Genomic DNA, 55,162 nt, shown 5'->3' on the forward strand with positions numbered 1-55,162 from the left:
TCAATGTCCAGGAGCCGAAAGTGCTCACCTGCCAGCGGCCACTATCCACTACGGAGTCTGCCGGATGGCTTACTCCCAGCACTCATTAGGAGCCGGCCGGCCGTGCCCCCGTCACAGCCGGCCGGCTCACCCCACCCGCGCGGGCCTCCCACACAACGCACCCCGCACACCCTTATGACGACCACCCGCGCCCCCCCGTGGAGACTCACGGCCCCCGCATCCTCCTCTGGAGCCCAGCCACATGCGTGCCCTCGCCCTCTTCGCCGGACTCGCCCTCGTAGGGGCGGTGCTCATCACCCTCGTCTCGTTCACGTCGGCCCCGACGCCCGCGCCGGCGGCCGACCCGCCCCGCCGGGAGACCCTGCAGGAACGGCTCAGAAGGCTGCCCGGCGACCACAGGGGCTGGGCCGAGCTCGCCACCCGCCACATCGACCAGGCCCGCCTCACCGGCGACCCATCCGCGTACACGAAGGCGGAAGGCGCGCTCGCCACGGCTGCGAAGATCGCCCCGAAGGACGACGCGGTGCTCACGGGGCAGGCCGCGCTGGCGGCGGCCAGGCACGAGTTCGCCAGGGCCGCCGAGCTGGCCGAGAGCGCCATCGACGCCAACCCGTACGCCGCCGCCGCGTACGGCGTGCTCGCCGACGCCCGCACCCAGCTGGGTGACCTGCGCGCCGCCCAGCAGGCCGTGGACGCGATGATGGCCCTGCGCCCGGGTGTGGCCGCCTTCACCCGCGCCTCCTACGCGGCCGAGCTGCGCGGGGACGTGGAGACGGCCCGCACCTACCTCGACTACGCCCATGAGGACGCCTGGCTCCCCGCCGACCGCGCCTACGCCCGCTACTACCAGGGCGAACTGGCCCTCCACGAGGGAGACCTCGAAACCGCCGCCCGCCACTATGCCGACGCCCTGAACACCTACCCCGCCCACATCCCCGCACGTGCCGGACAGGCCAAGGTCGCCGCCCTGGACGGCCGCCTGAGCGAAGCCCTATCCCTGTACGACCAGGTGGTCCAACGCCTCCCCCTCCCCCAGTACCTCATCGAGCAGGGCGAGACCCGCATCAAAGCCGGCCTCCCCGCCGACTGGACCCTCCTGGAAGCCCAGCGCGAGCTCTACGAGGCGGCCGGAGTGCGCGACGACCTGACCTGGGCCGAGTTCGAAGCCGACCACGGCGACCCGAAGGCCGCCGTCCGCCACGCAAGGGCGGAATACACCCGCAACCCCAACCTCGTGGCCGCCGACGCCCTGGCCTGGTCCCTCTTCAAGGCCGGCACCCCCGAGAAGGCCCTCCCCTACGCCAGACACGCGACCGGAACAGGCTGGAAGAACCCTCTACTGACCTATCACCGCACCCGCATAGAGCACTCCCTGGGCCTCACCGAAGCCTCCGGCGCGCCCTCCGTCCGCGGCTTCGACCCCGACCTCCCAGCCCTGGCGAGGTTCTCATGAGACGCGCCCTCCTCCTCACCGTCACCGCCCTCCTGTCCCTGGGCCTGTCCCTGGGCCCCGCACTGCTGTCCGTTAACACCGCCGCTGCTCAGGCGAGCGCGCCGCAGGTCGGCGTGGTGGCGCATCCGCTGGGGCGGTTCACCGTCAATCACTACAACGGGCTGCGGGTCACGCCCTCCCACGTCCGGAACCTCGCCGTCGTGGATCTGGCCGAGTTGCCCACCGTGCAGGCCGAGCCGGAGGTGAGCGCCGCCGGGTCCGCCTACGCCGCCCGCCGGTGCGCCGCGCTGGCCGCCGCCCAGCGGCTCCAGGTGGCGGGCCGGGTGGTGCCGTGGCGGGTGGAGTCCGCGGCGTTCGCGTACGCGCCCGGTGAGGGCGGGCTGCGGACCAGCCGCCTGTCCTGCCGGCTCGTCGCCGAGGTCCGCCCATCAGGGGCCGTGACCTTCACCGACGGGTTCGAGCAGGACAGGCTCGGCTGGCGCGAGATCACCGCCACCGGGGACGGCGTCCGCCTGACCGCCTCCTCGGTACCCGCGACGAGCATCAGCCAGGAACTGCGCACCTACCCCGACGACCTCCTGACGACGCCCCTCGACCAGCGCACCGCCACCCTCACCGTCTCCCCCGCCACGGACCCACCGCCGTCCAGCGACACCACACCGCCCGGTGGCGAAGGGACCGAAACCACCGCCACACCGCCCGACAGCCGCAAAGCCGAGCCCGGCGACACGCCGCCCGGCAACACAGAAGCCGAGCCCGGCGGCGCGCTGCCCGGCGGGCTGGGGGCCGAGATCGGCGGGCCCATCGGTGACGCGTTGGCCGCCCTGGATCGCACGCTCACCGCGCTGATCGGCTCGGACACGCTGACGGTGCCGTTGGGGCTGCTGGCGGTGGGGCTGGCGATCGTACTCGGGGCGGGACACGCGCTGATCCCGGGCCATGGCAAGACCATCATGGCCGCGTACCTGGCCGGACGCCGTGGACGCCCGCGCGACGCCCTGGTGGTGGGCGCGGCGGTGACGGCCACCCACACGGCCGGAGTGCTGATGGTGGGCCTGCTGCTGACCGTCTTCACGGCGCTGGCCGGCGAGACGGTGCTGGGCTGGCTCGGCGTGGCCAGCGGCGCCCTGATCGCCCTGATCGGCCTCCGCCTCCTCCGCACCGCCCGCCACCACCCAGAAGACCACCCCAACCACACCCACGCCATCGCCCACTCCCCCACTTCCGCCCACGGCCACGGGCACGGCCGTGGGGACGAAGACGGCTACGGGGACGGGGATGGGGACGCATACGAGCACCGCGACGGTCACGCAGGCGCGCAGGGGAACCAAGAGCACCCCCACTCCCACTCCCACTCCCACTCCCACGACCACGGGCACGGGCACGGGCACGGGCACGGGCACGGGCACGGGCACGGGCACGGGCACGGGCACGGGCACGGGCACGGGCACGGGCACGGGCACGGTGGTAGGCGGGGTGGGTTGGTGGGGTTGGGGGTGGCGGGAGGGCTGGTGCCGAGTCCGTCGGCGCTCATCGTGCTCCTCGGCGCGATCGCGCTCGGCCGGACCTGGTTCGGGGTGGCGCTGGTCACCGCCTACGGTCTCGGGATGGCCGCGACGCTCACCGTGACCGGTCTGCTCCTCGTCAAACTGGTGGACCGGCTGGAGCGGCGGGCCGCCAAGGGACGGCGGCTGGCCGCGCGGCTGTCGGGGCTGGCGCCGATGGGGACGGCTGCGATGGTGATCGTCCTGGGCACGGGGCTGGCACTGCGCTCGGTGGCCGCGCTGTAAGCCCCGTGTCCGGCCGTAGGTCCCGCGCCCAGTCGCATGCCCCGCGCCAGGCTCACGTACGGGAGCGGCGGGGGCGGCGGGTGGAGGGGAGGTCGTGGCGGCCGGAGAGGAACTCCTGGAAGGCGATTTTCGCCCGGATGGCCGGCCGGCGCCATCGTTCCTCCCGGTGTACGGCCTTGGCGAGTTTGCGGGGTGACCGCCCGGCGATGAACCAGCGGGCCCACGGGGAGCCGGGCCGCGCCAGCCGGAGGGCGCCCACCAGCAGCATGGGCGGGACGAACAGCCCGGCCATGCCGGTCCAGATCTTGCCCTTGAGCAGGGTGACGACGGCGAGCACGAGGTTGGCCACGATGAGCGCCGCCGGGTTGACGACGGGCGTGCCGTAGTCCCAGGTGAGGGGGCGCAGGCCGATGAGCAGCAGCCCGCTGACGGCGATCGCGATGAACACGGCGTCGACCGAGGTGCGCCCCTCCTCCTCCCAGTAGACGTCGTGCAGGTGCAGGATGAGCGCGAACTCGTCGAGCACGAGCGCGGAGCCCACCCCGAAGACGGACGCGGCGACGGCGGTGCCGACCTGGGAGCCGGGCGAGACGATGAGCGCCACGCCGCCGATCAGCATGAGCACGACGCCGAACACCACGTGGTGGATGTGCATCTCGCCGACGGTGAAGTTACGGAACCAGCCGATCTTCGCCCTGATCAACCGCACGTTGATGCGGGTGGCGATGAAGGCCACGATGAGCATGACGAAGTAGCAGAACAGCGGAAGCCGTCCTGTGGCGACGATGCTGTGCTGAAACCAGTGCCCCATGACCCTTGAGATCGATGGTACGAGCCGCGCAAACCGGTCGGGTCACGCCAGGAACGCGCGCAGCAGCGCGGCGGTGCCCTCCAGGTGCTCGGCGACGGCCCGCCTGGCGGCGTCGGGGTCGGCGGCGAGGATGGCGTCCACGATGGCCCGGTGCTGGACGGCGGCGTGGTCGAGGTTGACCTGCAGCATGGGGATGGCGTCGAGCAGGCCGCTGACCCGGGAGCGGGCGTCGGCGCAGCTGGCGGCGAGCAGGGACGAGCCGGTCAGCTCGGCGATCGACAGGTGGAAGGCGGTGTCGAGGCGGCGGTAGTCGTCGAGACCGGCGGCGTTCAGCTCGGTGAGGCGGCGCAGCAGCGCCGCGCGGGTGGCGTCGCCGAGCGGCGAGGCGGCGAGCACCTGGGCGGCGCCGCATTCGACGGCGAGCCGGAAGGTGAGCGCGTCGGACAGCTCGTCGGCTCCCATCTCCTGGAGGGCCTCGCGGGCCTTGCCCGCGTCGGGCTCGGGCGGCCGGTACGTCACGAAGGCCCCGCCATAGCGGCCCCTGCGCACGTCGAGGTATCCGGCGTCGGACAGCGCCCTGATGGCCTCACGCAAGGTGACCCGGCTGATGCCGAGCTGGACGGCGAGCTCGCGCTCGGGCGGCAGTTTGCCCCCCGGCGGGACGACGCCGAGCTTGATCGCCTGGAGCAGCCGCTCGACCGTCTCCTCGAAGGCGTTGCCGGCCCTGACCGGCCGCAACACCGTCATCAAACGCGCCGACTCGTCCAACGTGTCCTCAGGCCTTGACAAGTGATCCCACCATGCACATCAATGGTCTGAGACTAGCCCAATCAGCGGGAAAGCGCGTCAGGCCAGATCGGAGCGACGTAGCGTGAGCGATCGAGCGAGCAGCGGGTTCCTGTCCGTGACCGAGCTGCGCGACGACATCGCCGCCGGCCGGATCGACACCGTGCTCCTCGCGATCGCCGACATGCAGGGCAGGTTGCAGGGCAAGCGGCTGTCGGCGCGCTACTTCCTCGACGAGGTGCTGCAGCACGGCTCAGAGGGCTGCAACTACCTGCTGGCCGTCGACGTGGACATGAACACCGTCCCGGGTTACGCCATGTCGTCCTGGGAGCGGGGCTACGGCGACTTCGTCATGAAGCCCGACCTTTCGACGCTGCGCCGGGTGCCCTGGCACGAGGGAACCGCGCTGGTCATGGCCGACCTCGCATGGGAGGGCGGCGCCGAGGTGACCGCCTCGCCGCGCCAGATCCTGCGCCGCCAGCTCGCCCGGCTGCAGGAGCGCGGCCTGGCCGCGTACGTCGGCACGGAGCTGGAGTTCGTCATCTACGACGACACCTACGAGGACGCCTGGCGCCGCGCGTACCGCGATCTGACCCCCGCGAACCTCTACAACGTCGACTACTCGCTGCTCGGCACCGGCCGCGTCGAGAAGCTGCTGCGGCGGATCAGGCGTGAGATGGAGGGCGCGGGCCTCTACGTCGAGTCGGCCAAGGGCGAGTGCAACCTGGGCCAGCACGAGATCGCCTTCCGCTACGCCGAGGCGCTGGCGACCTGCGACAACCACGTCATCTACAAGACGGGGGCCAAGGAGATCGCCGCCCAGGAGGGCCGGTCGATCACGTTCATGGCCAAGCCGAACCAGCGTGAGGGCAACTCCTGCCACATCCACATCTCGCTGCGCAGCGTGGACGGCGACCCGGTGATGGCGGGTGAGGGGCCGTACGGGATGTCCCAGCTGGGCGCCGGTTTCGTGGCCGGGCAGCTGGCCGCGATGCGGGAGCTGACCCTGCTGTACGCGCCCAACATCAACTCCTACAAACGTTTCGTGCCCGGCAGCTTCGCCCCCACGGCGCTCAAGTGGGGCGTGGACAACCGCACCTGCTCGCTGCGCCTGGTCGGCCACGGCCTGTCGCTACGAGTGGAGAACCGCGTGCCGGGCGGCGACGTGAACCCGTACCTGGCGGTGGCGGGGCTGATCGCGGCGGGGCTGCACGGCATCGACGCCGAACTGCCGCTGGAGGATCCGTACGCGGGCAACGCCTACGCCTCGGGGGCGGAGCGGGTGCCGGCGACGTTGCGCGAGGCGCTGGCCGTGTTCGAGGGGTCGAAGCTGGCCAAGGAGGCGTTCGGCGAGGACGTGGTCGAGCACTACGCCAACAACGCGCGGGTGGAGCTGGCCGCGTTCGACGCGGCGGTGACGGACTGGGAGATGTTCCGTGGTTTCGAGCGGATGTGACGGGCTCGCATGAAAATCGTGAATCCGGCCACGGAAGAGGTGCTGGCCGACGTCGAACTCGCCGACGCGGCCGAGGTCGACCGGGCCGTGGAGCGTGCCAGGACGGCGTACGCGGGCTGGCGCGCGGTCGCGCCGGGTGACCGGGCGAGGCTGCTGCGCAGGTTCGCGGACCTGGTGGACGCGCACGGCGCGGAGCTGGCCGAGCTTGAGCTGGCCAACGCCGGGCACCCGATCGGCAACGCCCGCTGGGAGGCCGGCGCCGTACGCGACGTGCTGCACTTCTACGCGGGCGCGCCCGAGCGCGAGCACGGCAGGCAGATCCCGGTCGCGGGCGGCGTGGACGTCACCTTCCACGAGCCGCTCGGTGTGGTCGGGGTCATCGTGCCGTGGAACTTCCCGATGCTGATCATGTCGTGGGGCGTGGCCCCCGCGCTGGCGGCCGGCAACACGGTGATCGTGAAGCCGGCCGAGTGGACCCCGCTGACGGCGCTGAGGCTGGCCGAGCTGGCCTTGGCGGCGGGCCTCCCCGAGGGGGTGCTCCAGGTGCTGCCTGGGGCAGGGGAGGTCGCGGGCGCCCGCCTGGTCGAGCATCCCGGCGTGGCGAAGATCGTGTTCACCGGCTCGACCGAGGTGGGCAAGGAGATCGCGGCGAAGGCGGCGCGCCAGGTCAAGCGGGTGACGCTGGAGCTGGGCGGCAAGTCGGCCAACATCGTCTTCGCCGACGCCGACCTGGAGAAGGCGGCGGCGACGGCGCCGTACGCGGTGTTCGACAACTCGGGCCAGGACTGCTGCGCCCGCTCCCGCCTGCTCGTCCAGTCGAGCGTGTACGACGAGTTCATGTCCCTGCTCGCCCCCGCCGTGCTGGGCGTCAAGGTGGGCGACCCGCGCGACGATGCCACCGAGATGGGCCCGCTCATCAGCGCCGAGCACCTGGCCCGCGTCGCGAGCTTCGTCGACGGCGACCCCTACGTGCAGGGCTCGTGCCCCGAGGGCAGGGGCTACTGGTTCCCGCCCACCGTGCTGACCCCCGAGGTCACCGACCGGGCGTTCACCGAGGAGATCTTCGGCCCGGTCCTGTCGGTGGCCAGGTTCGAGGACGAGGCCGACGCCGTCCGCATCGCCAACGACACCCCGTACGGGCTGAGCGGCTCCATCTGGACCCGCGACGTGGGGCGGGCGCTGCGGGTGGCCAGGGCCGTCGAGTCGGGGGCGCTGTCGGTCAACTCCCACTCCTCCGTCCGCTACTGGACCCCGTTCGGCGGCTTCAAGCAGTCCGGACTCGGCAGGGAGCTCGGCGCGGATGCCCTTGCGGCGTTCACCGAGGTCAAGAACGTCTTCATCGCAACGGAGTGACACGGGATGCAGCGGTTGCAGGATCGGGTGGCGGTCATCACGGGAGCGGCGGGCGGCATCGGGCTGGCCACGGCCCGCCGGTTCGCCGAGGAGGGCGCCAAGGTCGTCTGCGCGGACGTCGACGAGGCGGCGGGCAAGCAGGCCGCGAGCGAGGTCGGCGGCCTGTTCGTACGGGCCGACGTCACGAACGAGGACGACGTCGTCCGCATGTTCGCCACCGCGTACGAGACGTACGGCAGCGTGGACATCGCCTTCAACAACGCCGGCATCTCGCCGCCCGACGACGACTCGATCCTGGAGACCGGCATCGAGGCCTGGCGCCGCGTCCAGGAGGTGAACCTGACCAGCGTCTATCTCTGCTGCAAGCACGTCATCCCGTACATGCGGCGGCAGGGCAAGGGCTCGATCATCAACACGGCGTCGTTCGTGGCGGTCATGGGGTCGGCGACCTCGCAGATCTCCTACACCGCCTCCAAGGGCGGCGTGCTGGCGATGTCGCGTGAGCTGGGTGTGCAGTTCGCCAGGGAGGGCATCAGAGTGAACGCGCTGTGTCCAGGCCCGGTGAACACGCCCCTGCTCCAGGAGTTGTTCGCCAAGGACCCGGAGCGGGCGCAGCGGCGGCTGGTGCACGTGCCGGTCGGCCGCTTCGCGGAGGCGTCGGAGATCGCGGCGGCGGTGGCGTTCCTCGCCAGCGACGACGCCTCGTTCGTCACGGCCAGCGAGTTCCTGGTGGACGGCGGCATCTCCGGCGCGTACGTCACGCCGCTCTAGAGGGGGGCACGCCATGCGGCGTCCGGTCATCGGCATCACCTGCTACGTCGAGCAGGCCACGTTCACGGTGTGGCGGGACACGCCCGCCGCGCTGCTGCCGTACGCGTACGTGGAGAAGGTGGCGGCGGCCGGCGGGCAGCCGGTCGTGCTGCCGCCGGCCGGTGAGCCCGCCGCGCTCGTGGGCCGGCTGGACGGGCTCGTGCTGGCGGGCGGCGGTGACATCGACCCGGCCAGGTACGCCGCGGCCCCGCACGAGCGCACCGGCTACGTGCGGGAGTTCCGCGACGAGGCGGAGTTCGCGCTGCTGCGCGCGGCGCTCGACGCCGGGCTGCCCTACCTGGGCATCTGCCGGGGGCTCCAGGTGCTGAACGTGGCGCTCGGCGGCAGCCTGCACCAGCACCTGCCGGACGTCGTGGGCCACACCGGCCACTGCCCAGGCCCTGGCCGCTTCGGCGACCTGCCGGTGACGCCCGTCCCCGGCTCGCGCCTGGCGAAGGCGCTGGGCACGGTGCCGCTGCCGGAGCCGCTGCCGGTGCCGCACTACCACCACCAGGGCGTGGACCGGCTCGCGCCCGGCCTGTCGGTCACCGCGACGGCGGCGGACGGCACGATCGAGGCGGTGGAGCTGGAGGGCGCCGGGTTCGCGATGGCGGTGCAGTGGCACCCGGAGGTGGCGGAGGATCGGGCGCTCTTCGAGACGCTGGTCGCGGCCTGCTGAACCGCGAACGCGACAACAGCCCCATATCCCCACTAGGCTGGCGGACATCACCGACGAAACCGTGCGGGAGAGTGCCCTGACAGCCGGTCAGGGCCCCTGAAGGAGCAAGCCCTCCCCGCGAACCTCTCAAGGCAAAGGACCGCACGGCTACGGTGTCTCTGGAAAGCAGGCCCTCGCGGCCTCGCCGAAGGTGAAAGTCCGGCAAAAGTCGGGCGAAGCTCTCAGGCACCGATGACAGAGGGGGAGGATGCTGGCATCCACTCCTGTCCTGAGGTGCGTCCAATGTCCCGACCGACACCGCTCCGAGACGTTCACGAGAGCCTCGGCGCCACCCTGACCGACTTCGCCGGCTGGCTCATGCCCCTCCGGTACGGCAGCGAGTCCGCCGAGCACCGGGCCGTCCGCGAGGCGGCCGGTCTGTTCGACCTGTCGCACATGGGCGAGATCTTCCTGACCGGCCCGCAGGCCGCCGAGGCGCTCGACTACGCGCTGGTCGGCCACCTGTCGGCGCTGGCCGTCGGCCGGGCCCGTTACACCATGATCGTGAACGAGCGCGGCGGAGTGCTCGACGACCTCATCGTCTACCGGCTCGGTGACGAGGAGTTCATGGTCGTGGCGAACGCCTCCAACTACGAGAAGGTGGCCCGCGAGCTGCAGGAGCGCGCGAAGGCGTACGACGCGGTGGTCGAGGACCGCTCCGACCGGTACGCGCTGATCGCCGTCCAGGGCCCGCGCGCGCAGGAGATCCTGGCCACGCTCACCGACGCCGACCTGGCCGGGCTCAAGTACTACGCCGGCCTGCCCGGCACGGTGGACGGCCGGCAGGCGCTCATCGCCCGTACCGGTTACACCGGCGAGGACGGCTTCGAGCTGTTCGTCGCGGGCGAGGACGCCGTCCCGCTCTGGGGCGCGCTCATGACGGCCGGCGAGCCGTACGGGCTCAAGCCCGCGGGCCTGTCCAGCCGCGACACGCTCCGCCTCGAGGCCGGCATGCCGCTGTACGGCAACGAGCTCGACGCGGAGCTGACCCCGTTCGACGCGGGGCTGGGCAGGGTGGTGAAATTCGACAAGCCCGGTGACTTCGTCGGCCGGTCTGCGCTCGAGGCGGTCAAGGACGACCAGCCGCGGCGCCGGCTCGTCGGCCTGGTCGCGCGGGGCCGCCGGGTGCCGCGCCACGGTTACCCGGTCACCCGAGACGGCGCCGTCGTCGGCGAGGTCACCAGCGGTGCGCCTTCCCAGAGCCTGGGCAAGCCCATCGCGATGGCCTACGTGGACACCGGCGCCGATTCAGGCCTGGCTGTGGACATCCGGGGCAGCCATGAACCTGTGGACCTGGTTGAGCTGCCCTTTTACAGGAGGAACAAGTGAGCAACATCCCTGACGACCTGAGCTACACCAAGGAGCACGAGTGGGTGCGCGGTGTCGAGGACAGCGTCACCGTGACCGTCGGCATCACGGCCTTCGCCGCCGACTCCCTTGGTGACGTCGTCTACGTGCAGCTCCCCGAGGTCGGCAGCAACGTCGAGCCGGGTGACTCCGTCGGCGAGGTGGAGTCGACCAAGTCGGTGAACGAGATCTACACGCCGGTCGGCGGTGAGGTCGTCGAGGTGAACCAGGCGGTCGTGGACGACCCGAGCCTGGCCAACAGCGACCCGTACGGCGAGGGCTGGATGTTCAAGGTCCGTGTGGAGGGCGACCCCGAGGAGCTGCTCTCGCCTGAGGAGTACACCGCCCTGACCGCGGGCGACTCCTGACCCACCCGCCGGGGCCCGCCGAGCCGGGCCCCGGCCCTTCATGAAGGGCGCACATCAATGGCGATCAGCGTCTTCGACCTCTTCAAGATCGGCATCGGCCCGTCGAGCTCCCACACGGGCGGCCCGATGGCCGCCGCTCACAAGTTCGCCCGCGGCCTGCACCAGGACGGAATGCTCGACCAGGTGTCCCGCGTGGAGGTCATCCTGTACGGCTCGCTCGGCCTGACCGGCAAGGGCCACGGCAGTGACAAGGCCGTCCTGCTGGGCCTGTCGGGCGAAAAGCCGGAGCTGGTCGACGTCGACACCGTGGACGCCCGCATCGCCGCCATGCGCGAGTCGGGCACGGTCCCGCTCTTCGGCACTCATGAGATCCCGTTCGTCGTCGGCGAGCACCTCGTCTTCGAGCGTAAGATCTCGCTGCCCGAGCACCCCAACGGCATGCGCTTCACCGCCTGGGACGCCTCGGGCGAGCGGCTGCGGGAAAAGGTCTACTTCTCCGTCGGCGGCGGCTTCGTGGTGGACGAGCAGGCCACCGGCGCCGACCGCATCAAGCCCGACGACACCGTCCTGCCCTACCCGTTCACCACCGCCGAGGAGCTGCTCAAGCACTGCTCCGCCACCGGCCTGTCGATCTCCGCGCTGATGCTGGAGAACGAGAAGGCGTTCGGCCGCACCGAGGAGGAGATCAGGGGCGGCCTGATGAACCTGTGGCGGGTGATGTCCGAGTGCGTCACGCGCGGCATCGCCAAGGAGGGCGTGCTGCCCGGCGGCCTCAAGGTCAAGCGCCGCGCCAACCAGCTGCACCGCCGCCTGCAGTCCGAGCCGCCGGAGAAGGACCCGTTGCAGGCGATGGACTGGGTGACGCTGTTCGCGCTGGCCGTCAACGAGGAGAACGCGGCGGGCGGCCGGATCGTCACCGCCCCGACCAACGGCGCCGCCGGCATCATCCCGGCCGTGCTGACCTACTACACCCGGTTCGTCCCGCACGCCGACGACGACGGCGTCATCAGGTTCCTGCTGACGGCGGGCGCGATCGGGGTGCTGTTCAAGGAGAACGCCTCGATCTCCGGTGCCGAGGTGGGCTGCCAGGGCGAGGTGGGCTCGGCCTGCTCGATGGCCTCTGCGGGGCTCACCGAGGCGCTGGGCGGCACGCCCGAGCAGGTGGAGAACGCCGCCGAGATCGGCATCGAGCACAACCTGGGGCTGACCTGCGACCCGATCGGCGGCCTGGTGCAGATCCCTTGCATCGAGCGCAACGCGGTGGCCTCCAACAAGGCGATCACCGCGGCCAGGATCGCGCTGCGCGGCGACGGCAAGCACTTCGTCTCGCTCGACCGGGCCATCAAGACCATGCGCGACACCGGCCGCGACATGCTCGACAAGTACAAGGAGACCTCGCGCGGCGGCCTCGCGGTCAACGTGATCGAGTGCTGACCTGACGCCGTACGTGCAGGCGGACCACGGCGGGGCACTCGTCGTCGCGGACCTCGCGCCGGATCCGCCCCACGATGTCCTGGTCCAGCTTGCTCACGATCGCGCCCACGTCGGCGGCGGCCGGGCAGGTCAGGCCGATGCGCAGGCCGTCGGCGGCCACCCGGACCCCTGCCCTGCCGAGCCCGTCCACGCCCTTGAGCCCGACGAACAGCATCGCGGTGCCGGTGCCGTTGTGGGTGCCGCGGCGGCCCCAGCCGAGGCTGAGCAGCAGCCAGCGCAGCGCCAGCAGGGTCAGGAACAGCAGGGCGAAGGCGACGAACCAGAGCGGCCACGGCTCCTCGGCCAGCGTCTTCCTGGCGGCGGCCGGCAGCACCTTGGCGCCCGGCGGCAGGTCGAAGAAGCGGTCCTGGCCGCGCAGCCACGCGTACCCGCCGAGGGCCAGGAGGATCGCCCCGACGACGGCGAGGCCCACCCGGTTGCCCGCGTACTGGCGCATCAGGCGGCCCTCCTGCGCAGACGGACGACGACCTCGCAGGTGCTCAGCGTGCCGACGCCGGCCAGGCGGTCGCCCACGACGGTGCCGACCTGCCTGAGCATCTGCCCCGAGCTCTCCCCGCTGGTCATGACCGTGACCTCGATCGTGCGGCGGCGCAGCCTGACGCTCGCCCGCTCCACGCCGGCCACCTGCTGGGCGGCGGCGCGCAGGGTGCGGCGCAGGCCCGCGCGGGTGATGCCGATGACGATGAGCGGGTCGTCGGTCTCCACCGGCACCAGCCGGGTACGTCCCGGCATGATCGCGAGCAGCAGCATGAGCGTGCCCGCTCCGGCCAGGCCCATCGCCACGATCTCCAGCTCCGGCCAGGTGCTCCGGCCCGCCAGCTCGATCAGCTCGTTGACCGGCACCCAGCCGAGCGGCCTGCCGAGCAGCGCGGCGACCACCTCGGCCGCGGTCGCCCCCAGGCCGGCGGCCAGCGTGAGCGACACGAGGGCGCCGGGAACGGTACGCGCCGGCCGCAGCGCCCTGGTCGCCCGGCGCAGCCCGGTGTTCCGCGGGGCGACGACGGCACCGGGCAGGAGCTGCTGAAGCGTGGTCATCACACCGACAGACGTACATGCAGGGCGCCGGGGCGGTACCGCGCCCTCGCCGCCGGTTTGCCCGAACATTACGGGGACCGCAACTAACACGAACAAGCCTCATGTTCATTTGCCCGATATGCGGATACGCTGCCGGTATGGATGATCGGCAGCGGTACGACCGGGCCACCGCCGCCCTCGAACCGCCGTTCGCGCTGCTCGACCTCGCCGCCCTGCGGGCCAACGCCGCCGGCCTCGTACGCCGCGCCGCCGGCAAGCCCATCAGAGTGGCCACCAAGTCCGTACGCAGCCGGGCACTCCTCGACCGCGTCCTCGCCATGGACGGCTTCCGCGGCCTCATGGCCTTCACCCTGCCCGAGGCGCTCTGGCTCGCCGAGCACGGCCACACCGACATCCTCGTCGCCTACCCCACCGCCGACCGGCACGCCCTGGCCGCACTCGCGGGAGACGCGCGGGCCGCAGAACGGATCACGGTCACCGTCGACTCGGCCGCCCACCTCGACTTCGTCGAGGCCGCCGTGGCGGGCGTCCGGCCGCGCGCCGAGATCAGGCTCTGCCTCGACATCGACGCCGGCTACGTCGCCTTCGGCGGCAGGTTCAGGGCCGGCGCGCTGCGCTCCCCCATCCGCGAGCCCGACCAGGCCGCCGACCTCGCCGCGAGCATCGCCGGACGGCCCGGCCTCCGCCTCGCCGGGCTGCTGGCGTACGAGGCGCAGATCGCCGGCGTCGGCGACGACCCGCCGGGCAACGCCGTCCACACCCGGCTCATCAGGCTCATGCAGGCCCGCTCCGCCAGGGACCTCGTGCTGCGCAGGGGCAGGATCGTCAACGCCGTACGCCAGGTCGCCGACCTCGAGTTCGTCAACGGCGGCGGCACCGGCAGCGTCGAGCGGACCGTCCGCGAGAAGGCCGTCACCGAGGTGGCCGCCGGGTCCGGCCTGTTCCATCCGCGGCTCTTCGACTTCTACCGCGCGTTCACCGGCGTGCCCGCCGCCCTCTTCGCGCTCCCCGTCGTACGCCGCCCGGCCAGGGACGTCGTCGCCGTGCTGGGCGGCGGTTACATCGCCTCGGGGTCACCGGCGCCCAGCAGGGCGCCGCAGCCCTACCTACCGGCCGGGCTGCGCTACGCGCCCGACGAAGGCGCGGGCGAGGTGCAGACCCCGCTGCTCGGCCAGGCGGCCGAGGACCTGCGGATCGGCGACCGGGTCTATTTCCGGCACGCCAAGGCGGGCGAGCTGTGCGAGCGCTTCGACACGCTGCATCTGGTCGAGGGCGACGCGCTGGTGGAGTCGGTGCCGACCTACCGGGGCGAGGGGCGTACGTTCCTCTGAGCGATCAGCGGCGCCTGCGGCGGCGGCGCATGAGCACGATGGCCGCCCCCACGACCAGCACCGCGCCGATCCCGATCAGCACCGGGCCCAGGTCGGGCCGCTCGTCGTCCCACATCTCGTCGGGGTTGTCGCCGAACTCCGCGGGCCTGGCCGTCACCCCCAGCGCGTCGCCCACTGACGCGACGAAGTGCCCCGCCCTGGTCTTGACGTCTTCCACCGTGCGCTCGGCGACCCGCTTCGGGCTCACCCGGTCGGCGATGGCGTCGACCGTCCGCGCCAACTCCGCGCGCGTCCGCGCGATCTGCCGCTCCAGCTCATCGGGATCGGTGTCAGCCATGGCTCTCCTTTCGACCGTACGCGTGCCCTCAGCGGCGAGGCGTTCGTTCTGGTCGTGATCAGTCTGTCAGGTCGGCGCCCCGGACGGCACGGCGGCCGCACAGTGAGTCGGGCCGGTAGGTTGGTGGCAGTTCATCAGGAGGACCCAGTGACAGAAACCAAGCTCGCGCCCGGCGACGCCGCACCGGAGTTCGCGCTTCCCACCGCCGACGGCGGCACCGTCTCGCTCGACGCCTACCGCGGCAAGCGTGTGATCCTCTATTTCTACCCCGCCGCGATGACCCCCGGCTGCACCAAGCAGGCGTGCGATTTCCGCGACAACCTCGGGCAGCTGACCGATGAGGGTTTCGTCGTCCTCGGCGTGTCGAAGGACAAGCCGGCGAAGCTCGCCAAGTTCGCCGAGCGCGACGCGCTGACCTTCCCCCTGCTGTCCGACCCCGAGCTGACCGTCCATCAGGCCTACGGCGCCTACGGCACGAAGAAGCTGTACGGCAAGGAGGTCGTGGGCGTGATCCGCTCGACGTTCGTCATCGACGGCGACGGGAAGATCGAGCAGGCGCTCTACAACGTGAAGGCGACGGGTCACGTGGCCTCGCTGAAGAAGAAGCTCGGCCTCGCCTAGACCTCTCCGGCGGGCGGCGTTATTCGCGTGATAACGCCGCCTACCGGGCGGGCGCCGGACCGCGTACGCAAGCGGTAAGATTGGCGGCACGTGGCACTTCCCGTGCCCGAATTGTCATTTCCCGACCGAAACTCTCGGGGCATGGCAATGGCAAAGGGGTCGTAGCCCAATGGCAGAGGCGCAGTCTTTAGGTGGCTGTTAGTGTGGGTTCGAATCCCACCGGCCCTACAAGCGATGGTGATTCCGCGCCCCTGACCGGCCGTTTCTCAGTCGTCGTGGGTGGGCGCGACGGGCGCCGCAGGGGCTTCCTCGGGGCGCGGCGGTCGTGGCACTCGGGGCGGCGAGGGCGCACTGCAGCGCACCTCGTTCTCGCGCCCCCAGCAGCTCACGTCAGGCACGGTGTGGATGCGGAAACGGTCCGGGCGCGACATGTCGTACCGGACGCCGAACCTGTCGTGATCATGGTCGGCATCGTTGACGGCGGCCACGCTGACACCGCCGATCAGAGCTCCCGCGAGCAGCCCGACGAGTCCCGCGCCGATGAGCCTCTTGCGCCCGCGACGGCCGCCGCTTCGCGGCGTCTCCCAGTCGGCATGCTGCGTCGGAGGGATCTCGGCGTAGGCCTGATCGGCCTGTTCGCCGTACTTCAGAGCCGGCTGCTCGGGACTCGGGTCGCGCGGCGCTTCCTCATCGCCGCGCGACCCGACATCGCGATCATGATCCGCCATCACGATCTCCCTTTACTCGCCCCGCAGGGGGCGCTCCCGGTAATGAGAATGCCAAATACACCGTAAGCCGTGCGTAAGCTCCCCGCCATGTAAGACCTGGGTCGTACTCACACTTCAGTCTTCAGGCGGACAGAAACGTCGGATGCGCTGCATATCGTGAGGATGTGTTCGGCAGGGTACGGGCGTGGTCGCGACGCCACGAGAAGCTGGCGGGCGCCCTGTGGGCGAGCCCTCTGGCGCTGTTCTGCGTCCTGACCGGGGTGGCGGCGGAGGGCGCCGCGCAGCTGGGCGGCGGTTCCGCGCCCGGCCTGCCCGGTTACCTCGCCCTGACGGCGCTCCTGCTGCTGCCGCTGGTGTGGCGCGACCGCCCGCTGCTGTCGTTCTCGGCCGTCGCGCTGGTCAGCTTCGGGCAGTGGCTGGCCGGCCTGGCCCCGGTGCCCGCCAACCTGGCCGTGCTGGTCGCGCTCTACGCGGTGGCCTCGCAGTGCCTGTTCCGCTGGGCGGTGGCGGCCTGCCTGGTGGCGGAGCTGGGGGTGGCGCTGGCCATGGTCAACTGGTACCGCCCCACGTTCGGCATGTTCTTCAGCTGCTCGATCCTCGTGGTGACGGTCTGGCTGACCGGCCTGTACGCCAATACCCGCCGCCGCTACCTGGAGAGCCTGGAGGAACGCGCCGAGCGCGCCGAGCGCGAGCGCGACCAGCAGGCCAGGATGGCCGCGGCGGCCGAGCGGGCCAGGATCGCGCGGGAGCTGCACGACGTCGTGGCCCACAACGTCAGCGTCATGGTGGTGCAGGCCGACGGCGCGAACTACGCCCTCGGCACCGACCTCGACCAGGCCCGCGCGGCCGTCGCGACCATCTCGGCCACCGGCAGGGCCGCTCTGGCCGAGATGCGCAGGCTGGTCGGCGTGCTGCGCGAGAACGAGACCGCGCCCACCGACTACACCCCGCAGCCCGGTCTCGGTCAGCTCGACGAGCTGGTCAGCGGCTTCGCGGTGCCCGCCAGCCTGCGCGTCGCGGGGACGCCGGCCGAACTGCCCGAGGGGCAGCAGCTCGCCGTCTACCGCATCGTCCAGGAGGCCCTGACCAACGCGCTCAAGCACGGCGGCCCCGGCGTCAGCGCCACGGTCGAGATCGACTACAGCGGCACGGACGTGCTCGTCCGGGTCACCGACGACGGCAGGGGCGCCGCCGCGCCGCGCGGCGCCGGCGGCCACGGCCTGATCGGCATGCGCGAGCGGGCCGGCATGTACGGCGGCGCTGTGTCGGCCGGGCCCCGCCAGGGCGGCGGCTTCGAGGTGCTGGCCAGGCTGCCCCTGGCGAAGGAGGCGGCGTGATCAGGGTGATGCTGGTCGACGACCAGGAGCTGCTGCGGGCCGGCTTCAGGATGGTGCTCGGGGCGCAGCCCGACATCGAGGTGGTGGCCGAGGCGGGCGACGGCGCGGCCGCCCTGCGGCTGCTGGAGCGGGTCCAGGTGGACGTCGTGCTCATGGACGTCCGCATGCCGGTCATGGACGGCGTGGAGGCCACCAGGCTGATCAGAGGGCCTCGGGTGCTCATCCTGACCACGTTCGACCTCGACGAGTACGCCTTCGCGGCGGTCAAGGCGGGCGCGGCCGGGTTCCTGCTCAAGGACGTACCGCCCGCCGACCTGGTCAGCGCGATCAGGGTGGTGCACGCGGGCGAGTCGGTCATGTCGCCGAGCACGCTGCGCCGCATGCTCGACCGCTTCGCCGCCCAGCTCCCCAGCGGGCAGGCGCCGCCCGGAGCGGGCGACCTGACGCCGCGCGAGCGCGAGGTGCTGCTCATGGTGGCGCGCGGCCTGTCCAACACGGAGGTCGCGGCCCGCCTGGAGGTGGCGGAGGCGACGGTCAAGACGCACCTCGGCCGGGTGCTGGCCAAGCTGGGGCTGCGGGACCGGGCGCAGGCGGTCGTGTACGCGTACGAGGCGGGGTTGATCGTCCCCGCCCAACCGCCCGCCCAGCCGCCCGCCCAACCACCCGCGCATCGGCCGGAAGGCTGACCCTGGGTCATCTGGCGGCGCACACGAAGTCCCTCCTCAAGGCCCAGGGAAAGGGACATTTCCGCTCCTAGCGTTGGTCGCGTTCCATGACCCCCGCGACCAAGGAGTGAACGTGACGCTCACCGAGACCCGGCGGCAGGCACCGGCCGCCGTGGTGGCAACAGAACTGACCAAGGTGTACGGCCAGGGCGGCGCCCAGGTCCACGCGCTGCGCGGGGTGAGCGTGTCCTTCGCCACGGGGGCGTTCACCGCGATCATGGGGCCGTCCGGGTCCGGCAAGTCGACGCTCATGCACTGCCTGGCCGGGCTCGACACGGCCACCTCCGGCACCGTGCACGTCGGCGACGTCGAGCTGACGGGGCTGAGCGACCGCCGGCTGACGCTGCTGCGCCGCGAGCGGATCGGGTTCGTCTTCCAGGCGTTCAACCTGCTGCCGACGCTGACGGCCGAGCAGAACATCCGCCTGCCCCTCGACATCGCGAGCCGCCAGGCCGACGAGACGCTGTTCGAGCGGGTCATCGACACCGTCGGGCTGCGCGAGCGGCTCGCGCACCGGCCCGCCGAGCTGTCCGGCGGCCAGCAGCAGCGGGTGGCGGTGGCCAGGGCACTGATCAGCAAGCCGCAGGTCATCTTCGCCGACGAGCCAACCGGCAACCTCGACTCGCGCAGCGGCGCCGAGGTGCTGGCCTTCCTGCGGACGTCCGTACGCGAGCTGGGCCAGACCATCGTCATGGTCACGCACGACCCGGTGGCGGCCTCGTACGCGGACCGCGTGGTCTTCCTGCGCGACGGCGAGCTGGTCACCGAGGTCGCCGCGCCGACGCCGCAGTCCGTGCTGGACACGCTCGTCCGGCTGGAGGCGTGAGGTGCTGAGGACCACGCTGGCCGGGCTGCGCGCGCACCGGCTGAGGTTCCTGCTGACGTCGCTGGCGATCCTGCTCGGGGTGGGCTTCATCGCGGGCACGTTCGTGCTGAACGACACCGTCGAGGCCGGCTTCGCCCAGCGGGTGACCGCCGACGCGGGCAAGGTGGACGTGGCCGTGCTGCCCAAGGGCTCCGGCGACCCGCTGCCCGCCGGCCTGCTCGACCGGATCAGGAGCCTGCCGGGCGTCACCGAGGCGCAGGGCATCGTACGCGGCCCCGCGCCCCTGCTCGGCAAGGACGGCAAGGCCGTCGGCACCCTGCCCACCACGGCCGTCTCGGTCGTCACAGGCCCGCTCGACCGTACCGACGTGGTCGCGGGCACCGGGCCCGGCACCGACGACCACGCCGCCGTCCTGGACGAGAACACCGCCGAGGCCCAGGGCCTGCGCCTCGGCGACACGATCACCGTGCTCGACTCCCGCCGCAGGCCGCACGCCTTCCGCCTGGTCGGGCTCATCGACACCGGGCTCGACCAGCAGCTCGCCTTCACCGGCGCGGTCGGCTTCACCACGGACACCGCGCGGCGCATGACCGGCGCCGAAGGGTACGCCGAGATCGACGTCAAGGGCTCCGGTGCCGGGCTGAAGCAGGCCGTCGCGGCGGCGGCCGGCGGCTCGTACGCGGTCAGAACCGGCGCCGAGCTGGCCGACGAGCTGGCCGCGTCCGCCGGCGTGGACACCCGGTTGCTCACGGTGGGGCTGCTGTTGTTCGGGCTCGTCGCGATGCTGGTGGCCGCGCTCGTCATCTACAACACCTTCACCATCCTCGTCGCCCAGCGCACCCGCGAGATGGCGCTGCTGCGCTGCATCGGGGCGACGCGGGGGCAGGTGTTCTCCCAGGTGCTGCTGGAGTCGGCCGCCGTGGGCCTGCTGGCCTCGCTGGCCGGTCTCGCCGCCGGATACGGCCTGGCCGCGCTCACGCTGACCGTGCTCGGCGCGCTGGACGCCCCGCTGCCCACCGACGCGGCCGTCACGCTCTCCCCCGTCACCGCCGGCATCGCCCTGACCGTGGGCGTGCTGGTCACGGTGGGCGCGGCGGTGCTGCCCGCGAGGTCCGCGACCCGCGTGGCGCCGGTCGCGGCGCTGCGCAGCGAACCTGAGGAGCGCACGTTCCGTGCCGGGCGGGTGCGGATGCTGTTCGCGGCGTTCTTCCTGCTGGCAGGAGCCGGTACGACCGGCGCGGGCGCGTTCGCGCTGCCCCCGGGGCAGGTCGCGCTGGTCGTCGTCATGGCCGGGGGCGCGCTCACCTTCCTTGCGGTGCTGATCCTCGGGCCGGTGCTGGTCAGGCCGCTGAGCGCGGTCGTGGGATGGGTGCCGCGCCGCTCGTTCGGGGTGCCGGGCAAGCTCGCGGTGGAGAACTCCGTCCGCAACCCCAGGCGGGCGGCCACCACCACGGTCGCGCTGACGATCGGGGTGACGCTGATGACGCTCATCTCCGTGATCACCGCCTCGACCCGGCTCACCATGACGGCCAAGCTGGACGACCAGTTCCCCGTCGACTACCTGCTGGTGGACCAGGAACGCGAGCCGCTCATCCCGCGCTCGGTGGGCGAGGAGCTGCGCACCCGGCCGGAGCTGGCCTCGGTGGGGCAGATCCGCAGGGTCGAGGCCGGTTTCGGCGGCAGGACGCAGAGCGTGGGGACGTTCGCCGGGCACGTGGAGCCCTACGTGACGGCCGGGTCACTGCGCGGGTTCGTGGCCGGGCAGGTCGCGGTCGATGAGCGGACGGCGGCCCGGCTCGGGCTGCGGCTCGGCGGCACGGCGACGCTCGCGACCCAGCGGGCGGGCACGGTCTCCCTGCGGATCGTCGCGCTGCTTGACGGCGACCAGACGATGCTGCCCTCCGTCACCGTGCCCGAGCGCGCGTTCGACGCCTACTTCGGCGCGGTGCCCGACACGCAGGTGCTGGTCACGATCGCGGACGGCGTGCCCGCCGCGCGGGCCCGCGCGGTGGTGGACGCCGCCACGGCCCCCTATCCGACCGTGTTGGTCAACAGCGCGACCGAGGTACGCGGGCAGTTCGACGAGACGCTCGACATGGTGCTGATGATCATGACGGGGCTGCTCGGGCTCGCCATCCTCATCTCGTTGCTCGGCATCGCCAACACCCTGTCGTTGTCCGTCCACGAACGCACCCGCGAGTCCGCCCTGCTGCGCGCCCTCGGCCTGACCCGGCCGCAGTTGCGCCGCATGCTGTCCGTCGAGGCGCTGGTGCTCGGGCTGATCGGGGCGCTGGTGGGCGTCGCGCTCGGGCTCGTCTTCGGGTGGGCGGCGACGCGGGCGATGCTGGAAGGCTCGCGGTACGCGGTGCCCGTCCCCCAGGTGCTGCTGTTCGTGGTGCTGTCGGGGGCGGCGGGGGTGCTGGCGGCGGTGATCCCGGCGCGGCGGGCGGCGCGGGCGTCCATCGCGGGGTCGCTGGCGGCCGGCTGACTTCGGACGAATAACGACATTCTCGAATAAACCCGAAAAAGCCGGTTAGAGGGTACGAAGCAGGTCGGGCGTCCGATGGGGGCGACGCCCGGCCTCGCCCGTGAACGCTCACCGGGACAACGCCCCATATCCACCGACTGCCGGCCGGAGGCCCGGCTCGGCGCCGTTCGGTCGTTCGGCGGTCAGCGGGGGGTGCGGCCGGGCCACAGCTCCGCGACGGTCTCCACGTCCAGCAGCGGGCGCGCCACCACCTCGCCGGTCGCCCGGTCGATCACGATGCAGGCGCCGCCGGCCGTATCCGGCAGACTGGCCGGGTCGTCGGGCTCCAGGTCGCGGACCCAGCCGACGTAACCGCCCTCGAAGCCGTAGACGCCCACGGGGACCGCCTCCTCGGGCGAGCGCACCCCGTTGTAGTACTCCTCGGCCAGCGCCCTGGCCTGCTCCAGGTTCATCGCGGCCGCCCCCACCGGTCGAGGATCACGCAGAACACCCCGGTCACCGTCCGGTACGGCGGCTCGACCGACATGTGACCCCGCTGCGCGTCGATCCAGATGACCTCGCCGTCGAAGTTGACCGCGTTCCAGGCGTGACTCCCGCCGCCCGGCCAGCGCACCACGATCACCGCGCTCGCCCCGTGGCCGGCCTCGACGAGCCGGTGGGCGATCATCGGGTAGGCGTGCCGCCCCTGCCCGGCGTACTGCAGGCGGTGGCCCACCCAGCTCTCGATCCTGGCCACGCTCCCCTGCTCGCCGGTCAGCACGGGGCGGCCGATCCGGTCGTACTCGGGCAGCCGGGGCGCGGCCGCCGCGGGCTCGCCGTGCCAGGTGGACAGCACGGCCAGCGCGCAGTCGGCGGCGTTGGAGGCCCGGAACGGGTCGTCGGCGGGCCCGCCCCCGTTGACCAGGCGCACCCAGGTGCCGCGCGGGTCGGGGAAGCGGGCGCCGCCGCGTACGGCGTCGGCGAGGTCCCGCTCCACCTGCGGATCGGGCTGCGCGAGCCCGCCCGGCACGCCGTACGGGCGGCTGTCGGCCAGCCTGGGCGGCCGGTTCGGGCCGTCGAACCAGTCACCGTCCTCACCGCCGGTCAGCGGCTCGGCGGCGAAGGACCCGTCAGAGGGCCCGGCGGTGGACCCGGCTGAGGACCCGGCTGAGGCGGCTGCAGGCGAGTCGGCATCGGTCTCGGCGGCGTGCTCGTAGTCGAGCCACCGCATCCCGTCGGCCACGACGGGGTTGTATCGGCCATCGGGAAGAACCCATCGGACACTCGGCTTGTGCTCGCGGAACACGGCCTGCCTCCTGTCATGCTTCAACGAACGATCGTAGAGGCGACGCGGTGACAAGGGGGCGAAGTCGGAGAGATTCTCCGTCCGAGCTAGGCGCTCTACCTGGGCAAACGGGGCATACCTCAGCTCACTTGCACGGTGACCGTGTGCCAGCCGGTGGCGCCGTCGGGAGCCGGCGGGGCGAGCTGGTCGGTCTGCGTACGCCCGGCCGCGTCGGTCGCGCGCACCTGGATCGCGTGCTCGCCCGGAGTCGCGTCCCAGTCGATCGACCACTGCCGCCAGGTGTCCGGGCCCGGCACCTCGGCCAGCTTCGCCACCCGCCACTGGCCGCTGTCCACCCGCACCTCGACGGCGTCCACGCCGGTGTGCTGCGCCCAGGCCACCCCGGCGATCGTGGTGCGGCCCGCCTTGAGCCGGTCGCCGTAGCCGGGGATGTCGATGCGCGACTGGGTCTTGATCGGGCCCTTGGCGGCCCAGCCGCGCGGCGTCCAGTAGGCCTCGTCCTCGTCGAACCTGGTCACCTTGATGTCCACGACCCACTTGGTGGCCGAGACGTACCCGTACAGGCCGGGCACCACCTGACGTACCGGGAAGCCGTGGTCCACCGGGAGCGCCTCGCCGTTCATCGCGATCGCGAACAGCGCGTCACGGCCGTCCATGATGACGTCCACCGGGGTGCCGCAGGTGAAGCCGTCGGCGGAGGTGGACAGCAGCATGTCGGCGTCGGAACGCAGGCCCGCCTCGCGCAGCACGTCGGCCATGCGCACGCCCAGCCAGCGGGCGTTGCCGACGTACGGGCCGCCCACGTCGTTGGAGACGCAGGTCAGGGTCACGTCGGCCTCGGTGAGCGGGCGCCCCAGCAGATCGGCGTAGGTGAGCTCGACGGGACGGTCGACCAGGCCGTGGATGCGCAGCGTCCAGTCGTCGGGGTCCACCTGGGGGACGACGATCGCGGTGTCCACCCGGTAGAAGTCCTTGTTCGGCGTGACGAACGGCGACAGGCCGGGGAGCTTGAAGTCGACGCCCGCGGGGAGCGGTTTGGCCGGGGTGGCGGGCTTGGGCAGGGCCACGCTGGTCCTGGCGGCGTCCACCGCCTGCCGGCCGCCGAACTCCCGGCCCAGCCAGGTCGCGGCGCCCGCCACGACCACGCCGCCGGCGACGCCGGTCAGCAGCCGCCGCCGGTCGAACTCGGGCACCCAGCCACCGGCCCGCATCACCGCAGGACGCTCGGGCTCGTCCTCCGGCCCCTCTTCGAGCCGCGCGTCCTCATCGTCCACGGATGCGCCCGGCACCATCGCGGGCTGGGGAGCCCGGTCGTAGGCGGGGGCCAGGGCTGGGGTGAACGTGGTGGCGCGGCGCAGCAGCCATCTGAGGGCCCACGCGCCGGCGAGCGTGCCCACGACGGTGGGCAGCAGGTCGAGCACGCCCGTGTCGGGCCTGGTGAGCACGGCCAGCAGCCCGACCACCCCGAACACCGCGAACCCGGCGAACCCCAGGCTGAGCCGACGCCTGGCCAGCACCCCGATGAGCGCCGCCACCACGGCCAGCACCACCAGCACGCCACCGACCAGCACCGCCTTGTCGTTCTCGCCGAACGCGGCGATGGCGAAATCCTTGAGCGGCGCGGGCGCCGCGTCTACGGCGGCGTCTCCGACGGCCACCACGGGAAACGCCGCGGGCCCGACGACCCCGGCCACGAGCTGCGCGACCCCGAGCGCCACACCGCCCGACACCAGCCCCACAAGCCCGCCCGCCCAAGCGGGAACGCTCACATTCCTCATCACAACCCGACGCTACGCCCCCGCACGCGGCAGGTTTCTTACGCGATGGTTACGGGTGCCCTCCGAGCGTGGGCCATTCCTCGGCCAGGAGCGCGTACGAGAGACCGTCGACCCATCCCCTGGTGCGGTGGAGTGAGTCTTTCACCGTGTGCTGTTCGCGGCGCATGCCGACCCGCTCCATCAGCCGCCACGAGGGCTCGTTGTCATAGAAGCAGTCCGCGTGCAGGCGGCGCAGGCCAAGACGCTTGAAGGAGATGTCGATGAGGGCGCGTACCGCTTCGGTGGCGTAGCCCTTGCCGCCGTAGGCGGGATCGAGCGTCCACCCGAGCTCCCCTTGGACGCTTCTCGCCTGGTCAGCGACCTCTTCCTGGGCCCAACCGTCCTGGACCCTCAGTGTCAGGTCGCCGATCACCCGGCCGTCCAGTTCCACGATGAGCAGGTCTGCGAGGCGATCCTCGCGCAGGAAACGCTCACGATAGTCGTCGTAGGTCTCTGTGGCGGCCGCGATCCATTCGTGAGTCTCCGGCAGCTGCCGGAAGGCCCACGTTGCGTCGAGGTCGCCGGGGGCAGCCCGGCGCAACAGCAGCCGCTCGGTGAGAATCGGCCAGTCCAGCGTGTCAAGAGGGTGAGGCATGGGCCCTCATACTGACAGCGGGCCGTGGTGACAGACAAACGGATTATCGCGGACGGCGTCTCCGACAACGACGCGGCGATCGCCCTGCAGAAACCGACCGCCGAGAGCACGAAGGCCGGATGGGGTTGAAAGCCACCCCACTACCGCCGAGAGCAGGAGGGGTGGGGGTCAGGTGGTGAGGAGGGTTTCGACCATGGGGGCGAGGGCGCGGAAGGCGCGGCCGCGATGACTGATCGCGTCCTTCTCCTCAGGCGCCATTTCCGCTGTGGTGCGCTCTTCGCCCTCGGGGACCAGGATCGGGTCGTAGCCGAAGCCGTTGGTGCCCCGGGGTGTCCTGATCAGGCGGCCCGGCAGGGTGCCGCTCGCGACGCGGTGCTCGCCCGAGGGCAGGGCCAGGGCGGCGGCGCAGGCGAAGTGGGCGGTGAGCTTGTCTTCAGGCACGTCGGAGACCTGGGCGAGCAGCAGCTCAAGGTTGGCCTGGTCGTCGCCGTGGCGGCCGGCCCAGCGGGCCGAGAAGACGCCTGGCATGCCGTTGAGCACGTCGACGCAGAGCCCCGAGTCGTCGGCGACGGCGGGCAGGCCGGAGCCCTGGGCCACGGCGTGCGCCTTGAGCAGGGCGTTCTCCTCGAACGTGACCCCGGTCTCGGCGACCTCGCCGATCGAGGGGAACTCTTCGAGCCCGACGATGTCGAACCCGTCGAGGATGCGGCGCAGCTCCGCGATCTTGCCCGCGTTGCGGGTGGCCAGGACGATCTTCATGACGCCAGCGCCTCCTGCTGCAGCAGGGTCAGCTCGGCGCAGCCGGTGACGGCGAGGTCGAGGAGCTGGTCGAGCACGCCCCGGTCGAACGGCGTGCCCTCGGCGGTGCCCTGCACCTCGACGAAGCGGCCGTCGCCGGTCATCACGACGTTCATGTCGGTCTCGGCGGCGACGTCTTCGCCGTAGCAGAGGTCGAGCATCGGGACGGTGCCGACCACGCCGACGGACACGGCCGCGACGGAGCCGATGAGCGGCTCACCCGGGCACATGCGGCGCTGGCGCATCCACGCGACGGCGTCGGCGAGCGCGACGTAGGCGCCGGTGATGGCGGCCGTCCTGGTGCCGCCGTCGGCCTGCAGGACGTCGCAGTCGAGCAGGATGGAGTTCTCCCCCAGCGCCTTGTAATCGACGCAGGCCCGCAGCGACCGACCGATCAGCCGGGAAATCTCATGAGTGCGCCCGCCGATTTTCCCGCGGACCGATTCGCGATCGTTACGAGTATTGGTCGCCCGCGGCAGCATCGCGTATTCGGCCGTAACCCAGCCCTGGCCGCTGCCCCTGCGCCAGCGAGGCACGCTGTCCTGCACGGACGCCGCACAAAGGACCTTGGTGCCGCCGAATTCGACCAGCACCGATCCTTCGGCGTGGGCCAGCCACTGCCGGGTGATGGTGATGGGACGGAGCTGGTCAGGGTTGCGGCCATCCTGTCGAGACATACTGCGGCCATCCTGTCGGGACATACAGATCACCCTATCTCCGCGCCACCGCACGCTTGACCAAATGTGTCCGCCACATGGATCCTTACGCAATGACAACGGGGGTGTTGCGTAACCCTGACTTCCTCCGGTTCCTCAGCTCGCACGCCGCGAACGAACTCGGAGCGAACATCTCGCGTGTGGCGCTGCCGCTCGTCGCGGTCATGACGTTGCACGCCGGTCCGGCTCAGGTCGGTCTGTTGTCGTCGCTGCAGACGGTGGCGTTCCTCCTGCTCGGCCTGCCTGCGGGGGTGTGGGTCGACAGGCTGCGCAAACGCCGCGTCATGATGGCGTCGGACCTCGCGCGGTTCGTGCTGCTCGGCAGCATCCCGGTGGCGGCCGGTCTCGACCTGCTCAGCATCGAGCTGCTGTTCGTGGTGGCGCTGCTGGCGGGCGTCTCGCAGGTGTTCAACGACGTGGCCGACTCGACGTACCTGCCCAACCTGGTCAGCACCACGCAGCTGAGCGACGGCAACGCGAAGCTGGAGACCGTACGGGCGAGCGCGTTCCTCGCCGGCCCCGGCGTGGGCGGGGCGCTGGTGCAGTTACTCGGCGCGCCCCGGACGGTCCTGACCACCGCTCTCGGGGCGCTCGCGTCAGTGTTCTTCCTGTCCACGGTGAAGGTGCCGGACAAGCCACCGGCCGACACCGAGCGCGGCCCGATGCTGCGGGGCATCAAGGAAGGACTGGCGTACGTGTGGCAGGACCGCCTGATGCGGGCCTTCGGCGCCTCGTCCGCGCTCGGCAATCTGTGCGTGAGCGGCGTGCTCGGCCTGTCGGTGCTGTTCCTGGCGGAGACGGTCAAGCTGGCCCCGGGCGCTGTCGGGGCCTTACTCATGTCCGGCGGCATCGGCGGGGTGCTGGGCGGCCTGACCGGCGGCTGGCTGTCGCGCAGGTTCGGCAGCGCCAGGACGACCCTGGTCGCCACCGCCGTCGGGGCCCCGTTCGGGCTGCTGCTGCCGCTGACCGAGCCCGACTGGCGGGTGGTCTGCTTCGCGCTCGCCTCGATGGGGATCTCGTGGGCCGCGGCCATGTCGAACGTCGGCCAGAGCACCTATCGCCAGACCGTCACCCCCGATCACCTGCTCGGCCGGGTGAACGCGTCCGTGCGGTTCGTGACGTGGGGCGTGATGCCGCTGGGCGCGCTGCTCGGCGGCATCGTGGCGCAGCAGATCGGGGTGCGGCAGGCGCTGTGGCTGCTGATGGTGGGCAGGGCGGTGGCGTTCGTGCCGCTGCTGTTCTCGCCGCTGCCGCGGATGCGTGACTTCGCCGACGCACGGCCTCACCAGTGACGGGCTCGCGAACAGGCCGGGCTCAGCCCAGCTCGTAGACGGCGCCGCTGCGCGCCAGCTCGACCGGCCCCGCGAAGCCGCCCGCCGACGCCTCCTCCAGCACGGTCGCCGAATCGTTCCACGGCACGAGGTGGGTCAGCACGAGCCGGCCGACGCCCGCCTTCGCGGCGTGCTCGGCCGCCTGCCGGCCGGTCAGGTGGAGGCCGGGCGGCAGGTCGGGCCCCTCGACGAAAGACGCCTCGCACAACAGCAGGTCGGTGCCCGTCGCCAGCTTGACCAGTTCCTGCGACTCGCCGGTGTCGCCGGAGTAGGCGACACTCCTGCCGCCGTTGGCGACGCGGAAGCCGTACGCCTCGACCGGGTGGTTGACCAGGCCGGCGGTCAGCGTGAACGGGCCGATCTCGAACGAGCCAGGACGCAGCGGGACGAACTCGAAGGCCGTCTCCAGCGCGGGCTCCTCCGGCATGCCGTACGCGCCCGCCAGCCGCCTCGGCGCGTCGGCCGGGGCGTAGACGGGGACGAGCGGGTAGGGCGCGGCCGGCCCGTACGTCCTGGCCACGTGGTAGCCGCAGATGTCGAGGCAATGGTCGGCGTGCAGGTGGGACAGGCAGATCGCGTCCACGTCGTACAGGCCGATGTGGCGTTGCAGCGCGCCCAGCGAGCCGCTCCCGAGGTCGAGCACCATCCTGAACCCGTCGGCCTCGAGGAGGTAGCAGGACGCGGGACTGTCGGGCCCGGGGTAGCTGCCCGAGCACCCGACGATGGTCACCTTCATGTGGGCCTCCCGTTAAAGGTAGTACCCCCCACTGGTGCGACTTCGACCGCGTCGATCTCCGGCCCCAGGAAACGCCGGCCGAGCCGGGCGAAGAGCAAGGAGTCGCCGGTGGCGCGGAAACGGTGCCGGGGGGTGGCCTCGCCTCCTGCCGCCAGTCCGCGGTCGTGCAGGATCCGATAGACGTCCTTGGCCGTCTCGTCGGCGCTGGAGATGAGCGTGACCCCCTCGCCGGCGACGTAGGAGATCGCGCCGGCGAGCAGCGGGTAGTGGGTGCAGCCGAGGATGAGCGTGTCGCAGCCGGCGGCCCTGACGGGCTCCAGGTAGCCGCGTACGACCTCGATCAGCTCGTCGCTCATCGTCTCGCCGCGCTCGACGTACTCGACCAGGCGTGGGGCGGCCACGCCGGTGAGCTGCACGTCGGGGGCGGCGGTGAAGGCGTCGTGGTAGGCCATGGACTCGATGGTGGCCCTGGTGGCGATCACGCCGACCTTGCCGTTGCGGGTGGCGCGCACCGCCCGCCGCGTGGCCGGCATGATCACTTCGACGACCGGGACGTCGTACCGCTCACGAGCGTCGCGCAGCACGGCCGCGCTGGCGCTGTTGCAGGCGATCACGAGCATCTTCACGTTCTGCTCGACCAGGTGGTCCATGACCTCCAGCGCGTACGCCCGCAGCTCCGCGATGCGTTTCGGCCCGTACGGCTGGCGGGCCGTGTCGGCCACGTAGGTGATGGACTCGTGGGGCAGCTGGTCGATGATCGCTCGCGCGACCGTCAGCCCGCCCACCCCGCTGTCGAAGATCCCAATGCTCGCGTCCGGCACGCTCTTGAGGGTAGGCGACCTGCACGATCAGCACTGCGTAAGAATGCTCACACCTGCGACACATGAGCTTGATGCGGTGTTGCCTTGGTCACAGGCCGACCTTCAGCCTCTTCCGACGCGGGCGAGCTGGCGCGACTGGGCGACCAGGCGGCCGGTGGAGTCGCGTACCTCGACCTCCTCGTCGAACCAGCCGTCGGCGACCAGCCGGCCGCTGCCGAGCAGGGTGAGCCAGCCGGGGGCGGGCAGGGCGCGCAGGTGCCAGGTGAGGTCGACGGTGGGCGCCCAGCCGCGCGAGCCGGAGGAGAAGATGACCGGCGGCAGCACGTCCACGGCCAGCGCCAGCACGTACGGGTCGGGGTCCTGGGGCTCGGCCATCCTGAAGTACGCCCGCGACTCGGGCCTGCCGCTGGGCCGGCCGTGCAGCCAGCCGATGGTGGGCGGGTCGAAGCGCAGCTCCATCTGGGCGTTGAGGGTCATGCCCGACTCGGGCTTGGGGTCGGGCAGCTTGGCGCACTCCTCGACGGGCGGCATCTCAAAAGCCGGTTCGTCAGCATAAATCGGCTCGACGTCCTGCAACGTGGCCGTCGTGATCAGGCTCTCGATCTGCGTCACGCCGTCCTGCACCAGCCTCGCGCGCGCGAACGCCACGGTCCTGCCCGCCTTCAGCGGCTCCACGACGACCTGCGCGGGACCGGCCACGGGCGCCTTGTGGAACTGCGCCGTCGTGCTCACCGGATGCTCGAACGGCGAGGCGTCCACCGCCGCCCGCAGGATCACGGCCATCAGATAACCGCCGTTGAGCGGCCCGCCGATCGCGTATCCGGGATCGAGGCAGACGTCGTAGGTGTGCTCGTCGACCCTGATCGCCTGCGTCGCCTCGTCGAACTTCGTCATCAGTCCCGCCTCATGTCCGAACTATGTTCTAGACATGCTAGGGCATTCGCCCATCAGCGCGCCTACCTGCGAAAACGTGATTCGGCTGACAACGTTTGATCATGGCAAGTGTCACCGAACTCATCGGTCAGTCCGTTTGGGACTCCAACGGGGTGTGGGTCGGTTTCGTGGTGGACATCCGCGTGGTCAGGCACAAGGGCGAGCTCCAGCAGAGCCACACCGTCTACGGCCTCGTCGTCTCCGGCCTGCGGGCGCCGTTCCTGCTCGGGCTCACCCGTGATCGCCAGGGCCGATCGGCCTGGTTGTCACAGCTGCTCGCCCGGGTCGTCTACGCGGGGTGCACGTTCGTCCCGTGGGAGAACGTCGTCGATTACGGAGGCGGGGAGGTGTACATCGATGTCCTGAGAAAAGAGCTGAATCGGGTCTAATCTCAACTTCAGTACATTGCAAGCGCCCGTCTAGCAACATCAGCTACCTTCTCTGTGGTCAAAAGTCCACATTGTGAGTTGAGTGATGTCTGCTAACAATCCCCCCTATGGCCAGGATCCTGACCGGACCACGGCGTACAACTGGAACCAGGGGCAGCAGCCGGAGGGCGCGCCGACGGCGCAGTATCCGGGGCAGCCCTACCCTCCCCAGCAGCCTTATGGCCAGCAGCCGGCTCAGGGGCAGGGGGCATACGGCCAGCAGGCGTCCTACGGCCAGCAGCCCCCCTACAACCCCCAGTACGGCCAGCAGCCCCCTCAGCAGCAGCCGTACGGCGGCCAGCAGGCCCAGGGCGGCTGGCAGCAGCAGCCCCAGCAGCAGTACCCCCAGCAGGGCGGCTGGGACCAACAGCAACAGCAGCAACAGGGCTGGCAGTACGAGCAGCAGGGTCCGCAGCAGGGCGGCTGGCAACAGCAGGGCTGGCAGCAGCAGGGTCCTGAGGGCTTCGGCCCGGCGGAGCCCGCCAAGAAGGGCCGCAAGAGCTGGATCATCGCGGCGGCGGCGGCGCTGGCCGTCGTCCTGCTCGGCGGCGGCGCGGTGTGGGCCGTGGGCGCACTCGGCGGCGGCGGCACCCAGCCGAGCGACGTCCTGCCGGCCGACGCGATCGCCTACGCCCGCCTCGACCTCGACCCGGCCGCGAACCAGAAGGTCGCCTTGTTCCAGCTGGCGGGCAAGTTCACCGCCACCAAGGACTCCTTCACCGGGGACGACCCGCGCAAGGCGCTGTTCGACCTGCTGAACGAGGACGGCGACAGCAAGATCGACTTCGCCAAGGACGTGGACCCCTGGCTGGGCAGCCGCGTCGGCTTCGCCGCCATGCCGTCGGGCAAGACGCAGCCCGACTTCGCGGTGGCCATCCAGATCACGGACGAGGAGGCCGCCAAGGCCGGCATCGCCAAGATCATGGAGAACGACAAGTACGGCATCGCCTTCCGCGACGACTACGCGCTGGTGACTCCGACCCAGGACCTCGCCACCAAGTACGCCCAGGCCGAGGGCAGCCTGTCGGACAACGCCGGGTTCAGCGAGGACATGGGCGCCCTCGGAGAGCAGGGCGTGCTGTCGTTCTGGGCCTCCATGGGCGGGCTGATCGAGCTCGCCAAGAAGGAGGTCCCGGCCAACCAGGCCGCGGTGCTCGACCAGGTCAAGGACGCCAGGTTCGCCGGCGCGCTGCGCTTCGACAGCGCCTACGTGGAGCTGGCCGGCGTCGTGCGCGGCGCCAAGGGCATGGCCCCGGAGGGCGACCTGCCGAAGGCGAACATCGGCACGCTGCCCGCCACCACGGCCGGCGCCGTCTCTATCTCCGGCCTCGACCAGGTGCTCACCAAGCAGTGGGCCGAGATCGAGAAGCAGGCGAGCGCGACCGGCGGCGCCCAGGTCGCGCAGATGCTGCAGCAGGTCAAGACCCAGTTCGGCCTGAGCCTGCCCGGTGACCTCGCCACCGTCGTCGGCAAGAACTTCACCGTCGCCGTCGACAGCGAAGGCCTGGACACCAACCAGATCAAGGGCGGCGTCCGGGTCGCCACCGACGCGGCCAAGGCGCAGGCGATCGTGGACAAGGTGCTGAACGCGATGTCGCAGAACGGCCAGCCCGCGCCGCAGGTCGCCAAGGTCGCGGGCGACGGCGTCTTCACCCTGGCCACCTCTCAGGACTATGCGAAGAAGCTGGCCGAGGAGGGCACGCTGGGCGAGTCGGAGACGTTCCAGACGGCCATCCCGAACGCCGGCGATGCCAACTACGCCATCTTCGTCGACCTCGACAAGGTCGAGAAGCTGTACCTCGCGTCGATGCAGGGCGACGACAAGGCCAACGCCGAGGTGTTGCGGGCGGTCGGCCTGAGTGGCAGCCAGACCGACACGGAGGCGACGTTCTCGCTGCGTCTGCTGTTCAACTGACCCACCCGGAGAGAACGCGAAAGGCGGCCGGCCCCTGAGGGGACCGGCCGCCTGGCGTTTTCGTGGGAGTCAGGCCCAGAGCTGTCCTTCGAGGCGTTCCTCCGCCTCGTCGAGCGTGCCCTCGTACGCGCCCGTCGACAGGTATTTCCACCCGCCGTCGGCCACCACGAACACGACGTCGGCCCGCTGCCCCGCCTTGACCGCCTTCTTCGCCACCCCCAGCGCCGCGTGCAGCGCGGCGCCGGTGGAGACGCCGGCGAAGATGCCCTCGGCGGCCAGCAGCTCGCGGGTGCGCCGCAGCGCGTCGGCCGAGCCGACCGAGAAGCGGGTGGTCAGCACGGACTCGTCGTAGAGCTCGGGGATGAACCCCTCATCGACGTTGCGCAGCCCGTAGACCAGCTCGCCGTAGCGCGGCTCGGCGGCGACGATCTGCACGTCGGGCACGCGCTCGCGCAGGTAGCGCCCGACGCCCATGAGCGTGCCCGTGGTGCCGAGCCCGGCCACGAAGTGGGTGATCGTGGGCAGGTCGGCGAGGATCTCGGGGCCGGTGGTCTCGTAGTGGGAGCGCCAGTTGGCCGGGTTGCCGTATTGGTAGAGCATCACCCACGACGGGTTCTCCGCCGCCAGCTCCTTCGCCACCCGCACGGCCTCGTTGGAGCCGCCGGCGGCGGGCGAGGAGATGATCTCCGCGCCCCACATGCGCAGCAGCTGGCGGCGCTCCTCTGAGGTGTTCTCCGGCATCACGCAGATCAGCTTGTAGCCCTTGAGCTTGGCCGACATGGCGAGCGAGATGCCGGTGTTGCCGCTGGTGGGCTCAAGGATCGTGCAGCCGGGGGTGAGCAGCCCGTCCTTCTCGGCCTCCTGGATCATCCAGAGCGCCGGTCTGTCCTTGATCGACCCGGTCGGGTTGCGGTCTTCGAGCTTGGCCCAGACGCGCACCTCGTCGGAGGGTGACAACCGGGGCAGCCCGACCAGCGGCGTGCGCCCGACCGAGTCGATCAGCGAGTCGAAACGCATGTCATCCGCCGGCGACGGCAGGCAGGACGGTCACCGTGTCGCCGTCGGACAACGGGGTGCCGAGGCCGCCGAGGAAGCGGACGTCCTCGTCGTTCAGGTAGACGTTGACGAACCGGCGCAGGCTGCCGTCGTCGACCAGGCGGTCCTTGATGCCGGGGTGGCGGGACTCGAGATTGCTGATCAGCTCTTCGAGCGTGGCGCCCTCGGCGTTCACGGCCTTCGCGCCGTCGGTGTAGTTGCGCAGGATCGTCGGAATGCGTACCTCGATGGCCATCGCGGTCAGTCTCCTCAAGGTGTCAGTCGTCGTCCCATCGGCAGCAACGCCGATGGAGGGGTGCGGATTCCATGGGCTCGTACGCCGACAGCGCCACGCGCGGACGAAGGTCCTACGGGCGGGAAACCGGCGGTTCGCCCGCCGGACAGTCGTAGACGACGACGGCAGGAGTGTGTGCGAACAGGAAGCTCTGCACAGGCCTGACCATCATGGGAGAAACCTTACCTCTTCCTCGGTGATCTGCCCGTCGAGGATCCGGTAGGAGCGGAACTCCACCTCGTTCTCGTCCCGCGTGGAGACCAGCACGTAGTGGGCGTCGGGCTCGGAGGCGTAGGAGACGTCGGTGCGCGACGGGTACGCCTCGGTGGCCGTGTGGGAGTGGTAGATGACGACGGGCTCTTCGTCGCGTGCGTCCATCTCCTTCCACACCCTGAACTGTTCCATCGAGTCGAAGCGGTAGAAGGTGGGCGAGCGCTCGGCGTTCTCCATCGGGATGAAACGCTCGGGCACGCCGTTACGGCCCGCGATGACGCCGCACGCCTCGTCGGGGTGATCGGCGCGGGCGTGGGCGACGATCTTGTCCGCCAGTTCCTGCGAGATCGACAGCATGCCCGGAAGCTACCAGAGGGCCCGGACCAGGCTGTCCTGGAGGTAGGTCAGCCAGTCGTAGGTGACGTAGGCCGGGTAGCGGGGGTCGTCCTCGGACATGACCGCGATCTCGTCGTGGACCTCCTCGGTCACGTCGAGCTTGGTGCCGAGCGTCAGTCGCAGGTCGTTGAGCGAGCGCAGCCACGCCTGGGCCTCCTCGGCCGACAGCTCCGCCCGGCCCGCCCTCGCGGTGGCGTGCACGGTCTGCGCGTCGGCCCGCTTGCCGTCGCGCAGCGTCGCCTCGGTGTAGCGGCGGAACTCGGCGGAGTCCTTGTCGTCCTCGTACGCCGAGGGGAACAGCCTGGCCAGCACCGGATCGGACGGCGCCGCGCTGTCACCGATGCCGAGCGCCCGCTCGAGCGGGTCGTCGCTGGTCTGACCCGGCGAGACGATGCCCAGCATCATGGAGACCAGCGAGCGCAGCAGCGAGATCTCCGCCGCCTCGAACTCGGCGACGACGCCGCCGTCCTTGCCCCGCGAGAACCCCGAACTCACCTGTGCCTCTTCCCGGTAGGAGTGCCGCGGCCCGTGGATCTCACTTGACCGAGTCCGGCTGGAGCGTCGCCCACAAGCCGTAGGAGTGGAGAATCTGCACATCCCTTTCCATCTCCTCGCGCGTGCCGCTGGACACGACGGCCTTGCCCTTGTGATGCACGTCGAGCATCAGTTTCTCGGCCTTCTCGCGGGTATAGCCGAAGACCGTTTGGAAGACATAGGTCACGTAGGACATGAGGTTGACGGGGTCGTTCCAGACGATGGTCACCCATGGCAGATCGGGCCGGACGTCCGATGACGGACGCTCAACGGCGATTGGAGCGGTGCTACCCACATCCCCGAGTCTGCCCTATCTGGGCCGTAGTCTTCGAGTCGTGAGAATGACCATGAGCACTGCGTTGCTCACAGATCACTATGAGCTGACAATGTTGCAGGCCGCCCTGCGCAGCGGCGCGGCGCACCGGCGGGCGGTTTTCGAGGTGTTCGCCCGGCATCTCCCCGGTGGGCGGCGTTACGGTGTCGTCGCAGGTACCGGGCGCGTCCTGGACGAGCTGGAACACTTCCGTTTCGGTGACAATGAACTCACCTTTCTGCGCGACCACCACGTCGTGGACGAGGCGACCCTGGCGTTTCTCGCCGATTACCGGTTTTCCGGCAACATCTACGGCTATCTCGAAGGCGATCTCTACTTCCCCGCCTCCCCGATCATGGTCGTGGAGGGCACGTTCGCCGAGGCCGTGCTGCTGGAGACGCTCACGCTGTCGATACTCAACCACGACTGCGCCATCGCCTCCGCCGCCTCCCGCATGACCAACGCGGCGGGCAAGCGGCCGATCATCGAGATGGGCTCGCGGCGTACGCACGAGCACGCCGCCGTGGCCGCCGCCAGAGCCTCCTACATCGCCGGGTTCGCCTCCACCTCCAACCTGATGGCCGGCCACCTGTACGGCGTGCCCACGGCAGGCACGGCAGCCCACGCGTTCACGCTGCTGCACGACAGCGAGCGCGACGCGTTCCAGGCCCAGATCGCCTCGCTGGGGCCGGAGACGACGCTGCTGGTGGACACGTACGACGTGGCCGAGGCCGTGCGCACCGCCGTCGAGCTGGCAGGACCGAAGCTGGGCGCGGTCCGCATCGACTCGGGCGACCTGGCCGCCGCCGCCCAGGAGGTGCGCGAGCAGCTCGACTCCCTCGGCGCCTTCGACACCCGCATCCTCGTCACCTCCGACCTCGACGAGTACGCCATCGCCGCGCTCGCCGCCGCCCCCGTCGACGGCTACGGCGTCGGCACGTCCCTGGTGACCGGCTCAGGGGTGCCGACGGCGGCCCTGGTCTACAAGCTGGTGGCCCGTGAGACGGCCACGGGCAAGCTGGAGGCCGTGGCCAAGCGGTCGGTGGGCAAGCCGTCGCGTGGGGGGCGCAAGGACGCGTACCGGATGGTCGACGCGGCCGGCCACGCCGAGACCGAGCTGATCACCACCGGCGGGCTCGTCCCCCAGGGCGGAGTCCCGCTGCTGCACGAGCTCGTCCGCGACGGCGAGGTCGTCGGCCGCGAGCCGCTGTCGGCCGCCCGCGACCGCCACGCCGCCGCCGTCGCCACCCTCCCCCAGGAGGCGCTGCAGCTCGGCAGGGGGTACGCGGCGATTCCGACCGAGTTCGCCTGACGTAAGGTGCTACCTATGGGCACCGCACTGATCATCGTTGACGTGCAGAACGACTTCTGCGAGGGCGGCAGCCTGGCCGTCACGGGTGGGTCGGAGGTTGCCGCGGCGATCAGCCGCCACGTGGCCGGCCACCCCTACGACCACGTCGTGGCCACCCGCGACTACCACGTCTCCCCCGGCGACCACTTCGCCGAGACCCCCGACTACGCGGCCAGCTGGCCCGCCCACTGCGTGGCCGGCTCGCCCGGGGCCGAGTTCCACCCCGACTTCGACGTCTCGAAGGTGGAGGAGGTCTTCAGCAAGGGGGCCTACGAGGCGGCCTACAGCGGCTTCGAGGGCGCCTCCGGCGACGAGGTGCCGCTGGATCAGTGGCTGCGCGAGCGCGGGGTCACGGAGGTCGACGTGGCGGGCATCGCGACCGACCACTGCGTCCGCGCCACCGCCCTCGACGCGGTCAAGCACGGCTTCGCGGTGCGGGTCCTGCTCGACCTGACGGCCGGCGTGGCGCCCGCGACGACGCAGGCGGCGCTGGCGGAGATGGAGCAGGCGGGCATCACCCTCCAGGGCGCCCCCGCCGTCGGCTGAGCCGATCACGAACCGTACACAGTTTGCAACGCTACGGTCATGTGATATCGAGGAGAACGGACGCCGCTCCGAAGCCGGAGTACCACGGAGAGTGATCACTCTTCCAAGCGGTGGGAGGTTCTCCATGCTGCCTCTGTCCCTCGGCGTGGCCTGGCTCGCCCTCGGGCCCCTCGCCCTGTGGTTGCTGGTCAGGGGCACCACGATCGACCGCGCCGCCGGCGTCGTGACGCTCGTCCTGCTGGAGGCGGGCACCATCGCCATGAGCGCCCTGCGCCCGCCGCCCGCGCCCGCCGCCGAGCCCTCCCCGCCGGCCGTGGCCGTCGCCGCCACCCCGGCCGCGCCGCCGTGCCGTGGGCACGCGCCCGTCCCCCGCACCGCCGACGTGAGCCGGCACCTGGTGCTGACGTGGCCCGCGGTCCCCGGCGAGTGCCGCACCGCCGAGGTCGTCGTGCTCCCCCGCGGCGACAAGCTGCTCATCTGGCTGTACGCCGCCGGCCACGCCGGCCGGGCACCCTCGCGCCACTCCTACGCCCGGCCCGTCCACGTGAAGAACGGCACCGCCTCGCTGACGGTGCCGCTGCACCCGGAGAAGGGCGTGGTGCCGGTCGACGGCCGCACCGGCCGCCCGATCCCCTCACGCGCCGCCTGAGCCGTGTCAGGCGTGGGTGACGGTCAGCCGCAGCGCGTCGTCGATCCTGGCGTACACCTCGAACGCGTGCCGCAGCCCCGTGATCGACAGCACCCGCGCCATGACCCCCTGCACCCCGCCCAGCACCAGCCTGGTGCCGCCCCCCTCGCAGCGCTGCATGAGGTGGACCAGCTCGTTCATGCCCATGGAGTCGCAGAACGAGACCTCGCTGAGGTCGAGGATCAGAAAGGGCTGGGGCAGCAGCTCCCAGATCTGCTGCACGTGCTCCTGGAAGATCGGCAACGCGTTGACGTCGAGCTCGCCTTCGAGCCTGACGATGATGGCGTTTCGAGAGAGGCCTGAAGTGACGGTGAGCGTCGGCTTTCCGGTGGCCTCAGACGACATGGGCAAAGTCCTTCTGCGTATCCCAAGACAGCCAAGAGTGGTTGTTGCCGGTTCCGTCGAGCTTCTAACAGAAGGCCAGTGCTCTGTGACCAAATGCGCATAGTCACGTACCGTGACGGCCATCTCCACCCTTGCTGACCTGCGCCTCGGCCGGCGGGCGCGCCCGCCGGCCGAGACGGTCAGCGGCGCTGGGTGGCCCAGCGGCGGATCATGGCGATGCGCTCCTGGATCTGCTCCACCGTCGCCTGCGCGATCGGCGGCCCGCCGCACGCCCGCCGCAGCTCGTTGTGGATCACCCCGTGGGGCTGGCCGGTGCGGTGGTTCCAGGCGCCGACGAGGCCGTTGAGCTCGCGCCGCAGCTCGGCGATCTGCTCGTGGGGCGCGAGCTCCTGCCGGGGCTCAGCGCTCTGCTGCTTGCGCCTGGCGGCCTGCTGATCGGACTGCCGCTTGCGCAGCAGCGTGGCCACCTGGTCGGGCTCGAGCAGGCCGGGCAGGCCGAGGAAGTCCTCCTCCTCGGCGGAGCCGATCTCGGCGCCCGTGCCGAACTCGCCGCCGTCGAACAGCACCCGGTCGAACGTCGCCGACGTCTCCATGGTCTCGAACGGCAGCTCGTCGCCGAGGACGTCGGGGTTGTCCTTCTGCCGGTTGGCCTGGTCGAGCAGGGTGTCGTCGAGGCCGTCCTCGGGTGGCCGCTTGTTGAGCACGTGGTCGCGCTCGGCCTCCATCTCGTTGGCCAGGCCCATGAGGGTCGGCACCGAGGGGAGGAAGACGGACGCGGTCTCGCCGCGCTTGCGGGCGCGCACGAAGCGGCCCACGGCTTGGGCGAAGAAGAGCGGGGTCGAGGTGGAGGTGGCATAGACGCCCACGCACAGGCGCGGGATGTCGACGCCCTCGGACACCATGCGGACGGCGACCAGCCAGCGGTCCTCGGAGGCCGCGAACTGCTTGATCTTCTTCGACGCGCCGGGGTCGTCGGACAGCACGACCGTGGCGCCCTCGCCGGTGATGTTGCGGAGGTGGCGGGCGTAGGCGCGGGCGGTCTCGTGGTCGGTGGCGATGACCAGGCCGCCCGCGTCGGGCACGCCCCTGCGCACCTCGGTGAGCCGGCGGTCGGCGGCCTGCATGACCTGGCGGATCCAGTCGCCCTTGGGGTCGAGCGCGGCCCGCCACGCCTGGGAGAGCTGGTCTTTGGTGAGCGGCGTGCCGAGCGTCGCGGCGATCTCGTCGCCGGCGCGGGTGCGCCACTTCATCTCGCCGGAGTAGGCGAGGAAGATCACGGGACGGACGACGCCGTCGGCGAGCGCGGGGCCGTAGCCGTAGGAGTAGTCGGAGACGCTGCGCTTGACGCCCTCGCCGTCCTCCTCGTAGCCGACGAACGGGATGGGGTTGTCGTCGGACCTGAACGGCGTGCCGGTGAGCTGCAGCCGCCGGGTGGCGGGCTCGAACGCCTCGCGCACGCCGTCGCCCCACGACTTGGCGTCGCCGGCGTGGTGGATCTCGTCGAAGATGATGAGCGTCCTGCGGGCCTCGGTGCGCGCCCTGTGGAGCGCGGGATGCATGGCGACCTGCGCGTAGGTCACCGCCACCCCGGTGTAGTCGCGCGAGGTGGTGCCCTGGCTGTTCTTGAACTCGGGATCGATGGCGATGCCCACCTTGCCCGCGGCGTCGGCCCACTGGCGCTTGAGGTGCTCGGTGGGCGTCACGATGGTGATCGCCTTGATCACCCCGTTGGCGAGCAGCTCGCTGGCGATGCGCAGGGCGTAGGTGGTCTTGCCGGCGCCCGGCGTCGCCACGGTGAGGAAGTCACGCGGCTCGCGCCTGAAGTAGAGGTCGAACGCCTCCTGCTGCCAGGCCCTGAGCTTGGGAGCGGTGCCCCATGCGGCGCGGTCTGGATAGGAAGGCGAAAGGTGGGACGCGGCGAAGGTGCTCACCGCATCACCTCTGAGGTTGGTGTGCTTCGCTCTCTCACAGTGACCCAAGGGTAATCGGGCCCACCGACAAGACGTGCCGTGAGCCGAGGATTCTGGCCAACGTTCTCCTCACGTGCTATGCGGCTTATCGGAGGCTCGTCAGCACCGTGTCGAGCGCCTGCCTGCGGCTTTCCTCCTCGGGCTGGAGCAGCCCGAGCAGCAGCACCGGCCTGCCCTGGCGAGTGACGAGCGTCACGCGCAGGTACGCCGGCCGGTTGACCACGTCGCGGTATTCGGCGCGCAGCGCCCGGGTGTGGCCGTCCTGGGTGCGGCGGTCGTCCACGACCGTCACGCGGTCGCCCTTGAGCAGCAGCTTGGAGTAGAGCTCGGCGGCCTGGGCCGTGGCCTTCTTGGCGTCCTCGATCGGCCCTTCCATCGGGCGGGCCATCACCAGCCCGCCTGCGTCGTCGCGGGCGACCGAGGTGAAGCCCGTGACCGGGGGCACCGGGTCCGTCTGCCAGCCCTCGGGGAGGGTCGCCGTCACGCCGGCCCGCGGGTCGCTCAGGCGGCCCGGCTCGGGCTCCTCGGCGACGAAGCGCAGGGCGGTGACCGTGGCCGCCGCCACGAGCGCCGCTGCGGCCGCCAGGGCCGTCAGCACGGCGGCCACCTTCCACGGCACCTTCCGCTGCGTCCCCGTGCCGCTCTGGGCGCCTCCCGCGCGCTGTCTGGGGGCGGTGGGAGCGCCGTAGAGGTGCGCCGACGGCGGCAGGTCGTCGGAGTCGTCGCGGGCGGCGCCGCGGATGCGCGGGCTCCACGACGGCTCGTCCGCGTCGTGGAGGTCGTCCTCGTTCCAGAACGACTCGTCCGGCTCCAGGTCCAGCGGATGCCGCCGCTGCCGCCGGTCTTCGGTGCGCGCCCACCCCGAGCCGTCGGAGCGGCCCCGCTCCGCGTCGTCGGGCGGCTCGTCGCGGCGCCTCCAGGCGGCCGGCGGCTCGGACGGGGGCGCGGACGGGGGCGCGGCGGGGCGGGCCTCCGCCCAGTGTTGCTCGGCGCGCCGGCCTTCGACCTGGCGCGGCTGGTCCTGGTGCTGTTCGGCGCGCCGGCGTTCGAGCTGGCGCTGCTGGTCCTGGTACGGCGGCCGCGTCCTCTTGGGGCGCGGCGGCGGGACGTCGTCGGGCGGGGCCGGGTCGGGGGGAGGGGACGGCGGGCGGCGGTGCCTGGGCCCCGGTTGCGGGGGCCAGACCCGGTGATCATCGTCCATGTCACCTCCTCGCCCGCTGTCCTATCACTCCTGGCGACCGGTGACAGGCGAAGTGTGACCGGTGTGACGGGAGGGACGGAATTTCAGCGCGTACGACCGGCGAGCAGCGTCCCGCTGAGCGCGATGGCCGCCATGAGGCCCGCGATGACGAGGAACCCGGTGGCGATCTGCTGCGGCGCGTGACCGATCACGTTCACCAGCGCGCCGCCGATCCCGACGGACAGCGCCGAGCCGAGCTGGTCGGAGACCGACAGCGAGGCCGAGTTCGCGCCCTGCTCGTTCACCGGCGACTGCTTGAGCGCGGTGACGTTGGTGGTGGTGATGCCGTAGCCCATGCCGAGCCCTGCGAGGATCCACGCCGGCACGGCGATCCACCCCGTGACGCCCGGCAGCACGGACAGCAGGCTGACCAGGATGCCCGCGGTGACGAAACCGGCGCCCAGCCTGATCCGCCTGTGCGGGTCGGCGGACTGCCTGCTCTGCAGGTACGCCCCGGCCGACCAGCCCAGCGCGCCCGTGGTGAGCGCGACGCCGGCCGCGGTGGTCTCGAACCCCTTCACCTCCTGCAGGGCCAGCGGGATGAAGGAGTTGACCCCGAAGAACGAGGCCGAGAAGAACCCGCGCATGAGGACGGTCGTCGGCAGCCCGCGCCGCAGCAGCAGCGAGCCAGGCGGCAGCAGGCGGTAGAGCCCGACGACGAGCAGCGCCAGCCCGGCCACGCTCGCCACCACGGCGGGCAGCACGTCGCGGTGCAGCCCGTCCACGCCGTACAGCAGCAGCCCGGCGCCGCCGGCGGTCGAGGTGGCGGCCAGCGTCATCGCCACCGGCTTGGAGCGCGGCCCGGTGGCGGGCTGGGCCTGGTGCGCCGAGCCCATCCGCAGCGCCGGCACGAGCATCACCAGCGCGGGGATGACCAGCGGGACGATGCCGTAGAAGACGTAACGCCAGCCCCACGTGTCGCCGACGAACCCGGCCACGGACGGCCCCACCATGGCGGGCACGACCCAGGCGGCCGACAGCGCGGCGAACGCCTTGGGCCGCACGTCCATGGGGTAGACGCGGGCGATCATCACGTACAGGGCGACGATCGCGGAGCCGCCGCCGAGCCCCTGCACGACCCGCGCCAGCAGGAACATCTCCGCGGACGACGCGGCGCCGGCCAGCCCCATGCCGGCCGCGAACAGCACCACCCCGGCCAGGAACGGCGCCGGGTAGCCGCGCTTGTCGGACCAGAGCCCGGAGACGACGTTCATGAACAGGCTGGCGATGAGGAAGGCGGAGAAGCTGATGCCGTAGAGGTCGAGGGCGTTCAGCTCCTTGGCGATGGACGGCATCACCACACCGACCGACATGCCCTCGAAGGCGATCAGCGTGACCACCAGGAGGATCCCTAACGTGGCCGCCCGGTACGCGGTGTCGAAGATGCCGGGCGGTTTTGTGGGAGTGTCGAGTGCTTTTGGTGCTGTCACCCGGACATCGTAGTTCGCCCCGTTCAGGTCGCGGACGAGGCCCGGAACGCGGCCCACATCTCGTGCATGCGGTGAGCCTGGCCTGCGGTGAACTCCCACATGCAGCGGTCGTGGGCGTAGTCCATGAAGTTGTGCGCCGGGTCCTTGCCCGGCCGGTCGGCGCAGGTGTCCTTGTCCTGCGGGCACGCCTCGGTGGGCCTGGCCTCGGCCGGCGTGTCGTCGATGCCGTCGCCGGGCTCGCGGCAGCCGTTCTCGAACGTGTGGAACAGGCCGAGCCAGTGGCCGATCTCGTGGACGCCGGTGAAGCCCTGGTTGTAGTTCGTCATCGCGCCGCCCGGCAGGCTGCGCCAGTCGATCACGACGCCGTCGAGCGCGGGGGCGCCGGCGTACCAGTAGGGGTAGCTGGCGAAGCCCAGCATCAGCTCGCTGAGCTGGGCGATGTAGAGGTTGAGCGTGTCGGCCCCGCCTTCGTGCAGGGCCTTCTTCATGACCTTCTCGTTGCCGACGGGGTCGGTGAACCAGGCCGCGCTGCGCCGGACGGAGATGGTGTCGAGGCGGAAGCGCACGCCGGTGTCGACGCCGCCGAACTTGCCGGCGTACGCGGCGTTGAGCACCTCGATCTGGGCCTTGACCGTCTCTTCGGAGACCTGGCGGTCGGGGCCCGAGGCGATCACGTGCACGCGCGTGGGCACGGTGATGTGGGTCGGCGGGGTGACCCCGGCCAGGCGGCGGCCGAGCTCGCCGACGACCTTGGCGACGTCTTCCGGCTTGGGCGAGCGCGGCACGGGCGCGCGGGCAGGACCGGGCATCGGACGCTGCCCAGTGTGGGGCTCGGCGTGGCGTCCAGCGCGAGGCTCGGCGTGCTGCCCCGCGGGGTGTCCAGCGCGATACTCGGCGTGCTGCCCTGCGTGGTGCCTGGGGTGCTGCTCGGCGTGTTGTCCCCCCGCGCACCGATCCGCCGGCGCGGCCCCCGACCTCAGCGCGGCGCCGGCGCCCGCCGCCGATCCGTCAGGAAGCGGCGGGATGAGCCCGGCGGCGAGCAGGCATGCCAACGAGACGGCGGTCGCGCGCCGGACCATGCATATCCCCCACGGCTTGAGACGATCTGGCTACAGACCGTAACCCTCCGTGTGGGGATTAGCGCACAGCAACACTCACTGCTTGTCGTCGCCCTCGCCGCCGCCGGGAGGCAGACCTTCGTAGATCTCCTTGCACTCCGGGCAGACCGGATATTTCTTGGGGTCGCGGCTGGGCACCCAGATCTTGCCGCACAGGGCGCGAATGGGCGTGCCGGTCACCATGCTCTCGGTGATCTTGTGCTTGTCCGCGTAGTGGGCGAACCGCTCGTGATCGCCGTCGCCGTGCGACGTCCGCGGAGTGGTCTCCTGCTCGGGGAGGATCTTCGTGCTCACCCCATCGAGTTTATGCCCGCCCAGGACCCCGCACAGCGCGACGGCCCCCGCCCGCGAGGGACGGAGGCCGTAGGTGAGAAGCGATCAGCCCATGTGGACGGGAGCGCCCTCGGTCTTCCTGCCGGCCCTGACGAACATCGTCAGCGCGGCGGTCAGCACCGCGATGCAGGTGCTCACCACGAAGGCGAGGTGCATGCCGTCCATGAAGGAGTTGTGCACGGCGCTGACGACGGGCTCGGGCAGCCCGGGCGGCGCCGCGCCGAAGGCGGCGGCCTTCTCCAGCGCCGTCATCTGCTCCGGCGGGATCTGCTGGGCGATCGGGCCGAGGTAGCCGGGCATATTGCTGGAGATCTCGGACGCCATCACGGCGCCCAGGATCGCGGTGCCGAGCGCGCCGCCGACCTGCATGGCCGACTGCTGCACGCCACCGGCGACGCCGCTCAGCTCGACGGGAGCGTTACCGACGATGATCTCGGTGGCGCCCACGAAGACGGGCGAGAGGCCGAAGGCCAGCAGCACGAACGGGATGCCGCTCTCGATGAACGAGGCGTCGATGCCGAGCCGCGACATGAGGAACATCGCGAACGCGGTGATCAGCAGGCCGCCCGCCATGGTGATCTTCGGTCCGAACCTGCTCAGCATCATGCCGGCCAGCGGCGAGGCGACGATCATGCCCGCGCTCATCGGCAGCATGCGCAGGCCGGCGTCCAGCGGCTCGAGCCCGTGCACGCCCTGGAAGAAGAAGCCCAGGAAGAACATCGCGCCGAACATCGCGAAGGCGACCATCATCATCAGGAACGTGCCGATGGAGATGGACGGGTTGGCGAACAGCGACAGCGGCACCAGCGGCTGGCTCGCGCGGCTCTGCCAGAAGATGAACAGGCCGATGAGCACCACGAACACGGCGAGGAAGGTCAGCGTCGTGCTGTCGCCCCAGCCCCAGTCAGGGGCCTTGATGATCATCCAGACCAGCGAGAACATCGCGCCGGACAGCAGCACCACACCGAGCCAGTCGATCCTGGCCAGGCTCTTGGCGCGGTTCTCCTTGATCAAAATGATGCCCATGACCAGGGCGATGACGCCCACGGGGGCGTTGATGAAGAAGACCGACTCCCAGTTGCCACCGCCGACGAGCAGGCCGCCCACGATCGGTCCTGCCGCGCTGGACAGGCCGATGATGGCGCCCCAGGCACCCATCGCCTGGTTCAGCTTCGGCCCGGGGAACGCGCTGCGCAGCAGCGCCAGGGCGGCAGGCTGCAGCAGGGCGCCGAACAGGCCCTGCAGCACCCGCAGGCCGATCAGCGCGCCGATGGGCGTGACACCGGGAACGACGTCGGCGAGCTCGGCGCTGAAGCCGATGCCCACCGACGAGACGGCGAAGCCCCCCACACCGATGAGAAAGACGCGCTTGTGCCCGAACAGGTCACCGAGCTTGCCGGCGGTGATCAAGAAGACCGCGAGCGCCAGCAGATAGCCGCTGGTCACCCACTGCAGGTCGGAAAGCGACGCCTTGAGGTCCGTCTGGATGACTGGGTTGGCGATGCCGACGACCGTGCCGTCGAGCATCACCATGATGACGCCCAGACTGACCGCCAGCAGAACGAGCCACGGGTTGCCCCCGGTCCCCGCGCCGGCCGGGCCGGGCGATGACGGTGCGTCGACCGCCTTCGCGTGAGCCATTAAGTCCCCCTATTTCCACAGATCGCCCCACACCGGGGCAGAAAAGTCCTAAGCCTCCGGTAATCTATGGCACAGGGTGACACTTCACAACTGACTTAAAGACGGCGGGCTATGACTTATGGCACACTATGACAGCTTTGTGTCGAGGAGATGACGACCGTGGGTCTGCGGGAACGCAAGAAGGAGAAGACGCGCCTGGCGATCCTCGACGCGGCGCTCGACCTCTTCCTCGAACAAGGATACGAATCGACCACCGTGGAGCAGATCGCGGGGGCCGTCGAGATCTCCCCCCGCACCTTCTTCCGCTACTTCACCAGCAAGGATCACCTGGTGCTGTGGTTTCACGACCACGGCGAGGAGATCATGCTCGACGCCCTGACCGAGCGCCCGCACGACGAGCCGCCGTTCGCCTCGCTCATGTGGGGACTGCGCGCCCTGCTCGCCGACCTGGATGAGTCAACGCCCGAGGACGCGGAGAGGTTCCTCAAGCTTCGCAGATTGTTCGAGTCACACCCGCACCTGGTCGGCCTCTCGGCAGCCAGAGGCGCCGAGACCGAGCGGCGGCTGGCCGAGAAGGTCGCCGCGCGCCGCGGCACCGACCCCGACGAGGACCAGCTCGCTCACCTGATCGTGGCGTTCGCGATGTCCACCATGCGGGTCGGGTTCGAGTGCCCGCGCCGCGACGCCCCGATGGCGGAGATCAAGGAGCGGATGGCGCAGACGCTGGAGCTGACCGAGCGCTGCCTGCGGCCCGGGTGGGACCAGCAGCCCTGACCCGGCCTCAGTTCATCGTCGGGTCGTCAGTTCATCGTCGGGTCATCGGGACAGGTCGCCACGAACGCCAGCTCCCCGGGCTGGCGGCGCAGCACCTGGCGCCACAGGGAGGACGGGTCGGCGTGGAAGGTGTCGCCGACCTCGGAGTCGACGATGTACCAGGCCCCTTCGGCGATCTCGCTCTCCAGCTGTCCCGACGTCCAGCCCGCGTAGCCGGCGAAGATCCGCATCTGGGCGATCTCGCCCTGGAGGATCTCGGGGGGCGCGTCGAGGTCGACCGTGCCCAGCCTGGACACCGCGTCGGTGCCCGCGTGCAGCCGGCGCCAGCCCAGCGGCTCCTCGCCGCTCGGCACCGCGGCCAGCGCGAGCGCGCTGTCGGTCTGTACGGGCCCGCCCTCGAACAGCACCGGCGGCCCGGTCACCAGCGGATCCCAGACCGGCAGGACCTGGGTCACCGAGATGTCGCTCGGCCTGTTGAGCACGACGCCCAGGGTGCCGCCGTCGTGGTCGTGTTCGAGGATGAGCACGACGCTACGCCGGAAGTTGGGGTCGTCGAGAAGCGGCGTCGCCACCAACAAACCGCCGACGTAGATCGCTTCCGCCATACCTCCATCATGAAGGCTCCGATGGGGTGCGCGCTCCCCCGAGCCCCCCATGTTACTTTTCGTACACGCTTGGGAACTTTAGGTAGCGAAGATCACATTCGGGAGGAGCACATGCGCATCGGTACTCGGCTCGTCATGGTCTGCCTCCCCTTGGGGGCTTTCCTGCTCTTCCTGACGCTGCCGGCCCACGCCTGGCCGGGGTCCGACACCGGCGACCCGTTCACGATGACGGTGGACGGCGTGGCCTGCCGTACGGGCCGCGCCACCGTACGCCTGCACAACCAGACCCGCCAGCTGGCCAGGTTCGACCTGAAGTCCGACGGGGTCAGCGTGGCCAGCGGCTCGATCCCGGCGCGCAAGACGATCGTCCGGCACGTACGGGTGGCAAGGGGCAGCGGCGCCGAGATCGAGGCGTTCTCGGTGAGCGACAGCGCCCCCGAGACGCTGATCGACTCCACCCGGCTGGAGAACGACTGCCCGTGGGGTCACCACCGCAAGCAGCTGCCGTTCACGGGCCCGCCCACCGATCTCCTAGCCAAGCTCGCGACGGCGGGCGGCATGGTGGTGATGGGCGGGATCCTGTGGTGGTACGGCTCGATCTGGCCGCGCTCGTCCTAAGGAGAGCCCGTCCTCAGGAGAGCTCGTCCCAAGGAGAACGCGTCCTAAGGGGAGCGGTCTCCTGCGGTCACGAAGGCTCCCGCCCTGGCGGCGGCCAGCGCGCGGGCCACGGACGCCTCCGCGACCTCCCGCGTGACCGGCTCGCGCGTGACGACCAGCCGGTAGTAGAGCGGCGCGGAGACGGCCCTGATGAGCTCCTCCGCATGGGTGCCCTGGGGCAGCTCGCCCCTGGCGACGGCCAGCTCCACGACGGTGGCCCACTCGTCGATGCGGCGCAGGTAGAAGGTGCGCAGCGCGAGCGCCGCCTGCTCGTCGCTGGTGGCCGCCGCGATGACGGCCTGGAGTGTGACACCGAGCCGCGGGTCGTTGAGCGCCTCCATCACCATCAGCGCGTTGGCCCGCAGGTCGCCCTCGATGCTTCCGGTGTCGGCGTGCGGCGAGGACTGGTTGGCGAACTCGTTCATGAGATCGGTCACGAGGCCGGCGGGGCTTCCCCAGCGCCGGTAGACGGTGGTCTTGCCGACGCCCGCCCTGGCCGCGATCTGATCCATGGTCAACGCGTGGAAGCCGTGCTCGACCAGCGCGTCCTGGGTGGCTTCCAGGACGGCGGCGCGCACCCGCGCGGTACGGCCACCCGGCCGTACGGTTCCCGCGGAACGGGAGGGTTGGTCCATCGAGTCTCCTCGCCGTGTAGCCGACCATATTATCGAAACTCTTGTTTCATTAGCAGTCCGTTCGGCATTACCGAACGAAATTGCGCTAGTGTCGCTCCTGTGGGAGAGACGATTCAGTCCGTCGAACGAGCCGCCGCGATTTTGCGGCTGCTCGCCTCCGGCCCGAGACAGCTCGGGGTCGCCGAACTGGCCAGAGCCCTGGGCCTGCCGAAGGGGACGCTACACGGCATCCTGCGGACTCTGGTGCGCGTCGGGTTCGTCGAGCAGGACCAGGCGACGGGAAAGTACCGCCTCGGGGCCACGCTGCTCCACCTCGGCAGCAGCTACCTCGACGTCAACGAGCTGCGCGGCAGGTCGATCAACTGGGCCGACGCACTGGCCGGCCGCAGCAGGGAGAGCGCCTGGATCGGCACCCTGCACGAGGACCACGTGCTGGTCATCCACCACGTCTTCAGGCCCGACGACAGCATGCAGACCCTCCAGGTGGGCACATATCTGCCGGTGCACGCCAGCGCGCTCGGCAAGGTGCTGCTCGCCTACGACCCGTACGACGAGCCGCCCGCGGCCCCTCTGGAGCCCTACACCAAGCACACGCTGGCCGATCCCGCCGCGCTGGCGGCGGAGCTCGACCGGGTGAGGTCGCGCGGCTGGGCGTGCGAGATGGAGGAGCTGACCGAGGGCGAGGTGGCCATCGCCGCGCCCATCAAGGACCCGCGCGGCATCGTCGTGGGCGCGATCGGCATCCGCGGCGCCGTCGAGCGGCTGGCGCCCGGCGGCGAGCTGCACATGGAGTTCGTCTCCTACGTCCGCGACGCGGCCCGGGCGATAAGCCGTGACCTGGCCAGATGACACTTGAACACCTACCAGCGACCACATAGCATTCGTTCGGCAGACCGTTCGACAATGTCGAACCAGCAGCACTAGCGAGGAACCCCGTGCCTGCACCCCAGTACATCGCAGCCATCGACCAGGGCACCACGTCCAGCCGGTGCATCGTCTTCGACGAGGGCGGCCACATCATCTCCGTCGCCCAGCGCGAGCACCGCCAGATCTTCCCCCGCCCCGGCTGGGTCGAGCACGACGCCGACGAGATCTGGCAGTCCGTGCGCGGCGTGCTGGCCGAGGCGGTGGCCGGGGCCGGCATCGACGACGGGCAGATCGCCGCGCTCGGCATCACCAACCAGCGCGAGACCACCGTGCTGTGGGACCGCGCCACCGGCCGCCCGGTCTGCCCCGCCGTGGTCTGGCAGGACACCCGCACCGACGCGCTCACCCGGTCGCTGGCCGAGCAGGAGCCGCTGTTCAGGGAGCGGGCCGGGCTGCCGCTGCACACCTACTTCTCCGGGCCCAAGATCCGCTGGCTGCTCGACGCGTACGACCTGCGCGAGCGCGCCGAGCGCGGCGAGGTGCTGTTCGGCACGATGGACAGCTGGCTGCTGTGGAACCTCACCGGCCGCCACATCACCGACGTGACCAACGCCAGCCGCACGATGCTGATGAACATCCACACCCTGTCCTGGGACGACGAGCTGCTGGCCGCGCTCGGCGTGCCGCGCGCGATGCTGCCGGAGATCCGGCCGTCGGCCGAGGTCTACGGGCACACGGAGGCGGGCGTGCCGGTGGCGTCGGCGCTGGGCGACCAGCAGGCGGCCCTGTTCGGCCAGACCTGCTTCTCCCCCGGCGAGGTGAAGAGCACGTACGGCTCGGGCAGCTTCCTGCTGATGAACACCGGGCACGAGCCGGTCGTCTCCAAGCACGGCCTGCTGACCACCGTGGGCTACCAGATCGGCGAAGGACCGGCCACGTACGCGCTGGAAGGCGCCATCGCGGTCACCGGCTCGCTGGTGCAGTGGCTGCGCGACAACCTGGGCCTGATCTCCAGCGCGGCCGAGATCGAGACCCTCGCCAAGACCGTGGACGACAACGGCGGCTGCTACTTCGTCCCGGCCTTCTCGGGGCTGTTCGCGCCGCACTGGCGCTCCGACGCGCGCGGCGTGATCGCGGGGCTGACCGGGTTCGTGACGAAGGGGCACATCGCGCGGGCCGTGCTGGAGGCCACCGCGTGGCAGACCCGCGAGGTCGTGGACGCCATGAACGCCGACTCGGGGCTCGACCTGACGACGCTGCGCGCCGACGGCGGCATGACGGCCGACAACCTGCTCATGCAGATGCTGGCCGACGTGCTGGCGGTGCCGGTGATCAGGCCGATGGTGTCGGAGACGACCGCGCTCGGCGCCGCGTACGCCGCCGGGCTGGCCACCGGCTACTGGCCCGACCTCGACAGCCTGCGCGCCAACTGGCACAAGGCGGCCGAGTGGCGACCGGCCATCGACGAGGAGGTCCGCGAGCGCGAGTACCGCAACTGGAAGAAGGCCGTGGCGAGGACCCTCGACTGGGTCGAGCAGGAGGAGACCGCATGACGACCACGATCGGCACCGACCGGGCGCAGGTCCGGCAGGAGCTCTCCACCACCACCTTCGACCTGCTGGTGATCGGCGGCGGCATCCTCGGCACCTCGGTGACCTGGATGGCCGCGCAGGCCGGGCTGCGGGTGGCGATGGTGGACGCGGGCGACTTCGCCGGCGCCACCTCCAGCGCCTCGTCCAAGCTCGTCCACGGCGGCCTGCGCTACCTGCAGACCGGCAACGTCAAGCTGGTGGCCGAGAACCACCGCGAGCGCCGGGCCCTGGCCGCCGACATCGCGCCGCACCTGGTCAAGCCGCTGACCTTCCTGGTGCCCATCTACAAGGGCGGTCCGCACGGCGCGGCCAAGCTGGGCGCGGGCGTGTTCCTGTACTCGGCGCTGTCGGTGTTCGGCGACGGCATGGGCAAGGTGATCACGCCGCATCAGGCCCTCGCCAAGGTGCCGGCGCTGCGCACGGAGGGGCTGCGGGGCGCCGCCGTCTACGGCGACCACCAGATGAACGACTCCCGCGTGGCCGTGATGACCGTACGCGCGGCCGTGGACGCGGGCGCCACCGTGCTCAACCACGCCCAGGTCGTGGACCTGCGCAAGACGGGCGGCACCGTGACGGGCGCCGAGCTGCGCGACCGGCTCGACGGGGCCGAGTTCGGGGTGTCGGCCAGGCTCGTGCTCAACGCCACCGGGCCCTGGGTCGACCACCTGCGGCGCATGGAGGACCCGGGCGCCGCGCCGAGCATCCGGCTGTCCAAGGGAGCCCACCTGGTGCTGCGCCGGCACGAGCCGTGGAAGGCGGCGCTGACCACGCCGATCGACAAGTACCGGGTGTCGTTCGCCATCCCGTGGGAGGACCACCTGCTGCTCGGCACGACGGACGAGGCGTACGAGGGCGACCCCGCCGACGTCCGCCCGACCGAGGCCGACATCGCGCAGATCCTCGACGAGGCCGGCCATTCCGTACGCGACGCCCAGCTCAGGCGCGAGGACATCACCTACGCCTTCGCCGGCCTGCGGGTGCTGCCCGGCGGGCCGAAGGAGGTGACCGCCGCCAAGCGGGAGACCCTGCTGAGCAGGGGTTCGGGCGGCATGCTGTCGGTGGCGGGCGGCAAGTGGACGACGTACCGGCACATCGGCAAGCACGTGCTCGACACCCTCGCCCACCTGCCCGGCCGGCCGCTCGGCGACGACCTGGCCGACATCCTGCCCGCGGTGCCGCTGCCCGGCCTGGCCAGCCCCGACGCGGTGGCGCTGCGGCTGTGGACCGACCGCGACCGGGACGCCCGCATGGACCCGCTGGTCGCCAGGCACCTCGCCACCCACTACGGCTCGATCGCGTTCGACCTGGCCAGGCTCATCCGCGAGGACCCGGCGCTCGGCGAGCGCATCCACCCCGGCGGGCCCGATATCTGGGCGCAGGCGGTCTACGCCCGTGACCACGAGTGGGCGGCCACAGTGGACGACGTCGTACGCCGCCGCACGACCCTGACCGTCCGGGGGCTCGACACGCCCGAGGTGCGGGAGCGGATCGCCGCCCTGCTGGGGTGAGGTCACGTGGTCGCCTGGCGGAGGAACAGCGGCCGGGGCGGTGTCGCACTTCGACCGGATCAGAAAAACTTGTAACTCCGCGAGCACCTTTTCGCGACTCGTGCATAGAGATTCTCTGCAGAGGGAGTCGCACCTGGACAAAGGTGGCGCGGGGCCAGGACAGGGCAGAGGGAGGGCATGCGTACACCGATGAACGAAGCCCTGATCAGGCACTTCACGGACCTGCGCGACGGCGTGCACGGCCAGGCCGTCACGCGGGACAACAAGGAACGCCTCTTCGCCCGAGCCGTCGAGCTGCTCGACCCGGTGGCGCGCAGGGCGCTCGACGAGGCGAACGCCGACCTGCTGCTCGGCACCGGGGAGGTGGTCGCGAGCGGCGTCACCCGGTCGAGGGAGGGCGGGCTCAACGCGATGTGGTCGCTCACGTGGCCCGAACAACGCGCCGCCGGCGAGCAGCCGATCGCGGTCGTCGCCCACTTCGGCTGCGACTTCCACCACCCGCACCTGCGCGGCAACACGGTCGGCGACTGGCCGCTGAACGTCTTCGACGAGTCCGACGCGGCGGGGCAGCTCGACCTGCTCCGCGCGATCGCCGCCGCCGACGCCCACAACCTGGTCTTCCAGGAGAGCTACCGCCTGATGCCCGCCCTGACCACCGCCATCCCCACCTCCTGACCGCCACGGGACGCCCTAGCCGGGAAGGGCGGGCTTGGCGTCGCTCCAGCCCGAGTCCATGATCAGCCAGGAGTCCAGCGTCCTGCCGGGAACCTGCCACTTCTCGCTGTTGGGGCCGGGTTCGAGCTGGACGTGGCGACGGCCGAGGACCTTGCCGGTCCGCTGGTCGAAGAGCACCTCCTCCTGGAGGGTGCCGCGCCCGTCAGCGGTTTCGAACGAGGCCGCGAGGCCGACCGCGGGACGGCCGAGCGGATCCGTGACGGCGCCCAGCCGCCGCACGCCCGGATAGTCGGTGATCAGGCGCATGAGACCGGCTCGCACCTTGGGCGGCACGGGTGTGCCGGTGAGGACGGAGAAGGCCTGGTCAAGCACCTTCTTTGATTTGTCGCAACGCTTCGGCGCCCCCGAGCCGCCGCCGAGGAACCTGACCGAGCCCTCGCACAGCAGCTCGTACAACCCTGCTGAGTCGGTGGGCAGCTCCTGGAGCTCCTGATAGGTGAACTGGCCGAGGCCGGGGATGTGGAAGACGCCGCCACCTTGGTCGTCCGGATCGTCCTCCTGCCAGGCACCGGACGTCGCGCTGACGGTCCTGGTCACGCCCGACGAGCGCACCGTCCAGCTCGACGGGGAACCCGCCGCGCGCCAGGCGTCGGCGTCCGCGCCGGTCTGGGGCCCGCCCGCGAACGTACGGCCGTAGAAGGAATTGCCGTCGCCGCGGGCGCGTCCCGTCCACATGAAGTACTCGTGGCGCTCCTCCACGACGTACCCGCCGGTCCTGCCGCGCGCGAGCGTCGCGAAGGCGGTGCGCTGGTGGGAGTACCAGTAGGGGCCCTGCCGCTGCCGCTCCGCCTGGGAGGCGGCGGCCAGCATCATGCCGCGCGGCGACCGGGCGTCATCGGGCACGGCCTGCACGCCCGTCCGCGGCGGCGGGGCGTCGGTGGTGAGCGTCACACCCGCGACGACGGCCGCGGCGGTGGCGGCGGCGGTGGCGGCGGCCAGCAGGCCGACGGGCAGGCGCCAGGCACGGCGGGAGCGCGGCCGTGCGGTGTCGTCCTGGCCCAGCATCCTGGCGCGGGCGGCCTCGGTGGCCTGGTCGGAGGGCGGGGGCGGGTCGTCGTAGACCCCTCGTACGAGATGCAGGTCGTTCATCGCTGTGCCTCTTCCTCGTCGAGCAGCGGATTCGTTCCGCCCAGCGCCTTGCGCAGCTTCTTG

The 55,162-nt window shown here is 71.2% G+C and carries 58 protein-coding genes, 1 tRNA gene and 1 riboswitch (1 of these 60 cut by a window edge); of the genes, 28 read left to right on the top strand and 31 right to left on the bottom strand.

What is annotated here, in order from left to right:
• Positions 1-241 precede the first annotated feature (241 nt).
• Complete coding sequence (locus tag AB0K28_RS35755; protein WP_364378645.1) at positions 242-1,453, top strand: hypothetical protein; 1,212 nt, start codon at positions 242-244, stop codon at positions 1,451-1,453.
• Positions 1,450-3,243, top strand: coding sequence for a High-affinity nickel-transporter (locus AB0K28_RS35760; protein WP_364378648.1), 1,794 nt, complete (start codon positions 1,450-1,452; stop codon positions 3,241-3,243). Before AB0K28_RS35755 ends, AB0K28_RS35760 begins: the two co-directional genes overlap by 4 nt.
• Positions 3,244-3,295: 52 nt before the next feature.
• On the opposite strand, the gene AB0K28_RS35765 is transcribed toward AB0K28_RS35760, so the two are convergent.
• Entirely contained in the window at positions 3,296-4,054 is a 759-nt protein-coding gene (locus AB0K28_RS35765) for a hypothetical protein (protein ID WP_364378651.1), read from the bottom strand.
• A gap of 42 nt (positions 4,055-4,096) precedes the next feature.
• Positions 4,097-4,801 (bottom strand): FCD domain-containing protein, encoded by a 705-nt coding sequence (locus AB0K28_RS35770; protein ID WP_364379021.1) that lies wholly within the window; start codon positions 4,799-4,801, stop codon positions 4,097-4,099.
• A 124-nt stretch (positions 4,802-4,925) separates the two neighbouring features.
• Here AB0K28_RS35770 and AB0K28_RS35775 point away from each other — a divergent pair, with 124 nt between their 5' ends.
• The 7 genes from AB0K28_RS35775 to AB0K28_RS35805 all read left to right on the top strand — a co-directional run bounded on the left by AB0K28_RS35775 (position 4,926) and on the right by AB0K28_RS35805 (position 12,326).
• Complete coding sequence (locus AB0K28_RS35775; RefSeq protein ID WP_364378654.1) at positions 4,926-6,296, top strand: glutamine synthetase family protein; 1,371 nt, start codon at positions 4,926-4,928, stop codon at positions 6,294-6,296.
• A gap of 9 nt (positions 6,297-6,305) precedes the next feature.
• Positions 6,306-7,649: an aldehyde dehydrogenase family protein gene (locus AB0K28_RS35780; RefSeq protein WP_364378657.1), complete on the top strand. Its 1,344-nt coding sequence runs from the start codon at positions 6,306-6,308 to the stop codon at positions 7,647-7,649.
• A gap of 6 nt (positions 7,650-7,655) precedes the next feature.
• Positions 7,656-8,420 (top strand): 3-oxoacyl-ACP reductase, encoded by a 765-nt coding sequence (locus AB0K28_RS35785; protein WP_345397809.1) that lies wholly within the window; start codon positions 7,656-7,658, stop codon positions 8,418-8,420.
• Positions 8,421-8,433: 13 nt separating this feature from the next.
• Positions 8,434-9,138, top strand: a complete 705-nt coding sequence (locus AB0K28_RS35790; RefSeq protein WP_345397806.1) for a gamma-glutamyl-gamma-aminobutyrate hydrolase family protein — start codon at positions 8,434-8,436, stop codon at positions 9,136-9,138.
• A gap of 54 nt (positions 9,139-9,192) precedes the next feature.
• Positions 9,193-9,290: riboswitch (glycine riboswitch) on the top strand.
• A 130-nt stretch (positions 9,291-9,420) separates the two neighbouring features.
• Positions 9,421-10,506, top strand: coding sequence for a glycine cleavage system aminomethyltransferase GcvT (gcvT, locus tag AB0K28_RS35795; protein ID WP_345397803.1), 1,086 nt, complete (start codon positions 9,421-9,423; stop codon positions 10,504-10,506).
• On the top strand, positions 10,503-10,892 hold the full coding sequence (gene gcvH, locus AB0K28_RS35800; protein WP_345397800.1) for a glycine cleavage system protein GcvH: 390 nt from the start codon (positions 10,503-10,505) through the stop codon (positions 10,890-10,892). The genes gcvT and gcvH overlap by 4 nt, the downstream gene beginning before the upstream one ends.
• Positions 10,893-10,949: 57 nt before the next feature.
• Complete coding sequence (locus AB0K28_RS35805) at positions 10,950-12,326, top strand: L-serine ammonia-lyase (RefSeq protein ID WP_364378662.1); 1,377 nt, start codon at positions 10,950-10,952, stop codon at positions 12,324-12,326.
• Here AB0K28_RS35805 and AB0K28_RS35810 read toward each other — a convergent pair.
• Both AB0K28_RS35810 and AB0K28_RS35815 read right to left on the bottom strand, forming a co-directional pair.
• Positions 12,307-12,822 (bottom strand): hypothetical protein, encoded by a 516-nt coding sequence (locus tag AB0K28_RS35810; RefSeq protein WP_364378665.1) that lies wholly within the window; start codon positions 12,820-12,822, stop codon positions 12,307-12,309. The two genes, AB0K28_RS35805 and AB0K28_RS35810, sit on opposite strands and share 20 nt — an antisense overlap.
• Positions 12,822-13,421, bottom strand: a complete 600-nt coding sequence (locus AB0K28_RS35815) for a DUF6286 domain-containing protein (RefSeq protein WP_364378668.1) — start codon at positions 13,419-13,421, stop codon at positions 12,822-12,824. The genes AB0K28_RS35810 and AB0K28_RS35815 overlap by 1 nt, the downstream gene beginning before the upstream one ends.
• Positions 13,422-13,558: 137 nt before the next feature.
• Between AB0K28_RS35815 and AB0K28_RS35820 the strand changes: the two genes are divergently transcribed.
• Positions 13,559-14,752, top strand: coding sequence for an alanine racemase (locus AB0K28_RS35820; RefSeq protein ID WP_364378670.1), 1,194 nt, complete (start codon positions 13,559-13,561; stop codon positions 14,750-14,752).
• Between the two features lie 4 nt (positions 14,753-14,756).
• Here the strand turns inward: AB0K28_RS35820 and AB0K28_RS35825 are convergent, their stop codons facing one another.
• Positions 14,757-15,089, bottom strand: a complete 333-nt coding sequence (locus tag AB0K28_RS35825; RefSeq protein ID WP_364378673.1) for a DUF3618 domain-containing protein — start codon at positions 15,087-15,089, stop codon at positions 14,757-14,759.
• A gap of 147 nt (positions 15,090-15,236) precedes the next feature.
• Here AB0K28_RS35825 and bcp point away from each other — a divergent pair, with 147 nt between their 5' ends.
• Entirely contained in the window at positions 15,237-15,710 is a 474-nt protein-coding gene (gene bcp / locus AB0K28_RS35830; protein ID WP_364378676.1) for a thioredoxin-dependent thiol peroxidase, read from the top strand.
• A 155-nt stretch (positions 15,711-15,865) separates the two neighbouring features.
• Positions 15,866-15,938 (top strand) — tRNA-Leu (locus AB0K28_RS35835).
• A 38-nt stretch (positions 15,939-15,976) separates the two neighbouring features.
• On the opposite strand, the gene AB0K28_RS35840 is transcribed toward AB0K28_RS35835, so the two are convergent.
• Complete coding sequence (locus AB0K28_RS35840) at positions 15,977-16,438, bottom strand: hypothetical protein (RefSeq protein ID WP_364378679.1); 462 nt, start codon at positions 16,436-16,438, stop codon at positions 15,977-15,979.
• Positions 16,439-16,602: 164 nt separating this feature from the next.
• Between AB0K28_RS35840 and AB0K28_RS35845 the strand changes: the two genes are divergently transcribed.
• The 4 genes from AB0K28_RS35845 (at position 16,603) to AB0K28_RS35860 (ending at position 21,814) form a co-directional block, all read left to right on the top strand.
• On the top strand, positions 16,603-17,775 hold the full coding sequence (locus AB0K28_RS35845; protein ID WP_364378682.1) for a histidine kinase: 1,173 nt from the start codon (positions 16,603-16,605) through the stop codon (positions 17,773-17,775).
• A complete protein-coding gene (locus AB0K28_RS35850; protein ID WP_364378685.1) occupies positions 17,772-18,461 on the top strand; it encodes a response regulator transcription factor in 690 nt (229 codons plus the stop codon). Before AB0K28_RS35845 ends, AB0K28_RS35850 begins: the two co-directional genes overlap by 4 nt.
• A gap of 112 nt (positions 18,462-18,573) precedes the next feature.
• The gene (locus AB0K28_RS35855; protein ID WP_364378688.1) at positions 18,574-19,326 is read left to right on the top strand and encodes an ABC transporter ATP-binding protein; all 753 of its coding nucleotides are present in this window, start codon (positions 18,574-18,576) and stop codon (positions 19,324-19,326) included.
• Between the two features lies 1 nt (position 19,327).
• A complete protein-coding gene (locus AB0K28_RS35860) occupies positions 19,328-21,814 on the top strand; it encodes an FtsX-like permease family protein (protein ID WP_364378691.1) in 2,487 nt (828 codons plus the stop codon).
• A 182-nt stretch (positions 21,815-21,996) separates the two neighbouring features.
• On the opposite strand, the gene AB0K28_RS35865 is transcribed toward AB0K28_RS35860, so the two are convergent.
• The 6 genes from AB0K28_RS35865 to rph all read right to left on the bottom strand — a co-directional run bounded on the left by AB0K28_RS35865 (position 21,997) and on the right by rph (position 26,986).
• Entirely contained in the window at positions 21,997-22,281 is a 285-nt protein-coding gene (locus AB0K28_RS35865) for a hypothetical protein (RefSeq protein WP_364378694.1), read from the bottom strand.
• Positions 22,263-23,123, bottom strand: a complete 861-nt coding sequence (locus tag AB0K28_RS35870) for a toxin glutamine deamidase domain-containing protein (protein ID WP_364378697.1) — start codon at positions 23,121-23,123, stop codon at positions 22,263-22,265. The genes AB0K28_RS35865 and AB0K28_RS35870 overlap by 19 nt, the downstream gene beginning before the upstream one ends.
• Before the next feature lie 95 nt (positions 23,124-23,218).
• The gene (locus tag AB0K28_RS35875) at positions 23,219-24,868 is read right to left on the bottom strand and encodes a molybdopterin-dependent oxidoreductase (protein WP_364378700.1); all 1,650 of its coding nucleotides are present in this window, start codon (positions 24,866-24,868) and stop codon (positions 23,219-23,221) included.
• A 58-nt stretch (positions 24,869-24,926) separates the two neighbouring features.
• Positions 24,927-25,511 carry a GNAT family N-acetyltransferase gene (locus tag AB0K28_RS35880; protein ID WP_345397759.1) on the bottom strand — a complete coding sequence of 195 codons (585 nt, stop codon included), beginning with the start codon at positions 25,509-25,511 and terminating at the stop codon, positions 24,927-24,929.
• Positions 25,512-25,679: 168 nt separating this feature from the next.
• Entirely contained in the window at positions 25,680-26,270 is a 591-nt protein-coding gene (rdgB, locus tag AB0K28_RS35885) for an RdgB/HAM1 family non-canonical purine NTP pyrophosphatase (RefSeq protein WP_364378703.1), read from the bottom strand.
• Entirely contained in the window at positions 26,267-26,986 is a 720-nt protein-coding gene (gene rph, locus AB0K28_RS35890) for a ribonuclease PH (protein ID WP_355421280.1), read from the bottom strand. Before rph ends, rdgB begins: the two co-directional genes overlap by 4 nt.
• A 92-nt stretch (positions 26,987-27,078) precedes the next feature.
• On the opposite strand from rph, the gene AB0K28_RS35895 reads away from it, so the two are divergent.
• Positions 27,079-28,317 (top strand): MFS transporter, encoded by a 1,239-nt coding sequence (locus AB0K28_RS35895; RefSeq protein ID WP_364378706.1) that lies wholly within the window; start codon positions 27,079-27,081, stop codon positions 28,315-28,317.
• Positions 28,318-28,339: 22 nt separating this feature from the next.
• Here AB0K28_RS35895 and AB0K28_RS35900 read toward each other — a convergent pair whose 3' ends face one another.
• From AB0K28_RS35900 to AB0K28_RS35910, 3 genes are all read right to left on the bottom strand, one after another.
• Positions 28,340-29,092 (bottom strand): MBL fold metallo-hydrolase, encoded by a 753-nt coding sequence (locus AB0K28_RS35900; protein WP_345397751.1) that lies wholly within the window; start codon positions 29,090-29,092, stop codon positions 28,340-28,342.
• The gene (gene murI / locus AB0K28_RS35905; RefSeq protein ID WP_364378709.1) at positions 29,089-29,913 is read right to left on the bottom strand and encodes a glutamate racemase; all 825 of its coding nucleotides are present in this window, start codon (positions 29,911-29,913) and stop codon (positions 29,089-29,091) included. The genes AB0K28_RS35900 and murI overlap by 4 nt, the downstream gene beginning before the upstream one ends.
• A gap of 102 nt (positions 29,914-30,015) precedes the next feature.
• Entirely contained in the window at positions 30,016-30,807 is a 792-nt protein-coding gene (locus AB0K28_RS35910) for a thioesterase family protein (RefSeq protein ID WP_364378712.1), read from the bottom strand.
• Positions 30,808-30,908: 101 nt separating this feature from the next.
• On the opposite strand from AB0K28_RS35910, the gene AB0K28_RS35915 reads away from it, so the two are divergent.
• Both AB0K28_RS35915 and AB0K28_RS35920 read left to right on the top strand, forming a co-directional pair.
• Positions 30,909-31,235, top strand: coding sequence for a hypothetical protein (locus AB0K28_RS35915; protein ID WP_364378715.1), 327 nt, complete (start codon positions 30,909-30,911; stop codon positions 31,233-31,235).
• Between the two features lie 85 nt (positions 31,236-31,320).
• Complete coding sequence (locus tag AB0K28_RS35920; RefSeq protein WP_364378718.1) at positions 31,321-33,189, top strand: DUF3352 domain-containing protein; 1,869 nt, start codon at positions 31,321-31,323, stop codon at positions 33,187-33,189.
• Positions 33,190-33,258: 69 nt separating this feature from the next.
• Here AB0K28_RS35920 and AB0K28_RS35925 read toward each other — a convergent pair whose 3' ends face one another.
• From AB0K28_RS35925 to clpS, 5 genes are all read right to left on the bottom strand, one after another.
• Positions 33,259-34,206: a cysteine synthase gene (locus AB0K28_RS35925; protein WP_364378721.1), complete on the bottom strand. Its 948-nt coding sequence runs from the start codon at positions 34,204-34,206 to the stop codon at positions 33,259-33,261.
• A gap of 1 nt (position 34,207) precedes the next feature.
• Entirely contained in the window at positions 34,208-34,480 is a 273-nt protein-coding gene (locus tag AB0K28_RS35930; protein WP_345397736.1) for a MoaD/ThiS family protein, read from the bottom strand.
• A gap of 207 nt (positions 34,481-34,687) precedes the next feature.
• Positions 34,688-35,089 carry a M67 family metallopeptidase gene (locus tag AB0K28_RS35935; protein WP_364378724.1) on the bottom strand — a complete coding sequence of 134 codons (402 nt, stop codon included), beginning with the start codon at positions 35,087-35,089 and terminating at the stop codon, positions 34,688-34,690.
• 9 nt (positions 35,090-35,098) lie between these two features.
• Positions 35,099-35,623 (bottom strand): DUF2017 domain-containing protein, encoded by a 525-nt coding sequence (locus AB0K28_RS35940; RefSeq protein ID WP_345397730.1) that lies wholly within the window; start codon positions 35,621-35,623, stop codon positions 35,099-35,101.
• A 40-nt stretch (positions 35,624-35,663) separates the two neighbouring features.
• Positions 35,664-35,957: an ATP-dependent Clp protease adapter ClpS gene (gene clpS, locus AB0K28_RS35945; RefSeq protein ID WP_345397727.1), complete on the bottom strand. Its 294-nt coding sequence runs from the start codon at positions 35,955-35,957 to the stop codon at positions 35,664-35,666.
• Between the two features lie 46 nt (positions 35,958-36,003).
• Here clpS and AB0K28_RS35950 point away from each other — a divergent pair, with 46 nt between their 5' ends.
• The 3 genes from AB0K28_RS35950 (at position 36,004) to AB0K28_RS35960 (ending at position 38,521) form a co-directional block, all read left to right on the top strand.
• Positions 36,004-37,287, top strand: coding sequence for a nicotinate phosphoribosyltransferase (locus AB0K28_RS35950; RefSeq protein ID WP_364378728.1), 1,284 nt, complete (start codon positions 36,004-36,006; stop codon positions 37,285-37,287).
• Between the two features lie 15 nt (positions 37,288-37,302).
• Positions 37,303-37,872, top strand: coding sequence for a nicotinamidase (locus tag AB0K28_RS35955; RefSeq protein ID WP_345397718.1), 570 nt, complete (start codon positions 37,303-37,305; stop codon positions 37,870-37,872).
• A 124-nt stretch (positions 37,873-37,996) separates the two neighbouring features.
• Positions 37,997-38,521 (top strand): hypothetical protein, encoded by a 525-nt coding sequence (locus AB0K28_RS35960; RefSeq protein ID WP_345397715.1) that lies wholly within the window; start codon positions 37,997-37,999, stop codon positions 38,519-38,521.
• A 6-nt stretch (positions 38,522-38,527) separates the two neighbouring features.
• On the opposite strand, the gene AB0K28_RS35965 is transcribed toward AB0K28_RS35960, so the two are convergent.
• The 7 genes from AB0K28_RS35965 to AB0K28_RS35995 all read right to left on the bottom strand — a co-directional run bounded on the left by AB0K28_RS35965 (position 38,528) and on the right by AB0K28_RS35995 (position 46,637).
• Complete coding sequence (locus tag AB0K28_RS35965) at positions 38,528-38,905, bottom strand: STAS domain-containing protein (RefSeq protein ID WP_364378732.1); 378 nt, start codon at positions 38,903-38,905, stop codon at positions 38,528-38,530.
• Between the two features lie 179 nt (positions 38,906-39,084).
• Positions 39,085-40,836: a DEAD/DEAH box helicase gene (locus AB0K28_RS35970; protein ID WP_364378735.1), complete on the bottom strand. Its 1,752-nt coding sequence runs from the start codon at positions 40,834-40,836 to the stop codon at positions 39,085-39,087.
• Positions 40,837-40,960: 124 nt separating this feature from the next.
• Complete coding sequence (locus AB0K28_RS35975) at positions 40,961-42,076, bottom strand: hypothetical protein (RefSeq protein WP_364378738.1); 1,116 nt, start codon at positions 42,074-42,076, stop codon at positions 40,961-40,963.
• Between the two features lie 83 nt (positions 42,077-42,159).
• Entirely contained in the window at positions 42,160-43,545 is a 1,386-nt protein-coding gene (locus tag AB0K28_RS35980) for an MFS transporter (protein ID WP_345397700.1), read from the bottom strand.
• Between the two features lie 23 nt (positions 43,546-43,568).
• Positions 43,569-44,354 carry a zinc metalloprotease gene (locus tag AB0K28_RS35985; RefSeq protein WP_364378742.1) on the bottom strand — a complete coding sequence of 262 codons (786 nt, stop codon included), beginning with the start codon at positions 44,352-44,354 and terminating at the stop codon, positions 43,569-43,571.
• A gap of 345 nt (positions 44,355-44,699) precedes the next feature.
• Positions 44,700-44,957 carry a DUF3039 domain-containing protein gene (locus AB0K28_RS35990; protein ID WP_237101223.1) on the bottom strand — a complete coding sequence of 86 codons (258 nt, stop codon included), beginning with the start codon at positions 44,955-44,957 and terminating at the stop codon, positions 44,700-44,702.
• An 84-nt stretch (positions 44,958-45,041) separates the two neighbouring features.
• The gene (locus AB0K28_RS35995; RefSeq protein WP_364378746.1) at positions 45,042-46,637 is read right to left on the bottom strand and encodes a DHA2 family efflux MFS transporter permease subunit; all 1,596 of its coding nucleotides are present in this window, start codon (positions 46,635-46,637) and stop codon (positions 45,042-45,044) included.
• A 150-nt stretch (positions 46,638-46,787) separates the two neighbouring features.
• On the opposite strand from AB0K28_RS35995, the gene AB0K28_RS36000 reads away from it, so the two are divergent.
• Positions 46,788-47,411 (top strand): TetR family transcriptional regulator, encoded by a 624-nt coding sequence (locus AB0K28_RS36000; RefSeq protein WP_364378749.1) that lies wholly within the window; start codon positions 46,788-46,790, stop codon positions 47,409-47,411.
• 26 nt (positions 47,412-47,437) lie between these two features.
• On the opposite strand, the gene AB0K28_RS36005 is transcribed toward AB0K28_RS36000, so the two are convergent.
• Positions 47,438-48,016, bottom strand: a complete 579-nt coding sequence (locus AB0K28_RS36005) for a YqgE/AlgH family protein (protein ID WP_364378752.1) — start codon at positions 48,014-48,016, stop codon at positions 47,438-47,440.
• Positions 48,017-48,127: 111 nt separating this feature from the next.
• Between AB0K28_RS36005 and AB0K28_RS36010 the strand changes: the two genes are divergently transcribed.
• Complete coding sequence (locus tag AB0K28_RS36010) at positions 48,128-48,634, top strand: hypothetical protein (RefSeq protein ID WP_345397683.1); 507 nt, start codon at positions 48,128-48,130, stop codon at positions 48,632-48,634.
• Between the two features lie 44 nt (positions 48,635-48,678).
• Here the strand turns inward: AB0K28_RS36010 and AB0K28_RS36015 are convergent, their stop codons facing one another.
• Positions 48,679-49,308, bottom strand: a complete 630-nt coding sequence (locus AB0K28_RS36015) for a TetR/AcrR family transcriptional regulator (RefSeq protein ID WP_345397680.1) — start codon at positions 49,306-49,308, stop codon at positions 48,679-48,681.
• Between the two features lie 99 nt (positions 49,309-49,407).
• On the opposite strand from AB0K28_RS36015, the gene AB0K28_RS36020 reads away from it, so the two are divergent.
• The 4 genes from AB0K28_RS36020 to AB0K28_RS36035 all read left to right on the top strand — a co-directional run bounded on the left by AB0K28_RS36020 (position 49,408) and on the right by AB0K28_RS36035 (position 53,950).
• A complete protein-coding gene (locus AB0K28_RS36020) occupies positions 49,408-50,157 on the top strand; it encodes an IclR family transcriptional regulator (protein WP_345397677.1) in 750 nt (249 codons plus the stop codon).
• A gap of 86 nt (positions 50,158-50,243) precedes the next feature.
• On the top strand, positions 50,244-51,728 hold the full coding sequence (gene glpK, locus AB0K28_RS36025) for a glycerol kinase GlpK (RefSeq protein ID WP_345397674.1): 1,485 nt from the start codon (positions 50,244-50,246) through the stop codon (positions 51,726-51,728).
• Positions 51,725-53,275 (top strand): glycerol-3-phosphate dehydrogenase/oxidase, encoded by a 1,551-nt coding sequence (locus AB0K28_RS36030; RefSeq protein ID WP_364378757.1) that lies wholly within the window; start codon positions 51,725-51,727, stop codon positions 53,273-53,275. The genes glpK and AB0K28_RS36030 overlap by 4 nt, the downstream gene beginning before the upstream one ends.
• A 177-nt stretch (positions 53,276-53,452) precedes the next feature.
• A complete protein-coding gene (locus tag AB0K28_RS36035; protein WP_364378760.1) occupies positions 53,453-53,950 on the top strand; it encodes a hypothetical protein in 498 nt (165 codons plus the stop codon).
• A 15-nt stretch (positions 53,951-53,965) separates the two neighbouring features.
• On the opposite strand, the gene AB0K28_RS36040 is transcribed toward AB0K28_RS36035, so the two are convergent.
• Together AB0K28_RS36040 and AB0K28_RS36045 are read right to left on the bottom strand one after the other, a co-directional pair.
• On the bottom strand, positions 53,966-55,099 hold the full coding sequence (locus AB0K28_RS36040) for a CU044_5270 family protein (RefSeq protein WP_364378763.1): 1,134 nt from the start codon (positions 55,097-55,099) through the stop codon (positions 53,966-53,968).
• Positions 55,096-55,162, bottom strand: partial view of an RNA polymerase sigma factor gene (locus tag AB0K28_RS36045; protein ID WP_364378766.1) — the end only. 554 nt of this gene lie beyond the right edge of the window; the window shows 67 of its 621 coding nt (coding positions 555-621); its start codon lies beyond the right edge, outside the window; it ends in the stop codon at positions 55,096-55,098. The genes AB0K28_RS36040 and AB0K28_RS36045 overlap by 4 nt, the downstream gene beginning before the upstream one ends.

Origin of the sequence: Nonomuraea sp. NPDC049504 (assembly GCF_040676845.1) — a bacterium.
Lineage (GTDB): Bacteria > Actinomycetota > Actinomycetes > Streptosporangiales > Streptosporangiaceae > Nonomuraea > Nonomuraea salmonea.

Coding starts and splice junctions, on each gene's coding strand:
- AB0K28_RS35755 (WP_364378645.1), top strand. CDS start 242: ATGCGTGCCCTCGCCCTCTTCGCCGGACTCGCCCTCGTAGGGGCGGTG.
- AB0K28_RS35760 (WP_364378648.1), top strand. CDS start 1,450: ATGAGACGCGCCCTCCTCCTCACCGTCACCGCCCTCCTGTCCCTGGGC.
- AB0K28_RS35765 (WP_364378651.1), bottom strand. CDS start 4,054: ATGGGGCACTGGTTTCAGCACAGCATCGTCGCCACAGGACGGCTTCCG.
- AB0K28_RS35770 (WP_364379021.1), bottom strand. CDS start 4,801: ATGACGGTGTTGCGGCCGGTCAGGGCCGGCAACGCCTTCGAGGAGACG.
- AB0K28_RS35780 (WP_364378657.1), top strand. CDS start 6,306: ATGAAAATCGTGAATCCGGCCACGGAAGAGGTGCTGGCCGACGTCGAA.
- AB0K28_RS35785 (WP_345397809.1), top strand. CDS start 7,656: ATGCAGCGGTTGCAGGATCGGGTGGCGGTCATCACGGGAGCGGCGGGC.
- AB0K28_RS35790 (WP_345397806.1), top strand. CDS start 8,434: ATGCGGCGTCCGGTCATCGGCATCACCTGCTACGTCGAGCAGGCCACG.
- gcvT (WP_345397803.1), top strand. CDS start 9,421: ATGTCCCGACCGACACCGCTCCGAGACGTTCACGAGAGCCTCGGCGCC.
- AB0K28_RS35805 (WP_364378662.1), top strand. CDS start 10,950: ATGGCGATCAGCGTCTTCGACCTCTTCAAGATCGGCATCGGCCCGTCG.
- AB0K28_RS35810 (WP_364378665.1), bottom strand. CDS start 12,822: ATGCGCCAGTACGCGGGCAACCGGGTGGGCCTCGCCGTCGTCGGGGCG.
- AB0K28_RS35815 (WP_364378668.1), bottom strand. CDS start 13,421: ATGACCACGCTTCAGCAGCTCCTGCCCGGTGCCGTCGTCGCCCCGCGG.
- AB0K28_RS35820 (WP_364378670.1), top strand. CDS start 13,559: ATGGATGATCGGCAGCGGTACGACCGGGCCACCGCCGCCCTCGAACCG.
- AB0K28_RS35825 (WP_364378673.1), bottom strand. CDS start 15,089: ATGGCTGACACCGATCCCGATGAGCTGGAGCGGCAGATCGCGCGGACG.
- AB0K28_RS35840 (WP_364378679.1), bottom strand. CDS start 16,438: ATGGCGGATCATGATCGCGATGTCGGGTCGCGCGGCGATGAGGAAGCG.
- AB0K28_RS35880 (WP_345397759.1), bottom strand. CDS start 25,511: ATGCCTCACCCTCTTGACACGCTGGACTGGCCGATTCTCACCGAGCGG.
- rdgB (WP_364378703.1), bottom strand. CDS start 26,270: ATGAAGATCGTCCTGGCCACCCGCAACGCGGGCAAGATCGCGGAGCTG.
- rph (WP_355421280.1), bottom strand. CDS start 26,986: ATGTCTCGACAGGATGGCCGCAACCCTGACCAGCTCCGTCCCATCACC.
- AB0K28_RS35895 (WP_364378706.1), top strand. CDS start 27,079: ATGACAACGGGGGTGTTGCGTAACCCTGACTTCCTCCGGTTCCTCAGC.
- AB0K28_RS35900 (WP_345397751.1), bottom strand. CDS start 29,092: ATGAAGGTGACCATCGTCGGGTGCTCGGGCAGCTACCCCGGGCCCGAC.
- AB0K28_RS35910 (WP_364378712.1), bottom strand. CDS start 30,807: ATGACGAAGTTCGACGAGGCGACGCAGGCGATCAGGGTCGACGAGCAC.
- AB0K28_RS35915 (WP_364378715.1), top strand. CDS start 30,909: ATGGCAAGTGTCACCGAACTCATCGGTCAGTCCGTTTGGGACTCCAAC.
- AB0K28_RS35920 (WP_364378718.1), top strand. CDS start 31,321: ATGTCTGCTAACAATCCCCCCTATGGCCAGGATCCTGACCGGACCACG.
- AB0K28_RS35925 (WP_364378721.1), bottom strand. CDS start 34,206: ATGCGTTTCGACTCGCTGATCGACTCGGTCGGGCGCACGCCGCTGGTC.
- AB0K28_RS35930 (WP_345397736.1), bottom strand. CDS start 34,480: ATGGCCATCGAGGTACGCATTCCGACGATCCTGCGCAACTACACCGAC.
- AB0K28_RS35935 (WP_364378724.1), bottom strand. CDS start 35,089: ATGCTGTCGATCTCGCAGGAACTGGCGGACAAGATCGTCGCCCACGCC.
- AB0K28_RS35950 (WP_364378728.1), top strand. CDS start 36,004: ATGACCATGAGCACTGCGTTGCTCACAGATCACTATGAGCTGACAATG.
- AB0K28_RS35955 (WP_345397718.1), top strand. CDS start 37,303: ATGGGCACCGCACTGATCATCGTTGACGTGCAGAACGACTTCTGCGAG.
- AB0K28_RS35960 (WP_345397715.1), top strand. CDS start 37,997: ATGCTGCCTCTGTCCCTCGGCGTGGCCTGGCTCGCCCTCGGGCCCCTC.
- AB0K28_RS35965 (WP_364378732.1), bottom strand. CDS start 38,905: ATGTCGTCTGAGGCCACCGGAAAGCCGACGCTCACCGTCACTTCAGGC.
- AB0K28_RS35975 (WP_364378738.1), bottom strand. CDS start 42,076: ATGGACGATGATCACCGGGTCTGGCCCCCGCAACCGGGGCCCAGGCAC.
- AB0K28_RS35985 (WP_364378742.1), bottom strand. CDS start 44,354: ATGCCCGGTCCTGCCCGCGCGCCCGTGCCGCGCTCGCCCAAGCCGGAA.
- AB0K28_RS35995 (WP_364378746.1), bottom strand. CDS start 46,637: ATGGCTCACGCGAAGGCGGTCGACGCACCGTCATCGCCCGGCCCGGCC.
- AB0K28_RS36000 (WP_364378749.1), top strand. CDS start 46,788: ATGACGACCGTGGGTCTGCGGGAACGCAAGAAGGAGAAGACGCGCCTG.
- AB0K28_RS36005 (WP_364378752.1), bottom strand. CDS start 48,016: ATGGCGGAAGCGATCTACGTCGGCGGTTTGTTGGTGGCGACGCCGCTT.
- AB0K28_RS36010 (WP_345397683.1), top strand. CDS start 48,128: ATGCGCATCGGTACTCGGCTCGTCATGGTCTGCCTCCCCTTGGGGGCT.
- AB0K28_RS36015 (WP_345397680.1), bottom strand. CDS start 49,308: ATGGACCAACCCTCCCGTTCCGCGGGAACCGTACGGCCGGGTGGCCGT.
- AB0K28_RS36030 (WP_364378757.1), top strand. CDS start 51,725: ATGACGACCACGATCGGCACCGACCGGGCGCAGGTCCGGCAGGAGCTC.
- AB0K28_RS36035 (WP_364378760.1), top strand. CDS start 53,453: ATGCGTACACCGATGAACGAAGCCCTGATCAGGCACTTCACGGACCTG.
- AB0K28_RS36040 (WP_364378763.1), bottom strand. CDS start 55,099: ATGAACGACCTGCATCTCGTACGAGGGGTCTACGACGACCCGCCCCCG.